Source organism: Paramixta manurensis (assembly GCF_013285385.1).
Lineage (GTDB): Bacteria > Pseudomonadota > Gammaproteobacteria > Enterobacterales > Enterobacteriaceae > Paramixta > Paramixta manurensis.
On sequence record NZ_CP054212.1, the window covers coordinates 1894728 to 1950938 of the forward strand.

Sequence of the window (56211 nt, forward strand, 5' to 3'; positions counted from 1 at the left end):
GAAGGTATAACCGGAGGACGCTAAGCGCTATGGCCGGGTTGCCGGCGCGGTAGCCTGATGCGTTGCGGTATGCCCGCCAGCGGCACCTTTGCCGTCGAAATTAAACGATGGGCGTACCCAGTCACTCTGACGTACCGGCTCTGGCTGCCAGGCAGGCGCTGGTGCTTTAGTCATCGGTGCTGTCGCGTGGTGCCGGAAGGAGCCTGAAAGAGATTGTGCGGCAGTGTCGGCAACCGGCTCATCACGGGCGGCAACCGGTGCATGCGGTTCCGTCGCCACGATCTCTTCGGTTGCGCTAACCGGCGCATTCAGAACTTCCTCAACCTGCGCTTCGGTGGACGATGTCACCGCTGCCGGATGGCGCTCCGCTTCGTCGCTGGCGGTTTCTGCCGTCGGTGTAATGACCGGTTCAGCCACTTCAGCCACCGCATTTACCTCTACCTGATCGGCCGGTTCGGCTTGCTCAGCGGTATGTTGTGCGACGCGCTCATCAGCGGCGGAAATAACCGACGGCTCACTGTTAACCGGTACTTCAATCGGTGTCGTATCGTCGGTGTTCACCACTGTAATCGGTGCTTCAGGTTGCTGCGGTTCAGCCTGCTGTACCGCCGCTTCTTCAGGTTGTGCGCTATCGGTTGCCGTCTCAATCGATTCCGTAGGCGGTAACGCTACTGCCGCAGCGGTATCCTCACGACGATAATCTGGCGTGCTGATCGGTTCATCGTTCGGCGTAGCGGTAGCGGTTTCCTGTGCGGGTGCGATGGGATAGCTGACCCAGACTTTACCCGAAGCCATTTCAGGCGAGGCGGAGGCAAACGTTACCGGCATCGGTGACTGCGTTGGATAACGCTCATCACGGTAACGACGACGACGCTGACCGCTGACGCGCAGATGACGCGGAGAACGGCGTGAGCGGCGCGGCATGTTGTTGCTATCGCGGCTTTCGCTATCTTCCTGCTCTTGCACGTTGGAATCACTAACCGGCGCAGTTACCGAGACCGGCGCATCCTGGGTGACGACCGTCGGCAGCGGGGCGGCCTGCGGTTGTTCGTCGGCGACAGGCTGCTCACCGGAGGTGAAGCGGATTTTCTGATTCAACTGACGCGGTTTACGACGCGGCATCACCTGCACACGCTCTTCCACGGCGTTTTCAGCCGGTTCTTCGATTAACGGCGCCGCTTCAGCTTTAACTTCCTGCTGCTGTTGCTGACGTTTCTCTTCCTGACGGCGACGTTGACGCTCGGCACGCTGTTCGCGACGTTGCTGCTGCTGTTCATCACGCTGCTGCGTGCGTGTTTCGTCATTGCTCGGAGCTTGACGTGCGTCACGCTGTTCGGACGTGGTGCCATTAACGTTGTTGCGCTTATTACGACGGTTGTTGTCATCGCGGTCACGATTGTCACGCCCTTCGCGATTATCACGCGCCTGCGCGCCATCAACGTTACGATCGCGGTTATTACGATCGCGACGATTAGTATTGCGGCGATTATTACGACGCTCATTACGCTGCTGCTGTTCGCTCTCGCCGGAGACTTCGGTTTCCACCTTGGCAGGGGCGGCGACAGGGCTACTCTCTTCGCCGGCGAACAGTTTTTTCAGGCCGCCAAAGAAACGGCTAAGTAAGCCAGGCTGAGTGGTGGCCGGACGAGCCGGACGAGCCTGACGAGGCGCGGTTTTGCTGGCGCTCTCGGTTACCACCGAGGTCGCGGCTTCCTGTGGCGCAGGAGGCGCATCCGGCATAACAAATGCGGCTAGCGCCGGCTGCTCTGGGTTACGACGTTCAGCGTGCTCTTCTTCAGACGGCAGCGCCATTTCCGCTTCGTGCAGTTTCGGCAGATGGTAGCTGAGCGTTTGCGTCTCTTCGCCTTTACGCACGCGCAGAACCGAGTAGTGCGGCGTTTCCATCTGATCATTCGGCACGATAATGGCACGCACGCCACCCTGGCGTTTTTCAATCGCACTCACCGCGTCACGTTTTTCGTTAAGCAGATAAGAGGCGATTTGTACCGGGACGATGGCGTGAACTTCTTTGGTGTTCTCTTTCAGCGACTCTTCTTCAATCAGACGCAAAATAGAGAGCGACAGTGATTCGTTATCACGAATAGTGCCAGTGCCGCTACAACGTGGGCAGACGTGATGGCTGGATTCGCCCAACGACGGGCTCAGGCGCTGGCGTGACATTTCCAGCAAGCCAAAACGTGAAATGTGGCTGATTTGAATACGCGCGCGATCCTGACGTACCGCTTCACGCAGACGGTTTTCTACCGCACGCTGATGGCGCACTGGCGTCATATCAATGAAGTCGATAACAATCAGGCCGCCCAGGTCGCGTAAACGCAACTGACGGGCAATTTCATCGGCCGCTTCCAGGTTGGTATTAAAGGCGGTTTCTTCAATATCCCCGCCGCGCGTGGCGCGCGCTGAGTTAATATCAATCGCGGTCAACGCTTCCGTGGTATCAATAACGATCGAACCACCGGAAGGCAGGCGAACTTCGCGCTGGAAAGCCGACTCAATTTGCGACTCAATTTGGTAATGGCTAAACAGCGGGATCTCACCGGTATAAAGTTTAATCTTGCTGCTGAAGTCAGGACGGCCTAACGCGGCGATGTGCTGACGGGCTAATTCAAGGACTTTCGGGTTATCGATCAAGATTTCGCCGATGTCCTGGCGCAAATAATCCCGGAAAGCACGCACAATAACGTTACTTTCCTGATGGATCAGAAACGGCGCGGGACGACTTTCCGCCGCTTTCTTAATCGCTTCCCAATGCTTCATGCGGAAACTGAGATCCCACTGTAGCGCTTCGGCAGACTTACCTACGCCTGCGGTACGCACAATCAGACCCATACCGTCCGGCAACTCCAGTGAAGAGAGCGCCTCTTTCAACTCGGTACGATCATCACCTTCAATCCGGCGTGAAATACCGCCCGCGCGTGGGTTATTCGGCATTAATACCAAATAGCTACCGGCCAGACTGATAAACGTGGTCAACGCAGCGCCTTTATTGCCGCGCTCTTCTTTATCAATCTGCACAATGACTTCCTGGCCTTCACGCAACACATCTTTAATGTTGGGGCGGCCATGGGCATTGTAGTTCGCAGGGAAATATTCGCGGGAAATCTCTTTCAGAGGAAGGAAACCGTGCCTTTCCGCGCCGTAATCAACAAAAGCCGCTTCAAGACTGGGTTCAATGCGCGTGATCTTACCTTTATAGATGTTGGCCTTTTTCTGCTCGTGTCCAGGACTTTCAATATCCAGATCGTACAGACGTTGTCCGTCAACAAGGGCAACACGCAACTCCTCCTGCTGAGTCGCGTTTATCAACATTCTTTTCATCTTAACTTACTCGTTATTCTTACATTAGTGACAAAGCTGCGGGCAAAGTAACGCTTGACGATGGATAACCGATGGCCCCGTGTCTTAACGCAAAGCCGTCAACCTCCCGGTTATCGGCGGCGCAAGGGGCGCAAAAAATCTCGGCAGCCTGTTTTTTATAAGAAAAAACAGCGCTTCTTATGAGGGAATCAACACTGAATTTACCAGAAAGAATCAATCCCGTCTTATCGTCAAGGCTGCAACCCGCAGCCCGCTAAATGCCTGATTGCACAATACGTCTTACGCCATTGCTGCGTGTATACCCGTCATACTTCAAGTTGCATGTGCGTTAGCTTCATTCGCTCACCCGAGTCACTTAACGGAGTAAGCTCATCGGGATTCACTCTCTTGCTGCCTTTCTGCAACTCGAATTATTTAGGGTATATGTGCCATCCGGCAAAATTCTCTATTTCGCTATTTTCTTACTACCACAAGGCAGATTGCGAAAAACATTAGCATTATTCCATTGCTAACCTTGTTATAGCAAGGTGACTTTTCTCGCCTTGTGAACTTTATTCCGGCTTTCAGACCGCTTTTCATCAGGGTTTCCTGCCGGGCGGATAAAAAACCTTCATAATGTTCATTTATATCAGGCTAACTGTCAGTTAAGCACAGAAAAAGAGGTGGCGCTATGACACCTCTCTATTTAGAATCGCCGACCATGAAAACCAATACGCCATCCGTACACATTGTCGCCATCTCTGCTGATGAAGCAGGGCAGCGCATCGATAACTTTTTGCGCACGCAACTTAAAGGCGTGCCGAAAAGTATGATTTACCGCATTTTGCGTAAGGGCGAAGTGCGGGTGAACAAAAAACGCATCAAGCCTGAATATAAGCTGGTTGCCGGGGACGAGGTCCGCATTCCGCCGGTGCGTGTTGCCGAGCGCGAGGAAGAGGCGGTGTCGCCGAAGCTGGCAAAAGTGGCGGCGCTATCTGCGGCAATTATCTACGAAGATGATTATCTGCTGGTGCTAAATAAGCCCTCAGGCACAGCGGTACACGGCGGCAGCGGCCTAAGTTTTGGCGTGATTGAAGGATTGCGCGCCCTGCGTCCTGAGGCACGCTTTCTCGAGCTTGTGCACCGTCTCGACAGAGACACCTCCGGTATTCTGCTGGTGGCGAAAAAACGCTCGGCGCTGCGTTCTTTGCATGAACAACTGCGTGAGAAAGGGATGCAAAAAGATTACTTGGCGCTGGTGCGGGGTAATTGGCCTTCTCATCTGAAAACGGTGCAGGCGCCGTTATTGAAAAATATTTTACAAAGCGGCGAGCGGGTGGTGCGCGTTAACAGCGAAGGGAAACCTTCGGAAACGCGTTTCAAAGTGGAGGAGCGTTATGCGAACGCCACGCTGGTTAAAGCCAGCCCGGTGACGGGACGAACGCACCAAATTCGTGTCCATACGCTACATGCCGGTCACCCCATTGCCTTTGATGATCGATATGGCGAGCGTGAGTTTGACGGCCAGTTAGCCGCAACCGGGCTTAAGCGTCTGTTTCTGCATGCCGCAGCGTTAACCTTCACACATCCGCACAGCGGCGAGACGATGCGTCTTGAGGCGCCGTTGGATGCGCAATTAAAACATTGCCTTGCGGTCTTGCGTAAGCAATCAGGCACCTAACGGCGCGGAAAGCCACGCCGTTAGGTTGGTCAGGCGCTCAACAATGGATTGATGCCCGCCTGACGTAACAGTTCGCAAAGCGCAATCAGCGGCAAGCCAACTAGAGTATTGGGGTCACGACCTTCGAGCCTTTCAAACAGCGTAATACCTAAGCCTTCGCTTTTAAAACTGCCGGCGCATTGCAGTGGTTGCTCTTTTTCGATATAGGCGGCGATTTCCGCTGCGGTCAGTGAGCGGAAATGAACGGTAAAGGTTTCACAAAGAGAAAACAGTTGTTGCGTTTGCGCAGAATAGAGCGCTAACCCGGTATAAAAAATAACGGCGCGCCCACTGGCGGCGCGTAATTGCGCAGCGGCATTTTCAATGGTATGTGGCTTGCCGGTTATTTTTCCCTCTAATACACACACCTGATCGGAGCCAATTAACCAACCGGTTGGAAATCGCCCGGCAAGCGCCTGTGCTTTGGCGCACGCCAGGCGCTCGACCAGGTGTGGCGCGTGTTCTTCCGGATAAGGCGTTTCATCTACCTCGGGCGCGGCGGTAATAAATGGTAGCCCCAGTTTATTTAGCAACGCCTGACGGAAGGGGGAAGTTGAAGCTAAAACTAATTGTGTCATAATTTTTTACGGAATAGATAGCGAATCGGATAAAGGCATTTTAAACTGTGCGCCGCACTGGATGCGAATAATGGGTGAAAGATGCTGTAAAACGGCCTTTTTCTTTGACTCTACGTCGTTACAAAGTTAATATGCGCGCCCTATGCAAAAGGTAAAATTACCCCTGACGCTTGATCCGGTTCGTAGCGCTCAAAAACGTCTTGATTATCAGGGCATTTATACACCTGAACAGGTGGAGCGTGTCGCCGAGTCAGTTGTCAGTGTGGACAGCGATGTTGAATGTACTTTATCGTTCGCGGTCGACAATCAACGTCTTGCGGTACTGGAAGGTACGGCAGATGTCGCGGTTACGTTGTCGTGCCAGCGTTGCGGGAAGCCATTTCCGCATCATGTTCACATAACGTATTGTTTTAGTCCGGTCGCCAATGAGGCGCAGGCTGAAGCACTACCGGAAGCGTACGAGCCTATCGATGTCGATGACTTTGGCGAGATCGATTTGTTGGCAACGATTGAAGATGAAATCATCCTCGCGTTGCCGGTCGTTCCGGTTCATGATTCTGAACACTGTGAAGTGTCCGAGGCGGACATGGTCTTTGGCAAATTGCCTGAAGAGGCGGAAAAACCAAACCCATTTGCCGTATTAGCCAGTTTAAAGCGTAAGTAATAGGAGTAAGGTCCATGGCCGTACAACAGAATAAACCAACCCGTTCCAAACGTGGCATGCGTCGTTCTCACGATGCGCTGACCACCACCACTCTTTCCGTAGATAAAGTTTCTGGCGAAACGCATCTGCGTCACCACATCACTGCGGATGGTTACTACCGCGGTCGCAAGGTCATCACTAAGTAATTCTTGCGGCTCAGCCGGCGATTACTTTGACACGTTTGACCCTGGCGATAGATGCCATGGGCGGGGATTTCGGTCCTCGCGTGACAGTGCCTGCCGCAATGCAGGCACTGGCCTCTCATTCGCAACTGCATCTTCTTCTGGTCGGCGATCCCGACAAAATCACGCCATTACTTGCTAAAGCTGATTCCGCCGTAACGGGGCGTCTGCAGGTTATCCCTGCCGAATCGGTTATCGCCAGTGATGCCAAACCTTCTCAGGCGGTTCGCAATAGTCGCGGCAGTTCAATGCGTATTGCGCTGGAGTTGGTGAAAGAAGGCCATGCGCAAGCATGCATTAGCGCGGGTAATACCGGTGCGCTGATGGGGCTGGCGAAACTGCTATTAAAACCGCTGGACGGCATTGAGCGCCCGGCGTTGATGACCGTGTTGCCGCATCAGCAAAAGGGCAAAACGGTGGTGCTTGATCTCGGTGCCAATGTCGAAGCCGATAGCGCAATGCTGGTGCAGTTCGCCATCATGGGCGCGGTGATGGCGGAAGATGTGTTAGCGATCGCTAATCCACGTGTGGCGTTGCTAAATATTGGTCAGGAAGAGACCAAAGGTTTAGATAGCATTCGCGATGCGGCGGCAATATTAAAGGCCTCTACGGAAATCAACTATATTGGTTACGTCGAAGGTAATGATTTACTTACTGGTAAAACGGACGTTTTGGTTTGTGACGGTTTCACAGGCAATGTTACGCTAAAAACCATGGAAGGCGTGGTAAGGATGTTTCTTTCTCTGTTGAAATCACAGGGCGAAGGTAAAAAAAGGGCGTGGTGGCTAAAACTACTGGGCCGCTGGATACAAAAACGTCTGGCGCGCCGTTTTGGGCACCTCAACCCCGACCAGTACAATGGCGCCTGTCTGTTAGGATTGCGTGGAACAGTGATCAAGAGTCACGGTGCGGCCAACCAACGTGCGTTTGCTGCAGCGATCGAACAGGCAGAGCAGGCGGTGCGGCGGCAAGTTCCGGAACGGATTGCTGCCCGCCTTGAGGCTGTATTACCCAAGAGTGATTGAGCGTACATGTATACGAAGATTATCGGTACGGGCAGCTATTTGCCCGCTCAGGTGCGGACTAACGCCGATCTGGAAAAAATGGTTGAAACGTCGGACGAGTGGATTGTCACCCGCACCGGCATTCGCGAGCGTCGCATTGCTGGCCCGGATGAAACCGTGGCGAGCATGGGCTTTCATGCCGCAGAACGTGCGCTTGAAATGGCGGGTATCGACAAAAGCGATATTGGCTTAATCATCGTCGCCACCACCTCCTCAAGTCATGCATTCCCCAGTTCGGCGTGCATGGTCCAACAAATGCTCGGCGTAACGGATTGCGCGGCGTTTGATTTGGCCGCCGCTTGCGCAGGGTTTACCTATGCGCTCAGCGTGGCCGACCAATATATTAAAAATGGTGCGGTGAAACATGCGCTGATCATCGGCGCGGATGTGCTGGCGCGTACGCTGGATCCTAACGATCGCGGCACCATTATTCTGTTCGGCGATGGCGCAGGCGCGGTTGTGCTGGGTGCCAGTGAAGAGCCGGGCATCATTTCGACGCATTTGCACGCCGATGGGCGTTATGGTCAATTACTGACCTTGCCGTATCAGGATCGCGCGCAGCAAGATCAGCCCGCTTACCTCACCATGGCTGGGAATGAAGTCTTCAAAGTTGCGGTCACCGAGCTGGCCCATATCGTGGATGAAACCCTGCAAGCGAATAATCTTGACCGTGAAATGCTGGATTGGCTGGTACCGCATCAGGCTAACCTGCGCATTATTAGCGCTACCGCAAAAAAACTTGGTATGGGTATGGATAAAGTAGTGGTCACTTTAGACCGCCACGGTAATACCTCTGCGGCCTCGGTGCCGGCAGCACTGGATGAAGCGGTACGTGATGGCCGCATTAAACCCGGCCAGCTTATTCTACTCGAAGCGTTTGGCGGCGGTTTCACCTGGGGTTCAGCGTTGGTTCGTTTTTGATTAACGGGAATTAATAATGACTAAATTTGCGATGGTATTTCCGGGACAAGGTTCGCAAACTACCGGCATGTTGGCTGAACTGGCCGCTGAGAACCCGGTGGTAGAAGCCACCTTTCGCGAGGCTTCCGCGGTGCTGGGTTATGATCTGTGGCAATTAACGCAACAGGGGCCGGCCGAAGAGCTGAACAAAACCTGGCAAACTCAGCCAGCGCTGCTGGCGGCGTCGGTGGCGATTTACCGCACCTGGCACCAAAAAGGCGGCCCGGCACCGGTGATGATGGCGGGTCATAGCCTCGGTGAGTATTCCGCGCTGGTTTGCGCTGGCGTGATGGATTTTGCCGAAGCGATAAAACTGGTTGAGTTGCGCGGTAAGCTGATGCAGGAAGCGGTTCCGGAAGGAACCGGCGCGATGCAGGCGATTATTGGGCTGGATGATGCGGCTATTCAGCAGGCGTGTGATGAGTCTGCGCAAGGCCAGGTGGTTTCTCCGGTGAACTTTAATTCGCCGGGCCAAGTGGTGATCGCCGGTAATAAAGAGGCCGTTGAACGCGCGGGCGCGGCATGTAAAGCCGCTGGTGCAAAACGGGCATTGCCATTGCCGGTAAGCGTTCCCTCTCACTGTGCGCTGATGAAACCGGCTGCGGATAAACTGGCGGCGGCGCTGGAAAAAATAACGTTCCACGCACCAGCTTTCCCGGTAGTGAATAACGTGGATGTGAAGTGCGAAACCACGCCGGAAGCAATCCGCGATGCGTTAGTGCGGCAATTGTACAATCCGGTTCGCTGGACGGGTTGTGTTGAATTTATGGCGGCGCAGGGCGTGACTTCGCTGCTGGAAGTTGGTCCGGGCAAGGTCTTGACCGGTCTGACAAAACGTATTGTTGACACCCTGACAGCGGCGGCGGTGAATGATCCTGCTGGTCTGTCAGCGGCGCTTGAACAATAACACGAGGAAAAACATGAGCTTCGAAGGAAAAGTCGCGCTGGTTACCGGTGCATCTCGCGGCATCGGTCGCGCCATTGCGGAAACGTTAGTGGCGCGCGGTGCGAAAGTCATTGGGACGGCAACCAGCCAAAACGGCGCTGATGCGATTAGCGCATATTTGGGTGATAGCGGAAAGGGGCTTGCGTTAAACGTGACCGATCCGGCTTCCATTGAAAGCGTTTTAGAAAATATCCGCACAGAATTTGGCGAAGTGGATATTTTGGTCAATAATGCTGGCATTACGCGTGATAATCTTCTGATGCGTATGAAGGATGATGAGTGGCAGGATATTCTTGACACTAATCTGACTTCGGTATTCCGCCTTTCTAAAGCGGTAATGCGCGCAATGATGAAAAAACGTGTGGGTCGTATCATTACCATTGGTTCTGTGGTTGGGACCATGGGAAATGCGGGTCAAGTAAACTACGCGGCAGCAAAAGCGGGTTTAATTGGCTTCAGCAAGTCACTGGCGCGTGAAGTTGCGTCACGTGGCATTACCGTTAACGTCGTGGCGCCTGGTTTCATTGAAACCGACATGACGCGTGCGCTGAGCGATGATCAGCGTGCAGGCATTCTGGCGCAAGTACCTGCGGGCCGCCTTGGCGACGCGCAGGAAATCGCCAATGTCGTGGCATTTTTAGCCTCTGACGAGGCAGCGTACATCACTGGTGAGACGCTGCATGTCAATGGCGGAATGTATATGGTCTAATAATCGCGAAAATTATTTGCGTTATTTGCGGTAAAAGCCGCAAAATAGCGTAAAATCGTGGTTTGACCAGCCGGGATTTAGTTGCATCTTTTTCAACATTTTATACACTACGAAAACCATCGCGAAAGCGAGTTTTGATAGGAAATTTAATAGTATGAGCACTATCGAAGAACGCGTTAAGAAAATCATTGGCGAGCAGCTTGGCGTTAAGCAGGATGAAGTTGTTAACACTGCCTCTTTTGTAGAAGATCTGGGCGCTGATTCTCTTGATACCGTTGAGCTGGTAATGGCTCTGGAAGAAGAGTTTGACACTGAGATTCCGGACGAAGAAGCTGAGAAAATTACTACCGTTCAGGCTGCTATTGATTACATCAATAACCATCAGGCCTAATGAACACTATCAGGCGGTCGCACGACCGCCTGAGTTTTTAGTACGTCCCACATAGTGTCAATCTTTCCCTCCCTGGAGGACGAACGTGTCTAAGCGTCGTGTAGTTGTGACCGGTCTTGGCATTTTGTCTCCTGTCGGCAATACCGTAGAGTCTACCTGGGGTACTCTCCTTGCCGGTCAGAGTGGCATTGGCCCGATCGACCATTTTGATACTAGTGCCTACGCAACGCGTTTTGCTGGCTTAGTAAAGAATTTTAATTGTGATGATTTCATCTCGCGTAAAGATCAACGCAAGATGGATGCTTTCATTCAATATGGTGTTGTTGCTGGCATTCAGGCCATGCAGGATTCCGGTCTGGAAGTAACCGAAGAAAATGCGGATCGCATTGGCGCGGCTATTGGTTCAGGTATCGGTGGGTTGGGGCTCATTGAAGAGAACCATACCTCATTAGTACAGGGCGGGCCGCGCAAGATTAGCCCTTTCTTTGTTCCTTCGACCATTGTCAACATGGTAGCCGGTCATCTGACTATTATGTATGGACTGAAAGGCCCGAGTATCTCAATTGCAACGGCGTGTACGTCCGGCGTACACAACATCGGCCATGCGGCGCGTATGATCGCCTATAATGATGCCGATGCGATGCTGGCAGGCGGCGCGGAAAAAGCCAGTACGCCACTGGGCGTAGGTGGGTTTGGCGCGGCGCGCGCGCTTTCGACGCGTAATGATAATCCGCAGGCGGCGAGCCGTCCGTGGGATAAAGATCGCGACGGTTTCGTGCTTGGCGACGGTGCCGGTATTCTGGTGCTGGAAGAGTACGAGCACGCGAAAAAACGCGGCGCGAAAATTTATGCAGAAATCGTCGGCTTTGGTATGAGCAGTGATGCCTACCATATGACATCACCGCCGGAAAACGGCGCGGGTGCGGCGTCGGCGATGGCAAATGCGTTGAAAGACGCGCAGCTCTCTGCGGAACAGATTGGTTACGTTAACGCTCACGGGACGTCGACTCCGGCGGGCGATAAAGCGGAAGCTCAGGCGGTTAAATCGATCTTTGGCGCGGCGGCGAAAACCGTGATGGTTAGCTCAACCAAATCCATGACCGGCCATCTGTTAGGCGCGGCGGGCGCGGTCGAGTCAATCTATTCGATTTTGGCTTTACGCGATCAGGCTGTGCCGCCAACCATCAATCTGGATAATCCGGATGACGGTTGTGACCTTGATTTTGTGCCGCATACCGCGCGTCAGGTCAAAAATCTGGAATATACGCTGTGTAACTCTTTCGGCTTTGGCGGAACCAACGGTTCGCTGATTTTCCGTAAAGTGTGATCGCGGCTGGTATGACTCCGAGGCTCGCTACGTGCGGGCCTTTTTTATATCTCTGGTAATTCGCTCCCACATTCAGATGATTCTCTCCCGCCTGGCAGGTAATCTGAGCAAAGACCCACGCTAATAGAAGGTAAACATGGTTTGGATCAACGGTGAAGCACGCGATAGTCTGGCGGCGAATGACCGGGGTGTGCAGTTTGGCGATGGATGTTTCACCACTGCGCGTATCCGTGATGGCGGCGTAGCGTGGCTGGCGGCGCATCTGGCGCGCTTACAGGAGGGATGCCGCCGTTTGGCGATCGCCAACGTTGCGTGGCAGAAACTGGAACAAGAGATGCAAATGGCCGCCAGCACCCGCCAGGAAGGCGTGTTAAAGGTGATTCTGACGCGCGGCAGTGGTGGGCGAGGGTATAGTAGCGCCGGTTGTCAGCAACCGACCCGCATCATTTCACTGGCGGATTATCCTGCCCACTACCATCAATGGCGCGAAACCGGTATTCGTCTGGCAACCAGCCCGGTAAGGCTGGCGATAAATCCGCTGTTAGCGGGTATCAAACACCTGAATCGGCTTGAACAAGTGCTGATTCGCACGCAGCTTGAGCAGACGGGCGCGCAAGAGGCGCTGGTGCTTGACACTAACGGTAAGCTGGTGGAATGCTGTGCGGCAAATTTATTCTGGCGGAAAGAAAAGTCGCTATTTACCCCGCGGATTGATGGTGCAGGCGTTAATGGCATTATGCGGCAACATATCCTTAGGCTGGCGCCGCAATATGGGTTTCGTTGCGAAGAAGTGAGCGCCGATCCTACGGCGTTGGCCGAGGCGGAAGAGGTCTTGGTTTGCAATGCGCTAATGCCGGTGTTGCCGGTTTGTCAGATTGACGAACAGCGGTTTACCGATCGCCAGTTTTTTCACCTGATAAGTTCGCATTGTTAATTACATGGAATGCACATGAGCAGGAAAAAGAAAGTTGTCGCTGGCGCGCTGGTGGTAGTCGCGCTGCTCGTTGCCGCCTGTTACTGGAAAGTTCGTCAGTTTGCGGCCTCGCCATTAGCCATCGACCAGGAAACCATTTTTACCCTCCCGACCGGGACCGGGCGTGTCGCGCTGGAAGCGCAGCTCGAAAGCCAGCACATCATTACAAAAGGCCCATGGTTTAGCTGGCTATTAAAGCTCGAACCGGAGCTGGCGAAGTTCAAAGCCGGTACCTATCGTCTGGATAAGAACATGAGTGTCCGGCAAATGCTGCTGCTGCTCGCCAGTGGTAAAGAAGCCCAGTTTCCGATTCGTTTTGTCGAGGGAACACGTCTGCAAGAGTGGTTAGCATCGCTACGTAACGCGCCCTATATCAAGCACACCTTAAAAGATGATAGTTTCTCGACCTTGGTGGCGGCGTTGAATCTCGACAAATCGCACTCTCCGGAAGGCTGGTTTTATCCCGACACTTATCTGTATACCGCGAATACTACCGATGTCGCATTATTGGCCCGGGCTCATCGCCGGATGGTGAAGCTGGTGGATGAAACGTGGCAAAATAAGCTGCCGGATTTACCGTATAAATCTAAAGATGAGCTGGTCACGATGGCCTCGATTATTGAAAAAGAGACTGCGGTCAGCGATGAACGGGAAAAAATCGCCTCGGTATTTATTAACCGCCTACGCACCGGCATGCGGTTACAGACGGATCCGACGGTAATTTACGGCATGGGAGAACACTATAACGGTTCTCTGACACGGAAAGATCTCGAAACGCCGAGCGCCTGGAATACTTACATCATTACCGGGTTACCGCCAGGGCCGATTGCCGTGCCGGGTAAGGCTTCGCTTAATGCGGCAGCGCATCCGATTAAGAGTAATTACCTCTACTTTGTTGCCGACGGAAAGGGCGGCCACACATTCACCACCAATCTGGCTAGCCACAATCGGGCCGTCCAGGCGTACCGACTGGCGCTGAAGGAAAAGAATGAAAAGTAAGTTCATTGTGATTGAAGGGCTCGAAGGGGCGGGGAAGACTACCGCGCGTGATTGCGTGGCAGCCGTTTTGCGTCAGCATGGCGTCAATGAACTGGTGATGACGCGCGAACCGGGCGGAACGCCGCTAGCGGAAACGTTGCGCAATCTGGTGAAGCAGGGCGTTGATGGCGAGTTGTTGACCGATAAAGCAGAATTGCTGATGCTGTATGCCGCGCGAGTGCAACTGGTTGAAACGGTGATTAAACCAGCGCTGGCGCGTGGCGCGTGGGTATTAGGCGATCGTCACGATCTCTCTTCTCAGGCGTACCAGGGCGGAGGCCGCGCAATTGACCCGCAATTAATCAGCACCTTGCGCGATACCGTGCTTGGGGACTTTCGCCCGGATTTAACCCTCTATCTGGATGTGACGCCAGAGATTGGTTTGTCGCGTGCGCGTGCGCGTGGCGCGTTAGACCGGATTGAGCAAGAATCGCTTAACTTTTTTATCCGTACGCGAGCCCGCTATTTAGAACTGGCGGCGGCCGATCCCACGATCAAAGTAATTGATGCCACGCAAGATATTGCCTCGGTGACAGCGTCACTTACACATACCATGCAACAGTGGCTGGCGGAGCAGGCCGGATGAATTGGTATCCGTGGCTAAACCAGCCCTATCGTCAGATCATCACTCAACATCAGGCCAATCGCGGTCACCATGCGCTGCTGGTCCATGCGCGTGCCGGTTTGGGCGATGATGCGCTGGTCTGGGGGCTGAGCCGCTGGTTACTCTGCCAACGTCGTGATGGACTAAAAAGCTGTGGCGAATGTCACGGCTGTAAGTTAATGCTGGCGGGAACCCATCCCGACTGGTATCGGCTCGAAGCCGAAAAAGGTAAAAATGCGCTGGGTATTGATGCGGTGCGCAGCGTCAACGAAAAACTTTGGCATCACGCGCAACAGGGCGGTGCCAAAGTGGTGTGGCTGCCGGATGCGGCACAATTAACCGAGGCGGCGGCTAATGCCTTGCTGAAAACCCTTGAAGAACCACCGGCACAGACTTGGTTTTTCCTGAGTTGCCAGCAGCCTTCTCGTTTACCGGCAACCCTACGTAGCCGTTGCCTGACGTGGACATTGTCGCCGCCGGATGAGGCGCAAAGCTTGGCCTGGCTGCAAAAGCAGGTTGGCGTATCCACGGTGGATGCGACCAGTGCGTTACGTTTAAGCAGTGGCGCGCCTGGCGCGGCGCTGGCGTTGCTGGATGATAAAGTCTGGTCTCAACGTCAGGCGCTGTGTGAAGCGTTAATGCGCGCGCTGCATGGCGATGTGATGGCGCTGTTACCGCTCTTCAATCATGATGATGTCGCCAGGCGTATTGGCTGGTTATGTTCGCTGTTAGTGGATGCCTTAAAATGGCAACGTGGCGGGCAGCCGTTTATTGCAAATGTCGATCAGCAGCCGCTCCTTGAACAATGGGCGCTACGCTTACCTGCCGCCGCACTCGATAAAAGTTTGCGTCAGTGGATGGCGTGTCGCGATCAATTACTTCACGTTGTCGCGGTAAATCGGGAACTGTTATTAACCGGCCAACTACTGGCTTGGGAACAGATTGTCCAGCCGACGGCAACGTCTTCGCTTTAAAGAGAGTATGTATGTTCTTAGTTGATTCCCATTGCCACCTTGATGGCCTGGATTATGACAACCTCCATCGCGATCTGGATGATGTCATTGCAAAAGCGGCGGCACGCGATGTGAAATTTATGCTCGCCGTCGCTACCACGTTACCAGGGTATAAAGCCATGACCACCTTAATTGGTGAGCGGCCAAACGTCGCCTGGTCTTGCGGCGTTCATCCGCTGAATCAGCAGGAAGAGTGGGATTTTGCTGAGCTACGCCAGTTGGCGGCGGGCAAGCGTGTTGTCGCCTTGGGGGAAACCGGGCTGGATTATTATTACCAGCAAGAAACCAAAGCCCGGCAACAGGCTTCATTCCGTGAGCATATCCGGATTGGGCGTGAATTAAACAAACCGGTTATCGTGCACACGCGTGACGCGCGTGAGGATACGTTAGCTATTCTGCGAGAAGAGCAGGTAGAGGGGTGCGGCGGCGTTCTGCACTGTTTTACTGAAGACCGGGAAACCGCCAGCAAACTGCTGGATATGGGGTTCTATATCTCCTTTTCCGGCATTGTCACCTTCCGTAATGCCGATGCGTTACGTGATGCTGCACGCTTCGTCCCACTGGATAGAATGCTGGTAGAAACCGATTCGCCTTATCTGGCGCCGGTTCCGTATCGCGGGAAAGAGAACCAGCCCGCCTACACGCGTGATGTTGCGGAGTACATGGCGGTAGTAAAAGGGGTCGAGCTGGAAATGCTGGCGCGCGCGACCACCCAGAACTTCTCCGACCTGTTCCACATTCCGTTGTCGCAGTTGGGCGCTTAGCCCATTCATTATTTATTTTACCTCTCGTAATTAATCCCTAAAAATCGTAAAGTGCACCGCCGCAAATCGGTCGGTGCCGCTGTATTTTGGTAAAAAAATCGCCGTTTTGTGAAAAATTATGCGCGGTAAACGCCGTTTGTTAGGCGAAACGTGATTGCCATCAAACAAAAATCAGCGGATTTATTTTACCCTTCGTAATAAATCTAAAGAGCGCTATGACGCTCCAGTGGCAAAAGAACCTCCCTCTTTTGCTTGCGCATTGCGCAATAAGAAAGCACTCATACTCAGGAGCTCCACACTATGTTTAAGAATGCCTTTGCAAACCTGCAAAAGGTGGGTAAATCGCTAATGCTTCCGGTTTCGGTTTTACCGATTGCCGGGATTTTGCTGGGCGTAGGTTCAGCAAATTTTAGTTGGTTGCCGTTAGTTGTTTCGCATGTGATGGCGGAAGCAGGCGGTTCGGTGTTTGCCAACATGCCGCTGATCTTCGCGATTGGCGTTGCGCTTGGTTTTACCAATAACGACGGTGTCTCGGCACTGGCATCGGTGGTCGCCTACGGCATTATGGTGAAAACCATGGCGGTGGTGGCACCGTTGGTGCTGCATTTGCCTGCCGCAGAAATCGAGGCTAAACACCTTGCTGATACCGGCGTCTTGGGTGGGATTATCGCCGGCGCCATCGCGGCTTATATGTTTAACCGGTTCTATCGTATTAAACTCCCTGAGTATTTAGGCTTTTTTGCCGGTAAACGTTTCGTACCGATCATTTCAGGTCTGACCGCTATCGTGCTGGGCGTGGTGCTCTCCTTTATTTGGCCGCCGATTGGTACCGCCATTCAGGATTTCTCACAGTGGGCAGCGTATCAGAACCCGGTGGTGGCGTTTGGTATCTACGGCGTGGTTGAACGTTCGCTGGTACCGTTTGGCTTACACCATATCTGGAACGTTCCTTTCCAAATGCAGATTGGCGAGTTTACTAACGCAGCGGGCCAAGTGTTCCACGGCGATATTCCGCGCTATATGGCAGGTGACCCAACCGCAGGTAAACTCTCTGGTGGCTTCCTGTTTAAAATGTACGGACTGCCGGCTGCCGCCATTGCAATCTGGCACTCAGCAAAACCGGAAAACCGCGCCAAAGTGGGCGGGATCATGATCTCTGCGGCGCTGACCTCGTTCCTGACCGGGATTACCGAACCTATCGAGTTCTCCTTCATGTTCGTGGCGCCAATCCTTTACGCGATCCACGCTATTCTGGCTGGCCTGGCATTCCCAATCTGTATTCTGTTGGGTATGCGTGATGGCACTAGCTTCTCGCACGGTTTGATCGACTTTATTGTCCTGAGTGGTAACAGCAGCAAAATTTGGCTGTTCCCGATTGTCGGTGTTATTTACGGCCTGATCTACTACACCGTTTTCCGGGTGCTGATTGCGAAACTGGATCTGAAAACGCCGGGTCGTGAAGAGAGCACCAGCGAGCAAGCGGCAAGCTCTGCCAATGAAATGGCGGAAAAACTGGTTAACGCCTTCGGTGGTAAAGCGAACATTACCAACCTCGACGCTTGTATTACCCGTTTACGCGTCAGCGTGGCAGACGTGGCAAAAGTTGACCAGGCAGGTCTGAAAGGGCTTGGCGCGGCAGGCGTGGTGGTTGCAGGCTCTGGCGTACAGGCAATTTTTGGTACCAAGTCAGATAACCTGAAAACGGAAATGGATGACTACATTCGCAATAACTAATCCTTAGCGAAGGTGGTTAAAAAAGGTTCATGTTATTACATGGACCTTTTTTTTTATCTGCTTTGTCAGTGGGCCAATCGGTGGGGGGGTAGCGGCGTGAATTTGTCGTGGCGAATGCCGGATGCGCTCTCACGAAAAGAAAACCGGCTTGCCGCTTGAAGCAAAACGATTTTTTCGCGCATACTGCAGTAACTTATCTCTCCACTAAGGACGGACATCATGGCTGAAGAAACCATTTTTAGTAAAATTATCCGTGGCGAAATTCCGGCTGATATTGTTTATCAGGATGACTTGGTTACCGCCTTTCGCGATATCTCTCCTAAAGCGCCAACCCATGTGCTGATCATTCCCAATGTGGTGATTACCACCACCAACGAGGTGCAGCCGGAGCATGAACAGGCGCTGGGGCGTCTGTTTACCGTGGCGGCAAAAATTGCCAAACAAGAAGGCATTGCGGAGGATGGCTACCGTCTGATCGTTAATTGTAATCGACATGGCGGCCAGGAGGTTTACCATATTCATATGCACTTGGTGGGCGGTCATCCGCTGGGGCCAATGCTTTCTCATTGATTAATGCGGGTAAATTCGCCATGCGCGCGCTTCTGTACGTTCTTCCGTTCCTGTTAGCGTTAACCGGCTGTAGTAGTGATAAGCCGATGATTAACACTTCGCAATCGCTGGTGATGGAATCGTCGGTGCTTTCTGCCGGTATTGTGACCGACGAACCGGCCCTTTCTGAGGAGGAAGGGCAGCAGCGTGCGTCCAGCGTCCTGTACAATCAGCAGGAAAAACCGGTCAAGGTACACTATCGTTTTTACTGGTACGACGATAAGGGGTTGGAAATCCATCCCTACGAGCCGCCGCAAACCGTTGTGGTGCCCGCGCATGCAAAAATTGAAATTGCGTCGCAAATCGGTAACCTGACCGCCAGCAAAGCGCGACTTTATCTCTATTTGTAAGGGGAATATTTGTGTCCAGCAGTCTAAAACTCTCCGGTGTGATGTTACTGGCGTTGATCTTAAGCGGCTGTATCACGCACCAACAGCAAGAATCCACGCCAGCACCTGTTGAGCCGGCACAGCCGAGCGAACCGGTTCAACCGCCGCCGCAGCCACAGCCGGGTGAAAATGTCCCGCCGCCGCCGAAAATGAAAACCCTCAATTGGGATGCCAGCGTTCAACCGCTGGTGGCGCAAATGCTGAAAGCCGATGGCGTGACACCGGGGAGCGTGCTGTTAGTTGATCGGATTAAAAACAGTACCAACGGTAGCCTGCAAACCGCCAAAGCAACGGCGTCGCTGCAAAATGCGCTCGCCAATAATGCCACCTTTACGTTAGTGACGCCGCAACAATTGAATCAGGCTAAGCAGACGTTGGGGTTGTCGCCGGAAGATAGCCTGACTTCGCGCAGCAAAGCGGTTGGTTTAGCCCGTTACGTTGGCGCGCAATATGTGCTGTATAGCAGCGCGGAGGGCGATGTGAAATCGCCAGAGCTGCAAATGCAGTTAATGCTGGTCCAAACCGGTGAAATTATTTGGTCAGGACACGGTGACGTACAAAACTGATCCTGTTTTGCGGCGTTTAATTGCGCAACATCACCCGGCGGCTTCGGCCGCCGGTTCTTTTTTACCGCAGGCCGGGTTAACCGGCTTAACGCTAAAAGTCAGTCTGGCCGGGCAACACTGGCTGGCGCGGCGAGAAGCGCCGTCGGTCGTTCCCTTTGTTAACCGTCGGCGTGAACAGCGTATTTTACAGCGCTTAGCGCCAGCCGGGCTGGGGCCACGGGTCTACGGTTATACTGCGCCGTGGCTACTGCTTGAATGGTTGGATGGCGAAACGCTCTCGGCGGCGGCGTTGACCGCGCGTTTGCCGGAGTTGGTCGCGCTAATCGGTCAGCTACATCACCAGCCGCTGAGCGGTTACCGTCTGCATCTGTTGCCGCTGCTGGAAACCTACTGGCAACTGTGTCGACAACGCAGCGTTGGCTGGCTGCGGGCGTTGCGTACCTTGCGGCGTCAGGGGGAACCCCGACCACTGCGGCTGGCGCCCCTACATATGGATATTCATGCCGGAAACGTCGTGGATAACCAGCACCGCCTGCAATTGATCGATTGGGAATACGCGGCGGATGGCGATATTGCGCTCGAACTGATGGCTTTGTGCCTGTCAAACGCCTTAACCGATGCGCAATGTACGGCGGTGGTTCATCAATACGCGCGCGATAACCAGCTAGCGGTTGAAGCGCTCCGGCGGCAGATGACGCGGTGGCGGCCCTGGCTACGGGTGCTGATCGCGAGCTGGTATCAACTGCGCGCCGAGCAATCTGGCGATATGACTATGATAAGCTACGCGGCAGAGGCCTGGCGGCGGGTTGACCTGCGAGATTAATGACGTACATACGGTGTGTTAGAGAAGGAGTGACAAAATGGAAAATTCGATGCCCGGCCCGGTAATGCTGGATGTTGAGAGCTACGAGCTGGACGCCGAAGAGCGTGAGATTTTGCAACATCCGCTGGTGGGCGGGCTGATTTTATTTACCCGTAACTACCACGATCCGGCGCAGTTGCAGGAGTTAATTCGCCAGATACGTGCCGCATCGCGCAGTCGTATTGTGGTAGCGGTCGACCAAGAGGGAGGCCGCGTGCAACGTTTCCGTGACGGCTTTACTCTTTTGCCAGCGATGCAATCCTTCGCCGCGCTGCATGATGCGCAGAAAGCGGGCGAACTGGCACAGATGGCCGGTTGGTTGATGGCGGCGGAAATGGTGGCTATCGATATCGATATTAGCTTTGCGCCGGTGTTAGACATTGGTCATATCAGCGCCGCGATTGGCGAGCGATCTTTTCATGAAGATCCGGCGATTGCGTTAACCTTAGCGCGTCGTTTTATCGCCGGCATGCACGAAGCGGGGATGAAAACGACCGGTAAACACTTTCCTGGTCACGGTGCGGTTAGCGCCGATTCTCATAAAGAAACGCCGCGTGACGGACGCGATGAGGCCACCTTACGCGCGCATGACATGCAAATATTCCGCGCGCTGATCGCAGAACATCAGTTGGATGCCATCATGCCCGCACATGTTATCTATACTGAGGTTGATCCCCGTCCGGCGAGCGGGTCGCCACACTGGCTGAAGACGGTATTGCGCGGCGAACTCGGTTTTGACGGTGTGATCTTCTCGGATGATTTGTCGATGGAAGGTGCGGCGATCATGGGCAGCTACGCCGAACGGGGGCAGGCCTCGCTTGAGGCCGGGTGCGATATGATCCTGGTGTGCAACAACCGGGCGGGTGCGGTTAGCGTGTTAGATAATCTGTCACCGATCAAAGCCGGGCGCGTGAGTCGGCTATATCATCAGGGGGCATTTACGCGTCAGCAACTGCAGGCGACAGCGCGTTGGAAAGCGGCTAATCGTGAGTTAAGCGCGCTACAGGCAGACTGGCTGGCCTATAAAGCGTCGGGTAACGCCTAGCTTACCCGGCAATGACCATCCGCGGTGAGGATAACGATGATCATTTATCTGCATGGTTTTGATTCCAACAGTCCGGGTAACCATGAAAAGGTCCTGCAACTGCAATTTATCGACCCGGATGTACGGTTGCTCAGCTACAGCACTCTACATCCAAAACATGATATGCAGCATTTGTTAAAGGAAACCGACAAGATGCTGCAATTAAATGTGGACGATCGCCCGCTAATTTGCGGCGTCGGGTTGGGCGGTTACTGGGCGGAACGGATTGGCTTTCTGTGTGATATTCGGCAGGTCATATTTAATCCTAACCTGTTTCCGCAAGAGAATATGGCAGGAAAAATCGACCGGCCAGAAGAGTATGTGGATATTGCCACCAAGTGCGTCAGTAATTTTCGTGAAAAAAATCGCGACCGTTGCCTGACTATTTTGTCACGTAATGATGAGGCGTTAGATAATTGTCGGACCGTCGGCGAGTTGCATAATTTCTACGAAATTATTTGGGATGAAACCCAGACGCATAAATTTAAAAATATCTCACCACATCTTCAGCGCATCAAAGCCTTTAAAACCTTAGGGTGACCTCTGTTTAACCTTTCTCTTCTTGATGCGGGCTTGCCCGCATTTTCTCGCTCTAACCGCGGCTAAGACGGGACTATTCCGAGTTTGAATAACATAAATTGATCTACATCAATTTTGGTATGACCAACTGACCTTGTCGTGTTATTCTGCCCCCAGAACGTAATTTATCTTCGCCAACCCTATGTTAATTAAGGCTATTTTTAACTTTTAATTAACGATTGGTTCACATTTAAGGGGGTCGTTTGACTACACCATTGAAGAGAATAGTTATTGTCGGCGGCGGCGCTGGCGGGCTTGAGCTAGCGACACAACTTGGTCATAAGTTGGGCCGTAAAAAAAAGGCAGAAATTACGCTGGTTGACCGTAACCACAGCCATTTATGGAAGCCGTTGCTGCATGAAGTCGCTACCGGTTCGCTGGACGAAGGGATTGATGCGCTGAGCTACCTTGCCCATGCCCGTAATCATCATTTCCAGTTTCAGCTTGGGACGTTGACCGATATTGACAGCGAGAGTAAGAGCCTGCAATTGGCGGAAATTCGTGATGCGCAAGGTGAGATTTTAGTGCCGGCGCGTGCGCTGGCTTATGACACGCTGGTGATGGCGTTAGGCAGCACCTCAAACGATTTCGGTACGCCGGGCGTGAAAGATCACTGCATTTTCCTTGATAATCCGCATCAGGCGCGGCGTTTCCATAATGAAATGTTGAACCTATTCCTGAAGTTTTCCGCCAGTGAAACCAAGGAAGATAAAGTCAATATCACGATTGTTGGCGGTGGCGCAACCGGCGTTGAGCTCTCGGCTGAATTACATAATGCGGTCAAACAACTGCATAGCTATGGTTATAAAGGGTTAGACAATCAGGCGCTTAATGTGACGCTGGTGGAAGCGGGCGAAAGAATTTTGCCCGCCTTGCCGCCGCGCATCTCTGCTGCCGCGCATCAGGAGTTGACCAAGCTCGGCGTGCGGGTATTAACGCAAACCATGGTCACCAGCGCGGAAAAAAACGGACTGCATACTAAATCTGGCGAGTTTATCAATGCGGACTTGATGGTTTGGGCGGCGGGTATTAAAGCGCCGGACTTCATGAAGGAGTTAGGCGGCCTGGAAACCAACCGAATTAACCAGTTGGTGGTGAAAGAGACGCTGCAAACCACCCGGGATGATGATATTTACGCTATCGGTGATTGTGCCTCCTGTGCTTTACCTGCCGGGGGTTTTGTTCCGCCGCGGGCGCAATCCGCGCATCAGATGGCATCGCGCGCGTTGGAGAATATTCTGGCGCAAATGAAAGGTCACAGCCTAAAAGCGTATGTCTATAAGGATCATGGTTCACTGGTTTCGCTGTCACGCTTCAGTACTGTCGGGAGCCTGATGGGGAATTTGATGAAAGGCTCGATGATGGTAGAAGGCCGCATCGCGCGTTTTGTGTATATCTCGCTATATCGTATGCATCAAATTGCGTTGCACGGCTATTTTAAAACCGGGTTAATGATGCTGGTCGGCAGTATTAACCGCGTTATACGCCCACGTCTGAAGTTGCATTAACTGCTTTTAAGGCGACGGCCGCGTCGCCGCTATCGTTCAGAAGACTCCGAAAAGATTTACTTATACCTGAATTACGTTATTTATTCCTTTTATCTGATTGCCGCGCTTCGCTCGGTTGAGCAAAATTTTCCTTAATTACCACGGCGCGTCGCGCACGCCGAGTATGCCGTGACTGCGATGGAAAACGCAGAGGGCAAGAATGCGCGGTAACACTTCAGGAGGATTTCCTGTGAATAAATCAATGTTAGCGGGTATAGGTATTGGCGTTGCGGCAGCGTTAGGTATTGCCGCAGTGGCAAGTATGAACGTATTTAACAGCGGCCCGCAATACGCTCAGGTGCTCTCGGCAACACCCATTAAAGAAACCATTAAAAATCCACGTCAGGAGTGCCGTAATGTCACGCTCACGCATCGTCGTCCGGTGCAGGATGAAAACCGTCTTGCCGGCTCGGTGCTGGGTGCGGTAGCAGGCGGTGTGTTAGGTCATCAGTTTGGTGGCGGACACGGACGTGATGTGGCTACCGTCGCCGGTGCGTTGGCGGGCGGATATGCCGGTAATCAGGTGCAGGGCGGTTTACAAGATCGCGATACTTACACCACCAATGAGCAACGGTGTAAAACCGTCTACGACAAGCAGGAAAAAATGCTTGGTTACGATGTCACGTATAAAATTGGCGATCAACAGGGGAAAATTCGGATGGATAATGACCCCGGTACGCGGATTCCGCTCGATCATAATGGTCAGTTAGTATTGAACAGTAATCAGGCCTAACTAGCCTAAATTATTGGCAAAGTGGGTTTGGGTGTTGACGGGTTAAGGGGAAATTCAACTTTCCCCTTAACAATCCCACGAGCCGCAGGTTCTCACGCCGCCGCATGCTCCACCATCTGATCAATAAAATCACTCACCCACTGCATCCGCGTTTTGCGATCGGACAAGTCACGAATAAACTTCAACCGTGTTGGCCCATCTAGTCGCCAGTGCTGCGGCTCTTTTTGCAGTAAGCCAATCAGCCAGCTCGGATCGACATGGTTTTTTTCAGCAAACTCAACAAACCCGCCTTTTTCACTGCCCTCAATGCGCCGCACCCCGATTTTTTGCGCATGCTGGCGCAACATAGCGATGTCCAGCAGATTACGCGCCGCATCGGGCAGGTTGCCGAAACGGTCGATAAGCTCAACGCGCAGTTCATCCAGTTCGCTGTCTCCCTGCGCGCTGGCGACCCGTTTATAAAATGACAGCCGCGTATTGACGTCGGGAATAAAATCCTCAGGTAAGAGTGCCGGCATACGGAGCTCGATCTCGGTCTGGCTATTGGTCAGATCCTCCAGCGAGGGTTCGCGTCCCTCCTTAAGGGCATCAACCGCGTTTTCCAGCAACTCCATGTACAGTGAAAAACCAATGGTTTCCATTTGACCACTCTGGTCTTCGCCCAACAGCTCGCCCGCGCCGCGAATTTCCAGGTCGTGGGTGGCCAAGGCAAACCCGGCGCCAAGATCTTCCAGCGAGGCAATCGCTTCCAGACGTTTATGGGCATCGGTGGTCATCGCTTTTGGATGCGGCGTCAGCAACCAGGCATACGCCTGATGATGCGAACGCCCAACGCGCCCGCGTAATTGATGTAATTGTGCGAGGCCAAAATGGTCGGCGCGCTCAATAATAATGGTGTTCGCCGTAGGAATATCGATGCCGGTTTCAATAATGGTGGTGCAGACCAACACATTGAAACGCTGATGGTGAAAATCATTCATCACCCGCTCCAGTTCCCGTTCGCGCATTTGACCATGACCAATGGCGATACGGGCTTCTGGCACTAACTCCGCGAGGCGTTGCGCGGCCTTTTCGATATTTTCAACATCGTTATACAGGTAATAGACCTGCCCGCCGCGTAACACTTCACGTAGAATGGCTTCACGGACCACCAGGCTGTCATACTCGCGAACAAAGGTTTTCACCGCTAAACGACGCGCGGGCGGCGTGGCAATAATGGACAGATCGCGCATGCCGCTCATCGCCATATTTAACGTGCGCGGAATAGGCGTCGCGGTCAGCGTCAGAATATCCACATCGGCGCGCATGGCTTTAATGCGTTCTTTATGGCGCACGCCAAAACGGTGTTCTTCATCAACGATTAATAGCCCTAAATCGCGCCATTTAAGGTCACTCATCAGTAGCTTATGGGTTCCGATAAGGATATCTACCTTACCTTCACTGGCCTGTTCCAGCACTTGCGCCTGCTCTTTGGCGCTGCGAAAACGTGACAACATTTCAATGCGTACCGGCCAGTTAGCGAAACGGTCACGGAAGTTGTCGAAATGCTGCTGTGCCAGCAGAGTGGTCGGCACCAGAACCGCCACCTGCTTATTATTTTCTACCGCAAGGAAGGCGGCCCGCATGGCCACTTCGGTCTTCCCAAAGCCAACATCGCCGCAGACCAGGCGATCCATCGCCAATGGTTGGCACATATCACTCAGCACGGCATTAATCGCCTGGGCTTGGTCCGGCGTGGTTTCAAACGGAAAGCTTTCGCAAAAGAGTTGGTATTGTTCGCGGTCATGCTTAAAGGCAAAACCCGCTTTAGCCGCGCGTTGGGCATAAATATCCAGCAACTCGGCCGCCACATCACGCACTTTTTCCGCCGCTTTTTGGCGCGCGCGCGTCCACACATCGCTGCCCAATTTGTGCAACGGCGCATTTTCATCGGCGCCGCCTGCGTAACGGCTGATAAGGTGTAACGATGAAACCGGTACATAGAGTTTGGCGTCATTGGCGTAGGCCAGCATCAGGTACTCTGCGGTGATGCCGCCGGTTTCAAGCGTGGTCAGGCCAATGTAACGACCAACGCCATGCTCCAGATGTACAACCGGCTGGCCCGGATGCAATTCGGCAAGGTTACGGATCAGCACATCAGGATTAATGGTACGGCGATTATCCTGGCGGCGACGGCTCACGCGCTCACCGAGCAAATCGCTTTCACAAATCAATGCGCGTTGGCGTAAGCCATCAATAAAGCCGCGCTCACTGGCGCCAATCATCAAATAGTGACCGCGCGCCGTGGCATCATTAAGACGAGCGATGCGTTGCGGCTGCACCTTAATACGCGCCAGTAACTCTTGTAACGTTTCACGGCGGCCTTCGCTCTCAACCGAGAAGATGACCGGCCCGTCAAAGGTTTCCAGAAAACGGCGTAAATTATCCAGCGGCGCTTTGGCTTGCGCTTGTACCGAGAGATCCGGCAATGACTGATAGCCGAGGTTGGCGGTAGCGGCTTTTTCCGCCAGCGTATCGGTTTTTAACTGCACGCGTGGCCAGTTTTTCAACTCACTAAACAGTGCATCGGTACGCAGCCATAGCGTTTCCGGTGCTAACAGCGGGCGCATCGGATCAACCCGGCGGCTCTCAAAACGCGCCGAGACATCCTGCCAAAAACGGTCGGCGCTGGCTTCCAAATCGCCAGTATTGACCAACAAGGTATTCTTCGGCAGATAGCTAAAAAGAGTCGATAAGGGTTGTTCGAAAAACAGCGGCTGCCAATATTCGATTCCGGCGGGTAACGTGCCTTTACTGACCTGCTGGTAAACATGTTCGGCTTCACGTCGCACGTCAAAATGCTCGCGCCACTGGCTGCGGAACAGTTCTATTGCCGCTTTATCGGTAGGAAACTCATGGGCGGGCAGCAGATTAATGGCGCTGACTTCTTCCAAAGTGCGCTGCGAGTCGACATCAAACAGGCGCAAACTGTCAATTTCATCATCAAAAAAGTCAATGCGGTAGGGTTGTTCACTGCCCATTGGGAACAGATCGAGCAACGCGCCGCGTGTCGCATACTCGCCATGTTCCATAACCTGGTCGACGTGGCGATAACCGGCCTGTTCAAGCTGGTCACGCAACCTGTCGCGTGCCAGGTTTTGCCCCTTTTGCATTACCAGCGCATGCCCGTGCAGAAAACTGTGCGGGCATACCCGTTGCATCAACGTGTTCACCGGCATAATCAAGATGCCGCTCTTGAGCGTAGGAAGCTGATACAGCGTAGAAAGACGCGAAGAAATAATATCCTGGTGTGGGGAGAAACTATCAAACGGTAGGGTTTCCCAGTCAGCGAGGCTGGTTACCGGCCAGGAGGTAAATTGGCGGATTTCATCCTGTAGGCGCAGTGTGGTTTGCATATCCGGCGCGATAACCAGTACCGGCCCGCGGTGGCGTTCGACAATTTCCGCGCATTCAACGGCGCAGGCGGCGCCGGTTAACTGACCGAGCTGCCGTTGCTCTGCGGCACCGACAGGCAGAGAATAGCGAGTCTGTTCTGGCATAGTCGTTTTGACGGTCTCTACATTATTTTCCAGGCCGTAATGATTCCACAGAACGCGGCAGGGATCATCAGATGACGTAAGCTTTTTACCGGACAACACGATTATTTGTTTGTTCACCGTACCGAAAGTGCGACCCGGTAGTGAGAACCGAAATGAGGTTGGCGTTTTTTTAAGCGAAAAGGATTTTTTGAATCATTCTGATGCATCTTTCCCCCGGACTCGGAGGCTTAGAGGTTCCATAAAGCAGGCGGCTCCTTTATCATCCTGAATACTTTGCCTTAACCACCGCCATAAAGACGGATTTCATGTATCAACCTGTCGCGTTATTTATCGGCTTGCGCTACATGCGCGGGCGTGCCGCAGACCGCTTTGGTCGGTTTGTCTCCTGGCTTTCCACCATCGGCATTACGCTTGGCGTGCTGGCGTTGGTAACCGTATTGTCGGTGATGAACGGCTTCGAGCAGGAGCTTGAGGGCAATATCCTCGGTTTGATGCCGCAAGCGTTGGTGACCAGCGATAAAGGCTCTATCAATCCACAACAGCTTCCTGCCGCCGGGCTGCACTTACAGGGCGTGAAACGCATCGCGCCGTTGACGACCGGCGATGTGGTGCTCCAGAGCGCGCGCAGCGTTGCAGTGGGCGTGATGCTGGGAATACAACCGGATGAGCAAGATCCGCTGACGCCTTATCTGGTTAATGTGCAGCAAAGCCGTCTGCAGGCAGGCCAGTACAATGTGATTTTGGGTGAGCAACTTGCCGGGCAGTTGGGCGTGAAGCGTGGCGATACGCTGCGCCTGATGGTGCCCTCCGCCAGTCAGTTTACGCCGATGGGGCGCATCCCCAGCCAACGTCTGTTCAATATCGTCGGTACCTTTGCCGCCAATAGCGAGGTGGATGGTTATCAACTGCTGGTTAACCAGCAAGATGCCTCGCGTCTGATGCGCTATCCGCTCGGTAACGTTACCGGTTGGCGTCTGTGGCTGGATAAACCGCTCGAGGTGGATAGCACCAGTCAGCAGGCGCTGCCAAACGGGCTAGTGTGGAAAGACTGGCGTGAGCGGAAGGGCGATCTCTTCCATGCGGTGCGGATGGAAAAAAATATGATGGGGTTACTGTTAAGCCTGATTGTTGCGGTTGCCGCGTTTAATATTATTACCTCGCTGGGTCTGCTGATTATGGAGAAGCAGGGCGAAGTGGCGATTTTGCAAACCCAGGGGTTAACCCGTCGGCAAATTATGCTGGTGTTTATGGTGCAAGGCGCTAGCGCCGGTATTATTGGCGCGCTGTTGGGAACGCTACTCGGCGTCCTGCTCGCCAGCCAGCTTAATAACCTGATGCCGATTATCGGCCTGTTTCTCGACGGCGCTGCGCTGCCGGTCGCTATTTCGCCCTGGCAGGTGCTCACCATTGGGCTTACCGCGATGATTGTGGCTTTGCTGTCCACGCTTTACCCTTCCTGGCGCGCCGCCGCCGTTCAACCCGCCGAGGCTTTACGCTATGAGTAATTCGATTCTGTTGCAATGTAACGATCTGTGCAAACGCTATCAGGAAGGCAGCGTACAGACCGATGTGCTGCGTAACGTCTCTTTCAGTATCCAGGCCGGCGAAATGATGGCGATTGTCGGGAGTTCCGGTTCGGGCAAAAGTACCTTGTTGCACTTGTTAGGCGGGCTGGACTCGCCAACCTCGGGCGAGGTCATTTTTAACGGTAGCTCGCTGAATGCGATGTCCTCTTCGGCGAAAGCTGAGCTGCGTAACCGCGAGTTGGGTTTTATTTATCAGTTTCATCACCTGTTACCCGACTTCACGGCGTTAGAGAATGTGGCGATGCCATTGTTGATTGGCAAGAAAGCCAAAAATGAAGCCCAGGATCGCGCCCGGGAGATGCTCAGCGCGGTGGGGTTAGAAAAGCGTGCGGCGCATCGCCCCTCCGAACTGTCCGGCGGTGAACGCCAGCGCGTCGCCATTGCCCGTGCGCTGGTGAATAATCCGCGGTTGGTGATGGCGGATGAACCAACCGGTAACCTGGACGCGCGCAATGCCGATGCGATTTTCGATCTGCTGGGTGAGTTAAATGCGCGCCAGGGTACCGCGTTTTTGGTGGTAACCCATGATCTCCACCTGGCAAAACGTCTACCGCGTCAGATGGAGATGCGTGATGGTCACCTGGAAGGTGAGATCACCCTGGCGGGAGCGTTGTAATGGCGTCATTATCGCTTCTGTTGGGCCTGCGTTTTAGCCGTGGACGGCGGCGCGGCGGCATGGTTTCGTTGATCTCGGTGATTTCGACCGTTGGCATTGCGCTGGGCGTAGCGGTATTGATTGTCGGATTAAGCGCCATGAACGGTTTCGAGCGCGAGCTAAATAACCGTATCCTGGCGGTGGTTCCTCACGGTGAAATTGAACCGGTCAATCAGCCGTTTAACGGCTGGCGGCAGACTATCCCGCGCATCGAAAAGGTGCCGGGGATTGCCGCCGCCGCGCCCTATGTTAACTTCACCGGGTTGGTTGAGAGCGGCGCTAAACTGCAGGCGATTCAGGTAAAAGGGGTCGATCCGCAGCAAGAGACGCGTTTAAGCGCGCTGCCGAGATTTGTACAGAATAATGCCTGGTCGACCTTTGCGCCGAATAAGCAACAGATCATTATTGGCAGTGGGATGGCAAAATCGCTCAATGTGCAGCAAGGGGATTGGCTAACGCTGATGATCCCGAATAGCGATGGGCAAAATAAATTGTTGCAGCCGAAACGTATTCGTCTACAAATCAGCGGTATTTTGCAACTGAGCGGTATGCTCGATCATAGCCTGGCGCTGGTGCCATTAGTCGATGCGCAGCACTATCTGGATATGGGTGACAACGTCACCGGTATCGCCTTGAAAATGAATGACCCCTTTAGCGCCGGGAAACTCGTTCGCGATGCCGGCGAAGTGACCCATGCTTATGTCTATATTCGTAGCTGGATTGGCACCTACGGCTATATGTACCGGGATATTCAAATGATCCGCGCCATTATGTATTTAGCCATGGTGCTGGTGATTGGCGTCGCCTGTTTTAACATTGTTTCCACGCTGGTGATGGCGGTAAAAGATAAAAGTAGTGATATTGCGGTGCTACGTACCCTTGGGGCGAAAGATGGCCTGATCCGGGCGATATTTGTCTGGTACGGCTTACGCGCCGGGTTGCTGGGTAGCGTAAGCGGCGTGGTGGTGGGCGTGCTGGCGGCGCTAAACCTGACGGCGATTATCCGGGTGATAGAGCGCCTGATCGGGCATCATTTTTTGTCGGGAGACATCTATTTTATCGATTTTCTGCCGTCTGAATTGCACTGGTTGGATGTGATTTCGGTGCTGGCGACGGCGATTGTGCTGAGCTTGCTGGCAAGCTGGTATCCGGCCCGGCGCGCGAGTCGCATCGATCCGGCACGGGTATTGAGCGGACAATAGTGTTACTGACGCCGGTAAGCGGCTATTTTAGCGGCGGAACTGGGCGGCACAGCGCGGCTGGCGGCCCCGTTCCGTTTCTTGGGTAATTAAGGAGTTTTTATGCGCACACCCCGTCGTCGACTGCGTATCGCGCGTTACAGAAAGAGCAAACGTAAGGTGCATCAGCGCTTTCGCCAGCGTATTTTTGAGCGTGACCGTCAGGCGGAATTAGCCGCGCATCCACAGCCGCGGGTGGTGGTGCTCACCGGCGCCGGGATCTCTGCCGAGTCCGGTATTCGTACTTTTCGCGCCGAAGATGGTTTATGGGAAGAGCACCGGGTAGAGGATGTTGCGACGCCGGAAGGTTTCGCCCGTGACCCGGCGCAGGTTCAGGCCTTTTATAACGCACGCCGCCGCCAGCTAACCCAGACGGACGTTCATCCGAATGCTGCACATCAGGCGCTGTCTGAAATGGAATCGGTACTGGGCGATAACTTTCTGTTAGTGACGCAAAATATCGATAACCTGCACGAACGCGCCGGCAGCGAGCGGGTGCTGCATATGCATGGCGAACTACTAAAAGTACGTTGTTCCGTCAGCGGGCAGGTTCTGGAGTGGAGCGGTGACGTTAACCCGGAAGACCGCTGTCACTGCTGCCAGTTCCCGGCGCCGTTACGCCCGCATGTGGTGTGGTTTGGTGAAATGCCGCTCGGCATGGATGAGATTTATCAGGCGCTGGCGCAGGCGGACTATTTTATTGCTATTGGTACCTCAGGGCATGTTTATCCGGCGGCGGGTTTCGTTCATGAGGCGAAATTGCAGGGCGCGCATACCGTGGAGCTTAATCTTGAACCGAGCCAGGTAGGCAGTGAATTTGCCGAAAAACACTATGGCCTGGCGAGTGAAGTGGTTCCGAAATACGTTAAAAGCTTTTTGATGGGTCTGTATAAATAACCGTTCCCGGCCAGCCATGGCGCTGGCCGGGTTGCCAACTTAGCGCCCGGCTTTCAGTTTCTGAAACAGTGTTTCATACTGCACACTGGCGGCGCCCACATCATCCTGCCACTCGCCATTTTTAATAATGGCATTATCCGGGTAGAGCGATTTATCGTCCGCCACCGCTTTCGGCAGCAGTTTTCGCGCCGCCAGGTTAGGCGTTGGGTAGCCAATGGTTTCGGCGACTTTCGCTGCGACGTCAGGGCGTAACAGGAAGTTAATCAGTTTCAGCGCGCCCTGTTTGTTTTTGGCATTGGCGGGGATCGCCAGGCTATCCATCCAGAAGATACCGCCTTCTTTCGGCCAAATAATCTGCAATGGGGTGCCTGCCTGGCGTGCGACATACGCTGAGCCGTTCCACACCATGCCAAGATTGACTTCGCCTTCCATAAACGGATTCCCTGGGTTATCAGAGTTAAAGGCCAGTACGTTAGGCATTAACTTTTTGAGTTCCTGATACGCCGCGTCAATCTGTTTCGGGTCGGTGGTATTACCGGAGTAGCCCAGCTTCCGCAATGCAACCTGGAAGACCTCACGCGCATCGTCAGTGAGCAACAGGCTCTGTTTATATTCGGGTTTCCAGAGGTCGGCCCAACGGGTCACGGTCGCCGGGTCAATTTCGTCACTATTAACGCCAATCGCGGTCGCGCCCCAGATGTAAGGGATCGAGTAATCGTTATTCGGATCGAACGATTTATTCAGCAGGTTAGGATCGAGGTTGTGGAAGTTGGATAACTGAGACTTGTCGATCTTCTGAATCATGCCTTCGTTACGCATTTTAGCCACGAAATAGGTGGAGGGCACCACCAAGTCATAAGCGCCATCTTTATAGGTTTTCAGCTTGGCGTACATGCTTTCGTTGGATTCGTAAGTCGAATAAATAACTTTGATGCCGGTCTCTTTGGTGAACTGTTCCAACAGACCCGGCGGCACGTATTCGGTCCAATTGTAGAAATAGAGCGTATTATTGTCGGCGGCAACGGCGCTGTGTAAGCCTAACGCTAGCGCCCCGGCGGCCAGCATACAAGACCATTTCTTCATCACTTATCCTCGTAGTTTGGTTTTATCACGCAGTAACAACTGGCTGAAGGCCACCAGCAACAGCGACAGCACCATTAGAATCGTCGCCAACGCATTGACTTCAGGCGATACGCCAACTTTAACCATTGAGTAAATCTTCAAGGGCAGAATTTCATACGCCGGGCCGGTCACGAATGATGAAACCACCACATCATCCATCGAGAGGGTAAAGCTGAGTAACCAGCCAGCCGCCACCGCCGGTAATGCCAGCGGTAGAATAATTTTTCGTAGAATGGTGATCTCACTGGCACCCAGATCTTTTGCCGCTTCCAGCATCCGCACATCAAAACCTTTCAGCCGCGAATACACGGTAATGACCACGAAAGGGAGGCAGAAGGTGATATGGGAAAACAGCAGTGACCAGAAACCGAGAGAGACGCCAAGCAGCATAAACAGCACCAGCAGCGAGATGGCCATAACAATATCTGGCGACATCATCACCACAAACAGCATTCCGCTGACAAAAGGTTTGCCGCGAAAGTGATAGCGGTAAAGCGCTACAGCGGTGAGCGCGCCAATCAGCGTGGCGAAGCTGGCGGACAGCACGCCCATCACCAGCGAATGTTTTGCCGCCTGAATCAAGCTATCGTTGTTCACCAGTAGGCCATACCACTGGGTGCTGAATCCCTGCCAGTTAATGCCAAAGCGTGAGGCATTAAAAGAGTTGACGATCAGAATCACAATCGGGATATACAGCCACGCGTAAATAACCAACATAAAGCTGCCGCGCAGTGTGCGTCCTATCATTCCAGCTCCACCTTTTTATTCAGCAACCGCGCGGCGCGCCAGTAAATCAGCAGCATCAGCCCCATAATCAGCGTCAAAACGATGCTGGTCGCGGCGCCGAAAGGCCAGTCGCGGATATTCAGGAACTGGCTTTTGATCACGTTACCAATCAGTAAATTTTTCGCGCCGCCCATCAAATCGGCAACGTAAAACAACCCCATTGCCGGTAATAAAACCAGCAGACACCCCGCCACAATGCCTGGCATGGTCAGCGGAAGAATAATGCGAATAAAGGTTTGTACTTTACTGGCGCCGAGATCGCGCGCCGCCTCCAGGCACGACTTATCCAATTTTTCCAGGCTGGAGTAGAGCGGCATCACCATAAACGGTAGCAGGATATAAACCAGCCCCATGATCACCGCGTCGGAGGTAAACATAATGCGAAACGGTTTCTCAATCACCCCCAGCCACAGCAAGAAATCATTTAACCAGCCGCGTGTGCTGAGGAAAATTTTCAGACCATAGATGCGGATCAGTGAATTGGTCCAGAAAGGAACAATCAGCAGGAATAGCATTAATGGACGCAGACGCTGCGGTAATTTGGTTAGACACCAGGCGAATGGGTAACCCAGCACCAAACAGCAGAGAGTGGCGATAATGGCCATATTCAGCGAGTGCAGCAGAACTTCGGCGTACAGCGGATCAATCAGCCGTGCGTAATTGTCGAGTGTGAACACCAGCTTGACGAAATTCGCGTCATCACGGGTCAGAAAGCTGGTGGCGATAATCATCAGGTTTGGCAGGAACACAAACAGCGCCAGCCAACTAACGATTAGCGTAATGACGACTTTCTGAAAACGGTTACGCATCATTTTCATCAGGCAGCACCACCTCCCAGCTCTCTACCCAATTAACCGCCATTTTTTGATTCAGTGAGTGGTCAAAATCGGGATCGTCTTCGTTGAAGAACTCGCTAACGGTGACCAATTTGCCATTTTCCAGCTCAACGGTGGACTCCAACGTCATGCCTTTATAGTTACGTTCGCGCACGTAGCCGATCAGACCCTCAACGTTTTCGCTATCGCCAATCTCTTCGACGCGCAAGTCTTCCGGACGTAGCAGCACATGTAACTTTTGTCCGGGCTCGACCGCGAAAGGTACCTGAATATCGCATTCGCGGCCTTCCACGCGCGCGCGGACGCGTTGGGCATCTAGCCGGGTAATCACGTCGGCGTCGAACACATTAATTTCACCGATAAACCGCGCGACAAACAGGTTTTTGGGCTCTTCATAGATTTCCCGCGGCGTGCCATCCTGCTCAATGCGCCCGTCGCGCATCACCACAATCCGGTCAGACATGGTGAGTGCTTCTTCCTGATCGTGGGTAACGAACACGAAAGTAATACCGAGTTTACGTTGCAATGCTTTTAGTTCGTTTTGCATTTGCCGACGTAGCTTATAGTCGAGGGCGGACAGGGACTCATCTAACAACAGCACTTTCGGACGATTAACCACCGCGCGCGCAATCGCCACGCGCTGCTGTTGACCACCGGAAAGCTGATGTGGGCGCCGGTCGGCAAAACGCTCCAGTTGCACCATCGCTAATGCGTCATTAACCCGGGCGGTCAGTTCTGCCGCCGGGGTTTTTTGCATACGCAGGCCAAAAGCAACGTTTTCAAATACCGACATATGCGGAAATAGCGCATAGCTCTGAAACACGGTATTAACGTGGCGATGTTCGGCAGGCTGCCGGGTAATGGCTTCACCATCCAGAATGATTTCGCCGCTGTCGGTTTCTTCTAAACCGGCGATTAAACGTAAAATAGTGGTTTTTCCGCAGCCGGATGGCCCCAGCAACGTAATAAATTCGCCGTGGTGAATGGTCAGGTTAAAGTCGGCGATAATTTCTTTGCCGTCAAAAGCTTTACTGATGCCAGAAAGCGTAACCAGCGCCTGTCGCGCGCGTGTTTGCGTCATTTTAGTCACTCAGTCCGATGTCATGTAGCGGAGCAAAACCGCTTTTATTAGTGTAATCACGACGGTCGACCCGCCAAAGTCAGGGGCGGGATAATACCTTAAATCTGCGCTAAAGCCATGCCTGGTGATGTTTTCCCGCCGAATACGGCGATAAAAACGCGTTTTTAGTCATCGCGCACTAAGATCTACTAGCATGACCTGACGCAATACTCTGCGTCGAGAGGATTCACATAATAACAGCCAGGCATTCAGAGGGACGCGAGATGAACCAGTTACTCGATCGTTTTTTAAATTACGTTTCGTATGATACACAGTCAAAAAGTCATGTACGGCAGGTGCCCAGCACGGAAGGGCAATGGCGCCTGGCGCGTCTATTGCAAGAAGAGTTACAAACCTTAGGCTTTGTGGAGGTGACGCTGAGCGAACATGGCTGTGTGATGGGGACCTTGCCAGCCAATACCGATAAGCCTACGCCGGTCATCGGTTTTATTGCGCATATGGATACCTCTCCGGACTTTACCGCCAAACAGGTCAACCCGCAGATTGTAGAACACTATCGCGGTGGCGATATTGCCTTAGGGATGGGAGACGAAGTGCTGTCGCCAGTAATGTTCCCGGTACTGCATCAACTCTTGGGGCATACCTTAATTACTACCGATGGCAAAACCTTGCTGGGCGCCGATGATAAGGCCGGTATTGCGGAAATCATGACCGCGATGGCGCGCCTTGCACAGAGTGCCGAGCCGCACGGAAAAATCCGCGTGGCGTTTACGCCTGATGAGGAGATTGGCAAAGGTACGGTTCATTTTGATGTTGCCGCATTCGGCGCCGATTGGGCGTATACCATTGATGGCGGCGGCATTGGTGAATTCGAGTTTGAGAACTTTAATGCCGCCTCGGCGACAGTAAAAATAACCGGTAATAATGTACATCCCGGCACGGCAAAAGGGGTGATGGTGAACGCGTTGGAGTTGGCGATGCGTTTTCATGCCGAGGTCCCCGAACAGGAAACGCCGCAACGTACTGCCGGATATGAAGGTTTTTACCATCTTCATGGCATGAAAGGCAGCGTCGATCGCGCTGAATTATCGTATATCGTGCGTGATTTTGAGCGTGATAATTTTGCCCGGCGTAAACAGACATTGCAGGAGATCGCTAAACGCGTTGGAAAAGGGCTACCGGCGGATTGTCATCTCGATGTCACGATTGAGGACACCTATTATAATATGCGCGAGAAAGTGGAAGCCCATCCGCATGTGATTGAGCTGGCGCTACAGGCGATGCGGGATTGCAATATTGAACCCGATGTGAAGCCGATTCGCGGCGGTACCGATGGCGCGTCGCTCTCTTTTATGGGTTTACCCTGTCCGAACCTGTTTACCGGCGGCTATAACTATCACGGTAAGCATGAGTTTGCTTCGCTGAATAATATGGAAAAAGCGGTCGAGGTGATTGTGCGCATTGCACAACGCGCGGCGGAGTAGTGGCGAGGGATGGCGGCGTGTTTCACCGCGACGAGGACGACAATGGCCGGGTTTCCCCGGCCATTTAATCCCTAAAAGCTACTCGTCGCCGAAGAACCAATATCCGCTATTCACCAGGGCGGCAAGCTGGGCGAGAAATGAGGGGTCGTCCAACGCATCGGCGAAATCTTCTTGCCTCACTACGCTATGGTGCGCCAGGCTGTTAAGCGCCTGCTGATGTACACTCTCAATTTGCTCGCCGTTAACAAACACTGTATCGCCAATACGCAATACCCGTAGCCCGCCAAGACGCGTTAGCGTATCGCCCTGCTGCAACGCATCATAGATTTCATCCGGCTGATAGGGCGGCTCCGGCGGCGCAATATCCAACTCATGGCGTGACTGGGAGATAAATTCGCCAAACCACTGTTCAAAATGGTCGGGTTGATTGATGACATCCAGCATCATTTGCCGAATCCCGGCGATTTCCTGCGGCAAAATAGTGGCGGGACAATCGCGACCTTGAACTGCCGGATCGCTAAACCGGTGGCTACCCAGTTCATGCGCCAAAACATAATCGGCAAATCCGCTGATCAGTTCACGGCCGCTTGGCGCCCGGAAACCGACCGAGTAATTGACGGCATTTTCCAGCGAGTAGCCTTCATGAGGGAAGCCTGGCGGAATATAGAGAATGTCGCCTGGTTCCATCTCTTCATCAATAATCGCATCAAACGGCTCAACCTGTAACAGGTCGGGATGCGGGCAGTGTTGCTTCATTGGCACTTTGTCGCCCACGCGCCAGCGACGGCGGCCCGTACCCTGAATGATAAACACATCGTACTGGTCGAAATGTGGGCCAACGCCGCCGCCCGGCACCGAAAAGGAGATCATTAGATCGTCAATACGCCAGTCGGGTAAAAAACGAAAAGGGCGCATTAACGCGGCAGAGGCTTCATGCCAATGATCGACCGCTTGTACCAGCAGCGACCAGTTACTTTCACCGAGGTGATCGTAACTTTCGAACGGCCCGTGGCTCACTTGCCATTTACCGTTTTGATGGCTGACCAGACGACTGTCGACTTCCGGCTCCATCGCCAGGCCAGCGAGCTCATCCGGTGAGATAGGGTCGACAAAGTGTTTAAAGCCGCGTTTTAACACCACCGGTCGTTTCTGCCAGTAGCGCTGTAAAAAGTCGGGCCAGTCGAGGTCAAGCTGATAGTCCATACAATATTTCCGTAAAGGCGGTAAGTTACCGTAAGTATATACCCGTCATACTTCAGTTAGCGACGCGCGCTTATCTATGCGAATGATTCAGGGTATACGCTCTCTATTCGTGGGTGTGCTCAATTTCCTGTCGCCGGAAAATGACTTCCATCCTGGCGCCGCCTAACGGGCTGGTTCCGGCGAGAATATCGCCTGCATATTGTTCGAGAATATCGCGCGCGACCGCCAGCCCAAGCCCCTGGCCCGGACGTAAAGTATCGGCCCGCTGGCCGCGCAGGAAAATGACATCGCGCTTACTTTCCGGGATCCCTGGGCCGTCATCCTCAACGATCAAATGTAAGGTATCGTCGGTTTGTCGGGCGCTAATTTCGACAAACTCCAGGCAATACTTGCAGGCGTTATCCAGCACGTTACCCATCACTTCCATAAAATCATTCTGGTCGCCGGTAAAGGTGAGTTCTGGCGAAATATCCAGCGACAGAGAGACGCCTTTACGCTGATAAACTTTATTTAGCGCCGAACAAAGGCTGTCTAGCGAGGCAGATACTGAGTGCAGTTCGCGTTTCAAGGGGTTGTGATCGGCCTGCATGCTGGCGCGGTGCAAATAGTAGCCAATTTGCTGGGAGATGCGGCTAATTTGCTCCAACATAATCGGTTCGGCTTGTTCAACCGACAGCGTTTTCCCGCCGCGTAATGAGCGTAGCGTACTCTGTAGCACCGCCAATGGCGTTTTAAGGCTGTGGGTTAAATCTGAAAGCGTAGTGCGATAGCGCGTATAACGCTGACGCTCATTATCCAGTAGCAGGTTGAGATTGCGCACCAGGCTGCGTAATTCCAGCGGCGGATTGGGTTCCAGCGTTTCACGTTGGCTGCTCTCCAGTTCGCGGATTTGCGTTGCCAACACGCCAATAGGGCGCAGGCTCCAGTGCGCCGCCAGCCACAATAGCGGGATCACCAAAATCAAGTTGACCAACAAGACATAGCTGAACCACGACCAAACCACATCTGAATGCTGTAACTCCTGCGGAATCGAATCCACCACCACAATTGTCAGGGCGGGCAGATTGGTGGTGGCATCATAACGGTTCACCGCCACCGAGTGGGTAAAGGTGTCATCGCCATCATCATCATAGTCATGCAGCTTGTTTTGCGCGTCGAGGTTGTTACCCAACGCTTCGCGGCTGGTGCGATTGTTGGTATCAATTTCGTAGAAGTCGGATTTTTTTAACCATTCAGGGCGGATTTTTTTGCGGATTTCCGGCACATCGCGCTGTTGCCACAGCAGTTTTCCGCGTTCGTCATAAATGTAAACCAGCGTCGGGAAGTTAAGTGTGACGCGCTCCGGCTGAATAATGGTCAACTTATTGTTTTGCCACTGGGCCAGGGTAAAAAACAAATTACTCTCGCCGCGCATCACGCGGTAAGTGTTTTTATCAAAACTAACCACGTAACCGACTACCGCCACCATGCCGTAGGAGAGTGACAAGATCAGGACGACGGCAGCCGTCGCCAGTAAAAAGCGGGCGCGCAGTGAAAAGGGGGCTTTACGCTTAGGAATACGCATGCGTTACAAATCGAAACGGTAACCCTGGCCGCGCACTGTGGTGATCACTTCGGTGGCGTGTTCGGCGAGGATTTTCTTGCGCAGACGCCCCATCAATACATCAATGGTATGACTTTCGCGCAGCTCCGCATCGGGGTACAACTGCAGCATTAACGAGTCTTTACTGACCACTTTACCGGCGTTGCGGATCAGGGTTTCCATAATCGTGTACTCAAAGGCAGTCAGCTTAATTTGCTTATCGTTCACCGTTAGTTCACGACGCGAGAGATCGACCTGAAACGGCGCCAGGCTGATAATTTGCGAAGCAAGGCCACTGTTGCGGCGCATCAACGCCTGCATACGCGCCACCACTTCCTCAATATGGAAAGGTTTGGTGACATAATCATCGGCGCCGGCTTCCAGCGCGGCCACTTTCGCCTGCCAACCTTCACGGGCGGTAAGCACCAGAATAGGTTGTTTGACCTCAAGGGCGCGCCAGCGGCGAATCAACGACATACCGTCTTCATCAGGCAGACCGAGGTCTACCAGCGTAATATCGGGCGCATGTTCGTTTAGGAAATAATCCGCCTCTTTGGCGCCTTCCGCCGCATCAACCTGATGGCCCATTTCGCGTAGCTGCACCGAGAGGTGATGACGCAAGAGAGCATTATCTTCCACAACTAAAACGCGCATAAGTCTTTCCTTCATAACAAGCCGAAACCAGATGAAACCTGTGCCGAGTATAGTTGAGAGCGAATAAACCGGAGGTTAACGTGGGCCCCGCTATCGAGGCCCGACAGCGGGATTATTTCAGGTCATCAACCATCTGAATAGCCCGGCCAAGATAATTGGCGGGCGTCATCTGCTTCAGACGGGTTTTGACCTCTTCCGGCAGGGCCAGGCTGTCAATAAACGCCTGCATACCGGCAGCATCCACGCGCTTACCGCGCGTCAACTCCTTCAACTTCTCATACGGCTTTTCAATTCCGTAGCGGCGCATAACCGTTTGGATTGGCTCGGCCAACACTTCCCAGTTGTTATTTAACTCCTCTAGCAGGCGCTCGCGGTTCACTTCCAGTTTGGATACGCCTTTTAGCGTTGACTGATAAGCGATCAGTGCATAACCAACGCCAACGCCGAGGTTACGCAACACGGTCGAATCGGTTAGATCGCGTTGCCAGCGTGAAACCGGTAACTTGCTGGCAAGGTGCTGTAACACCGCGTTTGATAAACCAAGATTCCCCTCGGAGTTTTCGAAATCGATAGGGTTAACCTTATGCGGCATGGTGGAGGAGCCAATTTCACCGGCGATGGTTTTTTGTTTGAAATGGTTCAACGCAATGTAGCCCCACACGTCACGATCAAAATCGATCAGGATGGTGTTAAAGCGTGCGATGCAATCAAACAATTCGGCAATGTAATCGTGCGGTTCAATTTGCGTGGTATACGGGTTCCAGTTAATGCCAAGCGAGGTAACAAAGGCTTCGCTTAGCTGATGCCAGTCCACCTCCGGATAGGCGGCAATGTGCGCGTTGTAGTTACCCACCGCGCCATTAATTTTGCCCAATATTTCGACGTGCTCCAGTTGGCGTAGCTGGCGCTCCATACGCCAGGCGACGTTGGCCATCTCTTTACCCATGGTAGATGGCGTCGCAGGCTGACCGTGTGTGCGTGAGAGCAGGGGAATATCGCGGTATTGCACCGCCAGGTTTTTTACTGCAGCAATGATTTTTTGCCACTCTGGTAAGATAACCTCGCGCCGCGCCGTGTTGAGCATCAGGGCATGTGACAGGTTGTTAATATCTTCAGAAGTACAGGCGAAATGGATAAATTCCGAGACGGCATGCAGCGCAGGAAACCCGGCCACTTTCTCTTTCAGGAAATACTCGACCGCTTTCACATCGTGGTTGGTGGTGCGCTCAATGGTTTTGATGCGTGCCGCGTCATTTTGATTAAAATTGGCGACAATTGCGTCAAGGAAAGCGTTTGCGTCGGCGTCAAAAGCAGGAACTTCCTTGATCTCTGCGGTCGCGGCCAGTTTCTGTAACCAGCGAACTTCAACCTCAACGCGAAATTTCAGCAAACCGTATTCGCTGAAAATGGCGCGTAGCGGGCTGACTTTGTCGCCGTAACGACCATCGACAGGTGAGACGGCGGTCAGAGAGGATAATTCCATCAGTGCAACTCCTGAATCATTTAACAAAGGGTTGGACGGCATGTTCGGCATCAGTATGCCGAATTCATGCTGGCTAAAATACGTTTCGCCTCACTGGCCAGGCGATTACGGGAAAACATTAATTGCAGGCGTCCACCGCCCACCTGGCGCCATAGTACCGCCGAGCGAATGCCTGCCAGCAGCGCCGCGCGCACCCGGCTTTGAATTTGCGAGTTTTGTAAGATTGCCGGCGAGCCGGTGACCTGAATACGTGGGCCGAGAGGGCTTATCACATCGACATAGATACCGGCCATCGCGCCGGTAATGGTTTCAGATTCCAGTTCGTAATGAGCCAGTTGGCGATCAAGCTGCGCGATACGTTGTGCCAGCGTATTCAGCGCGCCTTTACTGGCGCTCAGTTTGCGCTCCAGCACCATCAGACTGAGGGTATAACGGGTAAGCTCAGCGCCTGCGCCCTGGCGACTGGTGCTATTTAATACCGCTAATAGCGTTTCTAACCCAAAACGCAGCCCGTTAGGATCATTGCCGTAAACCGCGAGCGTAGAAGGCGGATTCAGATCCAATACGCTGCGCAGCGAGGTTTTCAACGCCTCATCATCGCAATGCCCCTGATGCGCCAATTGCTGAACCAAATGTGCGGATTGGCAAATACCCGCCAGCGCCAGCGTAATATCATAGTAATTCTTAGCCACGGTTCCTCCCGTGCTGCGCCGGGCGCATTAGGCTTGCACCAGCGGCAGGCGCTCTTCAATGATTCCGCCGCCCAAACAAACCTCATCAAGGTAAAAGACCGCCGATTGACCAGGCGTCACCGCCGCCACTGGCTGATCAAAACGAACCTCAATATGGTCATCGCCCAGCGGCGTAATCAGGCAGGGAATATCGGTTTGACGGTAACGTGTTTTCACCGTGCAACGCAGCGGCTCACGCAGCGTTTCCCGGCTAACCCAGTGTAATTGACGCGCCACCAGGCCGACAGACATCAGACGCGGATGGTCACCGCCTTGCGCGACGACCAGGCGATTACTGGCAACATCTTTATCTACCACATACCACGGATTATCGTTGCTCTCTTTCAGCCCGCCGATGCCCAGCCCTTTGCGTTGACCTAAGGTGTGATACATCAACCCCTGGTGCTCGCCAACCACTTGGCCATCAACGGTAACGATCACGCCGGGTTGCGCAGGTAGATAGCGACCAAGGAAATCGCGGAATTTACGTTCGCCGATGAAACAGATGCCGGTGGAATCTTTTTTCTTCGCGGTCACGAGATCTAACTGTTCGGCAAGGCGGCGAACTTCCGGTTTTTCCAGTTCGCCAACCGGGAACAGGCTCTGCGCAATTTGCTGGTGGCTGAGCGTGTAGAGGAAATAACTTTGGTCTTTGTTATCATCCAGCCCACGCAGCAGGCGGCTTGTGCCGTCAATATCCTGGCGGCGCACATAGTGACCGGTCGCAATATAGTCGGCGCCAAGATCTTCGGCAGCGAACTCAAGGAAGGCTTTAAACTTGATCTCTTTGTTACAGAGAATATCCGGATTCGGTGTGCGGCCCGCTTTGTACTCTTCGAGAAAGTGTTCAAACACATTGTCCCAGTACTCGGCGGCAAAGTTGACTTTATGCAACTTGATGCCCAGTTTGTCGCACACCGCTTGCGCGTCAGCCAGATCGTCCGCCGCGGTGCAATACTCCTCACCGTCATCCTCCTCCCAGTTCTTCATGAACAGGCCTTCGACCTGGTATCCCTGCTGTTGCAGTAACCAGGCGGAAACGGAAGAATCAACGCCGCCGGACATCCCGACGATCACTTTTTTCTGGCTGTTGTCAGACATGACGCACTCACGATAAGGAATAAAAACAGGCGGCGTATTCTAGCATGCGACACCGCGCCGCGCACTCTTACAAAATGCCCACTCAACCGGGGCTTCAGCCGGTGGCGACCTCTCGCCGCTAAAATGCCTGCAAAAGAGAGAGCGGGTAGCGTACGCCGCTTTGCCAGATACGCACACTCTCGGCAACCAACGGCGAGCGCAGATTATCGGCGTTAATAATCTGCTCCGGCGGTAGCCACCAGCAGCGATCAATATCATCGTCCTGTGGTATAGCGGGCTGGCGCTCAGGCAGATCGAGCGCAAATAAAAAACGCAGAAAAGGGGTGGCGTCCGGCGCTGTCCACTGTTGTACACCAAGAAAAGAGTGCGGCTGCGCCTGAATACCTGTTTCCTCCTGCAGTTCGCGACTGGCGGCCTGTAGCAGTGTTTCATTGGCTTCCAGATGCCCTGCCGGTTGGTTCCAGGTCGCAACGCCACGGATAGTTTCTTCCACAATGAGCAGGTGGCCTTCCGCCTGTACCACACAGGCAACGGTGGCGTGAGGTTTAAACATAAAACATCCTCCGTAGGGGCTTAAAGGGGGCGATCAATGGCGTTATAAACCTTATCCAGTTCTGCGATACGGCGATCGTAGCTGGCTTTCAGGCAACTGACATCGCTACCGCAGCGTTGGCGATTGGCAAGCCATTGCCGTTGTTGGTCCTGCATATTGCCGCGTGTACCCATTGCGAACAGGCCGGTAAGAAAACGAAACTTGGTGGTCATTTCCACATCTTTATCATTCAGTACGCGATTGGCGCAGATGGCTTTTTCATCTGGGGCGGTGGCTTGTTTGCAGCTAAAGCTGGCGGCAAACAGCGGAAGCGGGAGCAGGGCGGTAATAAGTACCAGGGCGGCAGCTTTCATGATTCCTCCGGATAGCGAATTTCGCGCCACTCGCCGGGCGCTAACCCATCAAGCGTAAGCGACGCCATAGTATGGCGGATTAAACGTAGCGTCGGGAAACCGATATGTGCGGTCATACGGCGTACCTGACGATTTCGACCTTCATATAGCGTTATCTTTAACCAACTGGTGGGAATCGCCTTCCGTTCCCGGATCGGCGGCGTGCGCGGCCATAGCCAGGCCGGTTCCTCCACCCGCTCGACGCCAGCCGGTAAAGTAGGGCCATCTTTCAGATTAACGCCATCCCGTAGCGGTTGTAACGCTTGTTCGGTTGGTTCCCCTTCGACCTGTACATAATAGATTTTACCGGTTCGCTTACCGGGCTGCGTTAAGGCCGCCTGTAACGCCCCATCGTTGGTCAACACCATTAGCCCTTCGCTGTCACGGTCAAGGCGTCCGGCGGCGTATACCCCGCTTACCGGTATATACGCTTTGAGCGTGACGCGACCGGCTTCATCGGTGAATTGCGGCAACACATCAAAGGGTTTGTTAAAAATAATGACACGCCGTGGTCCTTTATCGGTGTGGTTAACCGGGTTCGGGCGGCTGAATCGTTTAACGCGGTGATTTTTAACGAGAGTTTTTCGCATGGGCTTTGCAGTTAGGGACAATGGGCGCATTATAGCGCGAAATCGCAGTGATTGGCGCGCGCGCAATATTCAAGTAGTATTGAGCCGCATCTTACAAATCATTAACAAAAAAGCGCTCGAAGGAGAGGTTAATGGAAAGCAAAGTAGTTGTTCCGGCGGAAGGTCAAAAGATTACCCTTGATCAGGGGAAACTGGTGGTGCCAAATAATCCGATCATTCCTTTTATTGAAGGTGATGGTATTGGTGTCGACGTCTCTCCCGTCATGATCAAAGTGGTGGATGCCGCTGTGAAAAAAGCCTACAACGGCGAGCGAAAAATTTCCTGGATGGAAATTTACACCGGTGAAAAATCAACCCAGCTCTATGGTCCGGATGTTTGGCTACCAGAAGAAACTCTCGAACTGATTAAAGATTACCGCGTGGCGATTAAAGGCCCGTTAACCACGCCGGTTGGCGGCGGTATTCGTTCTTTGAACGTGGCACTGCGTCAGCAACTCGATCTGTATATCTGTCTGCGTCCGGTGCGTTACTACCAGGGCACGCCAAGCCCGGTGAAACGTCCGCAGGATACCGACATGGTTATCTTCCGTGAAAACTCTGAAGATATTTATGCGGGTATTGAATGGAAAGCGGGTAGCGCGGAAGCCGATAAAGTCATTAAGTTCCTGCAAGATGAAATGGGCGTGAAGAAAATCCGTTTCCCGCAGCAGTGCGGTATCGGTATTAAGCCGTGTTCTGAAGAGGGAACTAAACGCCTGGTACGCGCGGCAATCGATTATGCGATCACCAATGATCGTGAGTCGGTAACCCTGGTGCACAAAGGCAATATCATGAAGTTCACCGAGGGCGCTTTCAAAGACTGGGGTTACCAGTTGGCGCGTGAGGAGTTCGGCGGTGAGCTGTTGGACGGCGGCCCGTGGGTGAAAATTAAGAACCCGAATACCGGTAAAGATATCATCATTAAAGATGTGATTGCCGACGCCTTCCTGCAACAAATCCTGCTGCGCCCGGCGGAGTATGATGTGATTGCCTGTATGAACCTGAATGGCGACTACATTTCTGATGCGCTGGCGGCGCAAGTTGGCGGTATCGGTATTGCTCCGGGCGCTAACATCGGTGATGAGTGCGCGCTGTTTGAAGCCACGCATGGTACCGCGCCGAAATATGCCGGTCAGGACAAAGTGAACCCCGGTTCAGTTATTCTGTCGGCAGAAATGATGCTGCGTCATATGCAGTGGTTTGAAGCGGCGGACTTAATTGTTAAGGGTATGGAAGGCGCCATCGCGGCGAAGACCGTCACTTACGATTTCGAGCGTCTGATGGATGGCGCTAAGCTGCTGAAATCTTCAGAGTTTGGCGACGCGATTATCTCTAATATGTAATCGTGATTGTCCCGAACACTCCGGTTATTCTTATGATTAATCGGGGTGTTTTCTCTCTCCAAAAATCTTTCTGCAAAACACCTGCTCTAGCCCGGTAAGCTACAAATCAGCATATTCCAGAATTTCTTCCCCCATAAGGGTACAGTCCAGGCCGGAATAGTAACTGAACCGCATTCTGTACTTTCCTTTGTAGATGTAGCCCCACGTTTCCAGCACATCAAACTTCTGAGAAGGGTTCTGTGGGTTTGCTGTCTGAGCCAGGGGAGTAACTTTGTCATCAATGGTTATCCTTTCATCGTTATTGCGATAAAAAGATAAAAGCTTTCTGGCATCTTTTAACGCATTCTCTTTGCAGGTCATTGAGGATTTCTGCCCGGCTGCGAAAGCACCGAAGGTGGTCAGAATAAGGCTTACAGCTAGTATGTTTTTAAGTGTTGTCACTGTGAATGATGAAATGCCCAGCCCGATTTGCCATTTTCTGAAAGTAGTCGGTTACTGCCAATTCGGCAAATTGAAGAGTCACGAAAATAGGCATTACAGGGTATCTGCAGTGTCCGATAATGCAAAGCCGCTATCAACACCCATTGCGCACCCGGTGCACCATGTTAGCGGTTTTTTATTTTATTCTGTCAGTAGATTAATTTTTATGTGAAACCAGAATAAAAAATCTGGATTGTAGCGATCGGATATCGCTCATTCACTGGTGTGTATTTTACAGCTAGCAGGAAATTCTAAATGTCGGGATTAAAGGTAGACATCATTCATTCAAAAAACGTTGACGTTAATGGCGTACTGCCAGAAGACGATTGCGCCACCGCTGCGGGAGCGGCGCAGGTACATGCACAATCAGCGACCGGCGCCGCATCAAGTACAAAAGCGGCCAGCGTAGCAGCAAGTCATGCTGCGCCGGTTGTTGGTCAGACAAAGCAAAATATATTAAGTCGTGTTGAGCATGGCGCGCCATTCCCATTATATGAAGAAACTCAGGGGATAACCGGAAATATTCTTGACGGAACACATTCGGTCTCTGACGAAAAAACAATGCTGCCTCTGGGGCGTTTCACCAGCACGCGATGGGCAAGAAATCGCGGCGGAAAATCATCATTCACGGGATTCATGCTAAAAGGGCAGGGTTCCCATGGAACAATAATAAAACATCCTGCATCAACGGGGGTGGGTGATCATATATTTGCAGATAATATTTATAATTCGTACATTGGCGGATTTACACTCGATAATTCTGATTTAACACCGGGAACGGATCAGGGGAACAGTAGAAACGGGCAGGTGTGGATCACAAAATCAGAAGATACACAATTTGACGATATAGCGTTCGCGGGTGGTGATGTATTGTCGTTTGTGCTCGGAGAATGTAAAAATATTCTCAGCACAAATTTGAAAGTGGATTTTCAGTATCGTTACCCTACCGGTTATTCAAAGTCCCCGTTAATTGTTGGTGATTTTTCAGAAAAATGCATATTTATGGGTGGCTATGTGCGCAGTATGAGCCGCGACGGAAAAAACATTTATACCGGAGATTTAGCAGATAACGATCAAGCAAATGATTCAAAATGGGCGTTTATTAATTTAATTGGCTTGCATTGTTCCGTTAAACTTTCAATGAGTGCGGCGATGTGGCAAGAGGGGGAGCACGCACCGAATAACGCTCACTTCATCGGCATGAATTACTATGGACATGGCATAGGTCACGGTATTTCTGAGCGGGCGATCGGGACTGATATTGGTTGTTCGACGCGCGATACTCAAGGTCGCGGCGTGTGGAATCTGAATTGCTATTACGGCATCGGTGGGCATTTTTTTGATATTAAAGGCGAGAATACAAATTTCGCATCTCAGACTCGCGGCGCGATTTATAGTGATAACGCGCGCATGACCGTCAGTGTTGGTCAGCATTTTTTGGGTAATACGCGTGACTTTGCTGATTACTCTTCCGGAACATCCGAACGCGCAGGCGGGATGTTTTCGGTTGCTGATAATCTATCCAGTTTATTTTATGTAGGATCTGCCAAACCTTCGCGGCATCACGGTATTACATCGAGTCGCATGGAACGAGAGGCGACAATAGTAAATTCGGGGCGGGGTAATCACTTTGTTTTAATGAATACGCTCAATATCGGGCCGATCGGTAAACTCTCTTCGGCCCCCGGATCGGTGACGGATATTATTGGGTGTACGTTGTTCACCGATCAGGCTGATTCATTATTAGTACAGTCAGGTACAGCATACAGTAATTTTAAAAGTTGTGTAATTCGTGGCTACGCGTCAATCGGGGAGTCATATACAAATGCGGGCTATACAACATTTGAGTCCTGCACATTTTTTGACACTACGTTCACTGATGATGATTTGCAAAAAAGCCGCTATATAAACTGCGTGTTCACTAACTGCGTCAATGCTCCGGACGTATGCGGCCTGAATTTTAAAGCTGATTCGGCTGTCCGCCCTTCTTCTGCCCGATTCGAAATTAAGGTTACCGATGGTCAGGTGGTAAAAATCCCTACGTGGCTTGTCGAAGCGCGTGGGATTTATGACATCAAAGTAGGCGGAAGAAGAGAAGATAACGACTATCTTAAAGCGACAATTTCGAAGAAGCGATCTCGAACGAATGCTGTCGTGTCTGCCGTTGCAGAATCAACACCCGGCGCAATAACTGTCGCATGGCCACCCGATGCTGCAATCGAGTTGCATTTTTCGAAAGGGGGCAACTACAACATCAAGATCGGCTAGTAATGAGGAATAAAATCGCCGAATGGTTGGCGTTAACCTGCTGAACTCAAGCGAGTTTGGCGATGCGATTATCGCGCATATGTAATCAGTTAGACTGAGTGCATGATAACGGGAGTCAACAGGCTCCCATTTTTTATCGGGCTTATTGCGGGGCTGTTTTTATGGCTTCACAGAGTTTCTTTACGATTTATACTGGCATAAAAGAGTGCCAGAAACTCTTTAGCAAATTCTGGTGAAATGTCGTTTGGCCATCGCTCTGAAAACTCCTTTTTTATTTCGTTTTCATCGTGAGTCAGGAAAATCTCTATGTCTTTTTTTAAAAGTTGCAGATCTTCGTCTGTGGATTCGTTCACGTAAACTTCAATGGCCTCTTCAATTGTATTGGCCCCGGTAATCACATCAAAGTCCTGGTTGAAAGTACCCAGGATACATAGGTCAAGTTCTGGGGTGATGGGTATCATTTTTTAATCCGGAAATGCAGTTAATATGTAATAGGGCTTTCCGTGAAACGCTTGATATTTTAGCGCAACGCGTATCCGGGTTGTTCTGACTGCGCCGATTTCGCCAGTGCTATAAGAAACCCGCTTTCGAGCGGGTTTCTATCTGTAAACTGATAGCCTGAAATCTACGGTTTATCGTCTGAATGCAAGATAAATTTATAATTTACCAAGCCAAACAGTACGCCGGTGATTAGCGTTTTCAAAATTTCTTTAATGGAAAATAACGCATCAAATATTGCGTAATTTATCATCAACAGAATGGCGGTAAAAATTATCGCGCTAATAACAGCTTTTTTGGCTTTCCTGCTTACCACCAACATGATGCACCGTAGGTAAAAGCAGCCAAACCGGCTCCTGAGGCCGCTCCGGCTAACCATCCTGGAATCGACCCGATAACCGGAACGACTGTTCCACCACTAAAAGCACCCACAAGGCCGCCGGTAATTGCCGAGGCGGCCATGTCTTTTGTCAGGTCAGATAAGTTGCACTGGCCAAACTTTTTAGCCATTGCATTTGCAATATCAAGGCTCACAGCCATTCCGTAATATTCTGCACCACTGCCGGAAATAAGATTGCGTTCAGAAAAATTGATTAACTTCATAAAAATTCCCTTTAGTTAATGTTAATGACTTCAGCGGTGTTTTTATCAAAAGTTAGAAATTTTTATTGTGACGAAGATATCAAGCTAATATCGTAATTTATTGATATTTCATAAATAACATTATAATTTTTGCCAGCAGAAACAGAGAAACAACATTTTTACGCATTGTGAGATTTTAAATGACGTCACTCTTTCATCTTTTAAGCGCCGACCGCATCTATCTGCGCCAAGCGCAGCATAGCGATGCTCAAATCCATTCAGGCGTATCGTTCTCTTCCTGAGGTCGCGCGTAATGGCGCACTGGCTATTATCGACTAACTTCTCACGTTCCAGTCGTCGGTGTATTGCACATTTCCATCAACATAACGCCAAGTGATCTTTTCGTACAACAGAGAAACCGATTCCATATGATTGATCTGTGAATTACCTGACATTTTAGCGTTTGGCATTCCAGGATTGACGCCTGTTACCTTCACTCCTTCAATGATCATAATAAAGTAGCACTCTTCTTGCCCTGCATAATTAATACGATACCAGCGTATTTCTGCGCTCTTCAGCGTCTGGCCTGTCGCAACCGCTTTGTAGAGATATGGACTGGAGCTATCAAACTCTTTTTCAATCATCATAGGAGAGTGTGAACGCTTGCCAGTGATCTTACCGTTTGCACTGTCTACGGGGATATTCAGCCCATGGCTAAAACCAACAATCTCAATACTCCCTTCACGATCCTGAACGTCTACAGAACCTTTAATATCGGCACTACCATCATCTTTGAGCCACATATAAGCGGGAATTGGCATTTTACAAGCTCCTTTTGATTGTGATTTTCTTCGTGATAAACCAGTAACAAGTAACGGTTATCAGTAAATTAAAAGCAACGACAGCTACCATAGAAAAGGTTGAATATGTTTTTCTCTCAGAAAAAATAGATTGATAGGGTAGGAGGCGAAATAGAACACAAAACAAGAGAGTGAACGCAAAAATTTTCGCAAACCGTCGCAACGTTGAGAACGCCCATTCTTGCGGGAGAGCAGATGGCTTAACTTTGTGTGTAATCGTGTTGTAAGCAGTAATAATTATGCTTAGGAGTGGAATACTGATCAGAGTGTTGATTAAGATACTAACGTAACCATGTAGCGATTCCCAGGCTTCTGTATCAGGTTCGCCCCATATTAAAGCGGTAAGCTCGTTTGCGCTTTGAAAATCGAATCGTCCCGCAATAAAATCAACCAAATCATCATAGGGAATTATCTTAGCAACGATGAGCATAATTGCAGCAAAGAGCACTATTTTGATTAAAAAACTAAGGGCATGTTTCGCCATTGGCGATCACCTCAATCATGCCGTATGCCTTTAACTTTTTCATGCAGGGAACATCTGTTTTTTGTGTTCTTAGCAGGGCATTACGTAGAGTATTGAAATCAGAATCATGCGGTAAGGTAATACATCCCTCTGATAATGTGCCGGGGTGTAAACGGAAGTTTCCGCGTTTAATGCCTTCGATCCATGTGTAATCGTCTATGCCCCAATCATCCCGCCATAATGCAAACCATTCATTATGTGTGAACGTAGAGCCCTTGTAATAGTGGTTCCATACATCCTTAGCACCTTTAATTATCTGAGATTTGAGCCCACCTTCCGGACGGTCAACAATCCAATATTTACCAGCAGGAATCGGCCCCACGCGCGGCTTCATGCCACACGCCCCGCGATTACGATAAATACCATCTCCGGAGAAAGCCAGAAATGTACCTATACCAGGAAAACTAAGCGGTGAGTAATCAGCATCATTAATTACAAACTTTCCATGTAAAGCCATAAACCACCTAACCTTGCGTTTAGTGGGGTTATTCTATAGGAGGGAGTGCTCTCTGAACCAGCCCATTTTAAAGCAAACAGTGCTGAGCAGCATTCTTAACCACCTCATCAAAACCTTTCTAAACGGCCCCGGTAATTGCCGAGGCGGCCATGTCTTTTGTCAGGTCAGATAAGTTGCACTGGTCAAACTTTTTATCCATTGCATTTGCAATATCAAGGCTCACAGCCATTCCGTAAGATTCTGCACCACTGCCGGAAATAAGATTGCATTCAGAAAAATTGATTAACTTCATAAAAATTCCCTTTAGTTAATGTTAATGACTTCAGCGGTATTCTTACCAAAAGTTAGAAATTTTTATTGTGACGAAGATATCAAGCCAATATCGTAATTTATTGATATTTGATAAATAACATTATAATTTTTGCCAGCAGAAACAGAGGAACAACATTTTTACGCATTGCGAGATTTTAAATGACGTCACCCTTTCATCTTTTAAGCGCCGACCGCATCTATCTGCGCCAAGCGCAGCATAGCGATGCTCAAATCCATTCAGGCGTATCGTTCTCTTCCTGAGGTCGCGCGTTACCAATCATGGACTGATTTTGAGCAACAGGATGCGGAGCGCATGCTGGAGCAGCAAGCCGGATTGGCTGTTAATCAACCGGGTAGTTGGTATCAGTTAGTGATTGTCAGTAACGCCACGGAATGCGTGATTGGCGATCTTGCGCTGCACTTTTGTGAGGATGACCAGCGCCAGGTGGAGTTGGGTATCAACCTGGCGCCGGAACAGCAGGGAAAAGGGCTGGCGGCAGAAGCAATAAGCTGCGTGTTGAAGTACCTGTTTGATGAGCTGAATAAACACCGAGTTATCGCCGTGACAGATGCGGAGAATAGCGCTGCCGCCCGCCTGCTGCGTCATAGTGGTTTTCGACAAGAAGGGCATTTTATTGAAAATGTCTGGTTCAAAGGGCGTTACGGCAGTGAGTACCTTTTCGCGCTTTTAGCACGCGAATGGCGCAACGCGAGATAAAAAAATCCCGGCTTGGTAAAAGCCGGGAGGGTAAAAAGGAAAGGGATAATAAAAGAATGATGAGTACCTAGCTTATAATTAGCCTCCTAATTATGCTTATCGAAATGTGCTTGTGGCTCTCAATCGCTCGATAACTGAGCATCAGGAATAATTTTTACCGGTACGCATTTCCCAGGTTCGCTCCTCTGTGCCAGGTTTATAGAGGAGGTATGCAATGAAACGAGATGTGTTAAGCGAAGAGTATTATGATGAAGTGTGCCGGGTTATCGGTGATGCGGTGATTGTATTAGCGGAGAGCGGCATGGATACCTCGCGTTCAACGTTAACCACGGTGTTAAAGCAGACGCGAATGAAACGTAGCGATAGTGACCGGGACGAGCAAAAGGTTCTGGAACATGCCATTCGTTTGGTCAAGCCTGACTGAGCACGCACTTATTCGTGGTCTCTAATGTCAGACATCGCTTTGTGGTAGTGCGGGAAAGGCGGTCACAAGGAAGTGTCGAATATGATCGAGGCACCATTCGCAATCATCCTGTTGCTGACAATAAAAGTGCAAGATGACGCGGTCATACTGCTGCGCACCGATGGTTAATGGCGCATGTCGCCAGGTTAACACCCCACGCGCGTAATTCACCATAGAACCGTCTGCGATGCCGTGTTGAATTTCCTGTTTTGCCAGATAAGCATAGAAAAAATCATCCAGCGCGGCGGTCTGTTGTTTAATGCGGGGTGACACGCCGGGACGAAAAGCAAAATCAATATAGCCGCCGATGCCATTTTCCAGCGCGCCGTAATCGCAGCCGAGCGTCATAAATAACCCCTCCTGCAAATTCACTTCTTCCAGTAAACGTTGCAGGTTAGCCGAGGCTTGCGCTTCAGGGATTTCATGGATGCGCTCGGTCTCTTTGGTGAGATCAATCCCGCCGTAATTAATACTGCCATCGGCGTGTACTTCCCGCGGATAGGGGAACAGATCGCTTTGCTGTTCAAACTCATCTCTTTCCATGGTGCTATCTCGCGTTAACACAGCGACTGAATACTAAGCATGCTAAGTGATTTTGGCCCTAATCCCCAGAAATTTATTCACAGGTATAGGTGATCATGGTGTTTTGCTGCGGATCAATAAGGCGAAATTGTTTATCGGACAGGCGCTGCGCCAGATAGCCCTCCTTCGTGACCGCGGCGGGAGTGTAGTGAAAACGATCCGTTGAGCGCAGTGGGCCGCTTTCAACCGTCACGTCATCTTTGCTGACCGAAAAGGCGTTAACCAAATCAAAAATGGTGCCGGTGGTGGCGCCCATCCGCTGGCCGTAAATAGTCGCGACTTCCCCGGCACACACCACCCCTTTGGGTGAGGAAGAGCAGGCTGCTAACAGAACAACACCGATTACCACCAGTACACGCAACATCATCACGCCTTCTTTCCGTTTATTCCGACGCGCAGCGGGCGTCTTTCCATTGTCACAACGGCACGCTTTCCCCGCCGCCATGTTAGTGATCATAGCACTTCCGGAACGAAGTCGGCAGTTGGCGTAAATTGGGTAACATCCGGCAGGATTAAGGGTGGTTTACCGCGGGCTGAAACGTTATCCTGAGCGGCATTATCAGTTTCCGGATAGGGGAAAAAGCGGGATGAAAGAAGAAGAGGCGAGCCTGATGATCATTCGCCACGCGATTGAAGAGCTGCCTGGCGAACAAAAACAACGAGTAACAGCCTGTATTGACGCGATAAAAGCAGTCATGCGCCAATATGAAACAGAAGAGGCCGGTATGGCGCTAATGCTGGTGGCGGCAGAGGTCGCGGCAGAGTAATACGCTTAGTGGTGAAAGGCTCGGAGTTTTCCGTAAGTCGCTGCTAACGGCACGGATCCCTAAAATTACCCGGCGTTGAACGGTAATCTTGTGCTAAACCCTATAGGAAACAGAAACAAGGAGCGCACCATGAAAAAGACGATTTTTGCCGTATCCACCCTCGCCATTGGCCTGTTTTTAACCGGCTGTGCTAACGATCATATTATGCATACCAATGATGGCCGTACCATTGTCACCGAAGGGAAACCGAAAGTGGATGACGATACCGGCATGATCACCTACAAAGATGCCTTTGGTAAAGAGCAGCAAATTAACCGGTCGGATATCAAGGATATGTCGCAGGTTGGTAATTAATTCCGCTTCTCAGGCGCCGGTTACGCCGGCGTCTGAGGGCGATGAGCGTGGCTTGACTC

Annotated in this window: 60 protein-coding genes (1 of these 60 cut by a window edge); 34 read left to right on the forward strand and 26 right to left on the reverse strand. The window is 52.0% G+C overall.

From position 1 onward, the window contains the following. Positions 1-27 precede the first annotated feature (27 nt). Positions 28-3339, reverse strand: coding sequence for a ribonuclease E (gene rne / locus PMPD1_RS09260; protein WP_173633762.1), 3312 nt, complete (start codon positions 3337-3339; stop codon positions 28-30). A 700-nt stretch (positions 3340-4039) separates the two neighbouring features. On the opposite strand from rne, the gene rluC reads away from it, so the two are divergent. Further along, positions 4040-4999, forward strand: a complete 960-nt coding sequence (gene rluC, locus PMPD1_RS09265; RefSeq protein WP_173636169.1) for a 23S rRNA pseudouridine(955/2504/2580) synthase RluC — start codon at positions 4040-4042, stop codon at positions 4997-4999. A gap of 29 nt (positions 5000-5028) precedes the next feature. Here rluC and PMPD1_RS09270 read toward each other — a convergent pair whose 3' ends face one another. Beyond that, the gene (locus tag PMPD1_RS09270; RefSeq protein ID WP_173633763.1) at positions 5029-5616 is read right to left on the reverse strand and encodes a Maf family protein; all 588 of its coding nucleotides are present in this window, start codon (positions 5614-5616) and stop codon (positions 5029-5031) included. 142 nt (positions 5617-5758) lie between these two features. On the opposite strand from PMPD1_RS09270, the gene yceD reads away from it, so the two are divergent. The 22 genes from yceD to PMPD1_RS09380 all read left to right on the forward strand — a co-directional run bounded on the left by yceD (position 5759) and on the right by PMPD1_RS09380 (position 24393). Further along, entirely contained in the window at positions 5759-6280 is a 522-nt protein-coding gene (yceD, locus tag PMPD1_RS09275; RefSeq protein ID WP_173633764.1) for a 23S rRNA accumulation protein YceD, read from the forward strand. 14 nt (positions 6281-6294) lie between these two features. After that, positions 6295-6465 (forward strand): 50S ribosomal protein L32, encoded by a 171-nt coding sequence (rpmF, locus tag PMPD1_RS09280; RefSeq protein WP_016192161.1) that lies wholly within the window; start codon positions 6295-6297, stop codon positions 6463-6465. A 26-nt stretch (positions 6466-6491) separates the two neighbouring features. After that, the gene (gene plsX, locus PMPD1_RS09285; RefSeq protein WP_173633765.1) at positions 6492-7526 is read left to right on the forward strand and encodes a phosphate acyltransferase PlsX; all 1035 of its coding nucleotides are present in this window, start codon (positions 6492-6494) and stop codon (positions 7524-7526) included. A 6-nt stretch (positions 7527-7532) separates the two neighbouring features. Further along, on the forward strand, positions 7533-8486 hold the full coding sequence (locus tag PMPD1_RS09290; protein ID WP_173633766.1) for a beta-ketoacyl-ACP synthase III: 954 nt from the start codon (positions 7533-7535) through the stop codon (positions 8484-8486). 16 nt (positions 8487-8502) lie between these two features. Beyond that, positions 8503-9432, forward strand: coding sequence for an ACP S-malonyltransferase (fabD, locus tag PMPD1_RS09295; RefSeq protein ID WP_173633767.1), 930 nt, complete (start codon positions 8503-8505; stop codon positions 9430-9432). A 13-nt stretch (positions 9433-9445) separates the two neighbouring features. Continuing rightward, positions 9446-10180, forward strand: coding sequence for a 3-oxoacyl-ACP reductase FabG (gene fabG, locus PMPD1_RS09300; RefSeq protein WP_173633768.1), 735 nt, complete (start codon positions 9446-9448; stop codon positions 10178-10180). A 154-nt stretch (positions 10181-10334) separates the two neighbouring features. Continuing rightward, positions 10335-10571 (forward strand): acyl carrier protein, encoded by a 237-nt coding sequence (gene acpP / locus PMPD1_RS09305; protein WP_173633769.1) that lies wholly within the window; start codon positions 10335-10337, stop codon positions 10569-10571. Positions 10572-10656: 85 nt separating this feature from the next. Then, positions 10657-11898: a beta-ketoacyl-ACP synthase II gene (fabF, locus tag PMPD1_RS09310; RefSeq protein ID WP_173633770.1), complete on the forward strand. Its 1242-nt coding sequence runs from the start codon at positions 10657-10659 to the stop codon at positions 11896-11898. A gap of 136 nt (positions 11899-12034) precedes the next feature. Continuing rightward, positions 12035-12832: an aminodeoxychorismate lyase gene (gene pabC / locus PMPD1_RS09315; RefSeq protein WP_173633771.1), complete on the forward strand. Its 798-nt coding sequence runs from the start codon at positions 12035-12037 to the stop codon at positions 12830-12832. Positions 12833-12847: 15 nt separating this feature from the next. Then, complete coding sequence (yceG, locus tag PMPD1_RS09320) at positions 12848-13870, forward strand: cell division protein YceG (RefSeq protein ID WP_173633772.1); 1023 nt, start codon at positions 12848-12850, stop codon at positions 13868-13870. Next, positions 13860-14495 carry a dTMP kinase gene (tmk, locus tag PMPD1_RS09325; RefSeq protein WP_173633773.1) on the forward strand — a complete coding sequence of 212 codons (636 nt, stop codon included), beginning with the start codon at positions 13860-13862 and terminating at the stop codon, positions 14493-14495. Before yceG ends, tmk begins: the two co-directional genes overlap by 11 nt. Next, on the forward strand, positions 14492-15487 hold the full coding sequence (holB, locus tag PMPD1_RS09330) for a DNA polymerase III subunit delta' (protein ID WP_173633774.1): 996 nt from the start codon (positions 14492-14494) through the stop codon (positions 15485-15487). Before tmk ends, holB begins: the two co-directional genes overlap by 4 nt. Positions 15488-15498: 11 nt before the next feature. Next, positions 15499-16290 carry a metal-dependent hydrolase gene (locus tag PMPD1_RS09335; RefSeq protein ID WP_173633775.1) on the forward strand — a complete coding sequence of 264 codons (792 nt, stop codon included), beginning with the start codon at positions 15499-15501 and terminating at the stop codon, positions 16288-16290. A 300-nt stretch (positions 16291-16590) separates the two neighbouring features. Further along, positions 16591-18024, forward strand: coding sequence for a PTS glucose transporter subunit IIBC (gene ptsG, locus PMPD1_RS09340; protein WP_173633776.1), 1434 nt, complete (start codon positions 16591-16593; stop codon positions 18022-18024). Between the two features lie 219 nt (positions 18025-18243). Further along, a complete protein-coding gene (hinT, locus tag PMPD1_RS09345) occupies positions 18244-18594 on the forward strand; it encodes a purine nucleoside phosphoramidase (protein WP_173633777.1) in 351 nt (116 codons plus the stop codon). A 20-nt stretch (positions 18595-18614) separates the two neighbouring features. Continuing rightward, the gene (locus PMPD1_RS09350; RefSeq protein WP_173633778.1) at positions 18615-18983 is read left to right on the forward strand and encodes a YcfL family putative periplasmic lipoprotein; all 369 of its coding nucleotides are present in this window, start codon (positions 18615-18617) and stop codon (positions 18981-18983) included. A 41-nt stretch (positions 18984-19024) separates the two neighbouring features. Further along, positions 19025-19588, forward strand: a complete 564-nt coding sequence (lpoB, locus tag PMPD1_RS09355; protein WP_435529733.1) for a penicillin-binding protein activator LpoB — start codon at positions 19025-19027, stop codon at positions 19586-19588. Next, complete coding sequence (thiK, locus tag PMPD1_RS09360) at positions 19572-20411, forward strand: thiamine kinase (RefSeq protein ID WP_173633780.1); 840 nt, start codon at positions 19572-19574, stop codon at positions 20409-20411. The genes lpoB and thiK overlap by 17 nt, the downstream gene beginning before the upstream one ends. A 37-nt stretch (positions 20412-20448) precedes the next feature. After that, the gene (gene nagZ, locus PMPD1_RS09365) at positions 20449-21495 is read left to right on the forward strand and encodes a beta-N-acetylhexosaminidase (protein WP_173633781.1); all 1047 of its coding nucleotides are present in this window, start codon (positions 20449-20451) and stop codon (positions 21493-21495) included. Positions 21496-21531: 36 nt separating this feature from the next. Beyond that, a complete protein-coding gene (gene ycfP / locus PMPD1_RS09370) occupies positions 21532-22074 on the forward strand; it encodes an alpha/beta hydrolase YcfP (protein WP_173633782.1) in 543 nt (180 codons plus the stop codon). A 242-nt stretch (positions 22075-22316) separates the two neighbouring features. Continuing rightward, positions 22317-23621, forward strand: coding sequence for an NAD(P)/FAD-dependent oxidoreductase (locus PMPD1_RS09375; RefSeq protein WP_173633783.1), 1305 nt, complete (start codon positions 22317-22319; stop codon positions 23619-23621). A gap of 229 nt (positions 23622-23850) precedes the next feature. Continuing rightward, on the forward strand, positions 23851-24393 hold the full coding sequence (locus tag PMPD1_RS09380) for a glycine zipper 2TM domain-containing protein (protein WP_173633784.1): 543 nt from the start codon (positions 23851-23853) through the stop codon (positions 24391-24393). 92 nt (positions 24394-24485) lie between these two features. Here the strand turns inward: PMPD1_RS09380 and mfd are convergent, their stop codons facing one another. Beyond that, positions 24486-27932 (reverse strand): transcription-repair coupling factor, encoded by a 3447-nt coding sequence (gene mfd / locus PMPD1_RS09385; protein WP_173633785.1) that lies wholly within the window; start codon positions 27930-27932, stop codon positions 24486-24488. A gap of 305 nt (positions 27933-28237) precedes the next feature. On the opposite strand from mfd, the gene lolC reads away from it, so the two are divergent. The 4 genes from lolC to cobB all read left to right on the forward strand — a co-directional run bounded on the left by lolC (position 28238) and on the right by cobB (position 32308). Beyond that, positions 28238-29437 carry a lipoprotein-releasing ABC transporter permease subunit LolC gene (gene lolC, locus PMPD1_RS09390; protein WP_173633786.1) on the forward strand — a complete coding sequence of 400 codons (1200 nt, stop codon included), beginning with the start codon at positions 28238-28240 and terminating at the stop codon, positions 29435-29437. Then, a complete protein-coding gene (gene lolD / locus PMPD1_RS09395; RefSeq protein ID WP_173633787.1) occupies positions 29430-30134 on the forward strand; it encodes a lipoprotein-releasing ABC transporter ATP-binding protein LolD in 705 nt (234 codons plus the stop codon). Before lolC ends, lolD begins: the two co-directional genes overlap by 8 nt. Next, a complete protein-coding gene (gene lolE, locus PMPD1_RS09400) occupies positions 30134-31375 on the forward strand; it encodes a lipoprotein-releasing ABC transporter permease subunit LolE (protein ID WP_173633788.1) in 1242 nt (413 codons plus the stop codon). The genes lolD and lolE overlap by 1 nt, the downstream gene beginning before the upstream one ends. 99 nt (positions 31376-31474) lie before the next feature. Beyond that, positions 31475-32308 (forward strand): Sir2 family NAD+-dependent deacetylase, encoded by an 834-nt coding sequence (gene cobB / locus PMPD1_RS09405; RefSeq protein WP_173633789.1) that lies wholly within the window; start codon positions 31475-31477, stop codon positions 32306-32308. A 39-nt stretch (positions 32309-32347) separates the two neighbouring features. Here the strand turns inward: cobB and potD are convergent, their stop codons facing one another. The 4 genes from potD to potA are packed head-to-tail and all read right to left on the reverse strand — an operon-like array spanning position 32348 to position 36133. After that, the gene (gene potD, locus PMPD1_RS09410; RefSeq protein ID WP_173633790.1) at positions 32348-33391 is read right to left on the reverse strand and encodes a spermidine/putrescine ABC transporter substrate-binding protein PotD; all 1044 of its coding nucleotides are present in this window, start codon (positions 33389-33391) and stop codon (positions 32348-32350) included. Positions 33392-33394: 3 nt separating this feature from the next. After that, positions 33395-34177 (reverse strand): spermidine/putrescine ABC transporter permease PotC, encoded by a 783-nt coding sequence (potC, locus tag PMPD1_RS09415; protein ID WP_173633791.1) that lies wholly within the window; start codon positions 34175-34177, stop codon positions 33395-33397. Continuing rightward, complete coding sequence (potB, locus tag PMPD1_RS09420; RefSeq protein ID WP_435529726.1) at positions 34174-35034, reverse strand: spermidine/putrescine ABC transporter permease PotB; 861 nt, start codon at positions 35032-35034, stop codon at positions 34174-34176. The genes potC and potB overlap by 4 nt, the downstream gene beginning before the upstream one ends. Next, positions 35018-36133: a spermidine/putrescine ABC transporter ATP-binding protein PotA gene (gene potA / locus PMPD1_RS09425; RefSeq protein ID WP_173633792.1), complete on the reverse strand. Its 1116-nt coding sequence runs from the start codon at positions 36131-36133 to the stop codon at positions 35018-35020. Before potA ends, potB begins: the two co-directional genes overlap by 17 nt. A gap of 263 nt (positions 36134-36396) precedes the next feature. On the opposite strand from potA, the gene pepT reads away from it, so the two are divergent. Further along, complete coding sequence (pepT, locus tag PMPD1_RS09430) at positions 36397-37617, forward strand: peptidase T (RefSeq protein WP_173633793.1); 1221 nt, start codon at positions 36397-36399, stop codon at positions 37615-37617. Positions 37618-37695: 78 nt separating this feature from the next. Here pepT and PMPD1_RS09435 read toward each other — a convergent pair whose 3' ends face one another. The 9 genes from PMPD1_RS09435 to rluE form a co-directional block, all read right to left on the reverse strand. Beyond that, a complete protein-coding gene (locus PMPD1_RS09435) occupies positions 37696-38820 on the reverse strand; it encodes a ribosomal protein uL16 3-hydroxylase (protein ID WP_173633794.1) in 1125 nt (374 codons plus the stop codon). A gap of 103 nt (positions 38821-38923) precedes the next feature. Then, positions 38924-40384, reverse strand: a complete 1461-nt coding sequence (gene phoQ / locus PMPD1_RS09440; protein WP_173633795.1) for a two-component system sensor histidine kinase PhoQ — start codon at positions 40382-40384, stop codon at positions 38924-38926. Between the two features lie 3 nt (positions 40385-40387). Beyond that, positions 40388-41056 carry a two-component system response regulator PhoP gene (phoP, locus tag PMPD1_RS09445; RefSeq protein WP_173633796.1) on the reverse strand — a complete coding sequence of 223 codons (669 nt, stop codon included), beginning with the start codon at positions 41054-41056 and terminating at the stop codon, positions 40388-40390. A gap of 112 nt (positions 41057-41168) precedes the next feature. After that, complete coding sequence (gene purB / locus PMPD1_RS09450; protein WP_173633797.1) at positions 41169-42539, reverse strand: adenylosuccinate lyase; 1371 nt, start codon at positions 42537-42539, stop codon at positions 41169-41171. A gap of 50 nt (positions 42540-42589) precedes the next feature. Beyond that, a complete protein-coding gene (gene hflD, locus PMPD1_RS09455; RefSeq protein WP_173633798.1) occupies positions 42590-43231 on the reverse strand; it encodes a high frequency lysogenization protein HflD in 642 nt (213 codons plus the stop codon). A 27-nt stretch (positions 43232-43258) separates the two neighbouring features. Next, a complete protein-coding gene (mnmA, locus tag PMPD1_RS09460) occupies positions 43259-44371 on the reverse strand; it encodes a tRNA 2-thiouridine(34) synthase MnmA (RefSeq protein WP_173633799.1) in 1113 nt (370 codons plus the stop codon). A 118-nt stretch (positions 44372-44489) separates the two neighbouring features. Continuing rightward, positions 44490-44924, reverse strand: a complete 435-nt coding sequence (locus PMPD1_RS09465; protein WP_173633800.1) for an NUDIX domain-containing protein — start codon at positions 44922-44924, stop codon at positions 44490-44492. A 20-nt stretch (positions 44925-44944) separates the two neighbouring features. Beyond that, positions 44945-45277, reverse strand: a complete 333-nt coding sequence (locus tag PMPD1_RS09470; RefSeq protein ID WP_173633801.1) for a lysozyme inhibitor LprI family protein — start codon at positions 45275-45277, stop codon at positions 44945-44947. Further along, entirely contained in the window at positions 45274-45936 is a 663-nt protein-coding gene (gene rluE, locus PMPD1_RS09475) for a 23S rRNA pseudouridine(2457) synthase RluE (RefSeq protein WP_173633802.1), read from the reverse strand. The genes PMPD1_RS09470 and rluE overlap by 4 nt, the downstream gene beginning before the upstream one ends. 101 nt (positions 45937-46037) lie before the next feature. On the opposite strand from rluE, the gene icd reads away from it, so the two are divergent. Beyond that, a complete protein-coding gene (icd, locus tag PMPD1_RS09480; RefSeq protein ID WP_173633803.1) occupies positions 46038-47288 on the forward strand; it encodes an NADP-dependent isocitrate dehydrogenase in 1251 nt (416 codons plus the stop codon). Positions 47289-47387: 99 nt separating this feature from the next. Here the strand turns inward: icd and PMPD1_RS09485 are convergent, their stop codons facing one another. Next, a complete protein-coding gene (locus PMPD1_RS09485; RefSeq protein ID WP_173633804.1) occupies positions 47388-47729 on the reverse strand; it encodes a hypothetical protein in 342 nt (113 codons plus the stop codon). 294 nt (positions 47730-48023) lie between these two features. Here PMPD1_RS09485 and PMPD1_RS09490 point away from each other — a divergent pair, with 294 nt between their 5' ends. Continuing rightward, positions 48024-50036 carry a hypothetical protein gene (locus PMPD1_RS09490; protein WP_173633805.1) on the forward strand — a complete coding sequence of 671 codons (2013 nt, stop codon included), beginning with the start codon at positions 48024-48026 and terminating at the stop codon, positions 50034-50036. 167 nt (positions 50037-50203) lie between these two features. Here PMPD1_RS09490 and PMPD1_RS09495 read toward each other — a convergent pair whose 3' ends face one another. The 6 genes from PMPD1_RS09495 to PMPD1_RS09520 all read right to left on the reverse strand — a co-directional run bounded on the left by PMPD1_RS09495 (position 50204) and on the right by PMPD1_RS09520 (position 53248). Beyond that, entirely contained in the window at positions 50204-50497 is a 294-nt protein-coding gene (locus PMPD1_RS09495) for a contact-dependent growth inhibition system immunity protein (protein WP_173633806.1), read from the reverse strand. A gap of 346 nt (positions 50498-50843) precedes the next feature. After that, positions 50844-51137 carry a hypothetical protein gene (locus tag PMPD1_RS09500; RefSeq protein ID WP_173633807.1) on the reverse strand — a complete coding sequence of 98 codons (294 nt, stop codon included), beginning with the start codon at positions 51135-51137 and terminating at the stop codon, positions 50844-50846. A 314-nt stretch (positions 51138-51451) separates the two neighbouring features. Then, a complete protein-coding gene (locus tag PMPD1_RS09505; protein ID WP_173633808.1) occupies positions 51452-51937 on the reverse strand; it encodes an Hcp family type VI secretion system effector in 486 nt (161 codons plus the stop codon). 1 nt (position 51938) lies between these two features. Continuing rightward, on the reverse strand, positions 51939-52460 hold the full coding sequence (locus PMPD1_RS09510; protein ID WP_173633809.1) for a hypothetical protein: 522 nt from the start codon (positions 52458-52460) through the stop codon (positions 51939-51941). Further along, positions 52441-52956 carry a DUF2778 domain-containing protein gene (locus PMPD1_RS09515; protein WP_173633810.1) on the reverse strand — a complete coding sequence of 172 codons (516 nt, stop codon included), beginning with the start codon at positions 52954-52956 and terminating at the stop codon, positions 52441-52443. Before PMPD1_RS09515 ends, PMPD1_RS09510 begins: the two co-directional genes overlap by 20 nt. Before the next feature lie 118 nt (positions 52957-53074). After that, positions 53075-53248 carry a hypothetical protein gene (locus PMPD1_RS09520; protein ID WP_173633811.1) on the reverse strand — a complete coding sequence of 58 codons (174 nt, stop codon included), beginning with the start codon at positions 53246-53248 and terminating at the stop codon, positions 53075-53077. A gap of 243 nt (positions 53249-53491) precedes the next feature. On the opposite strand from PMPD1_RS09520, the gene PMPD1_RS09525 reads away from it, so the two are divergent. Continuing rightward, positions 53492-53986: a GNAT family N-acetyltransferase gene (locus PMPD1_RS09525; RefSeq protein ID WP_173633812.1), complete on the forward strand. Its 495-nt coding sequence runs from the start codon at positions 53492-53494 to the stop codon at positions 53984-53986. 214 nt (positions 53987-54200) lie between these two features. Further along, positions 54201-54410: a DUF2767 family protein gene (locus PMPD1_RS09530; RefSeq protein WP_173633813.1), complete on the forward strand. Its 210-nt coding sequence runs from the start codon at positions 54201-54203 to the stop codon at positions 54408-54410. Between the two features lie 27 nt (positions 54411-54437). Here PMPD1_RS09530 and PMPD1_RS09535 read toward each other — a convergent pair whose 3' ends face one another. Together PMPD1_RS09535 and PMPD1_RS09540 are read right to left on the reverse strand one after the other, a co-directional pair. Beyond that, entirely contained in the window at positions 54438-54992 is a 555-nt protein-coding gene (locus tag PMPD1_RS09535; RefSeq protein ID WP_173633814.1) for a hypothetical protein, read from the reverse strand. Between the two features lie 73 nt (positions 54993-55065). Continuing rightward, complete coding sequence (locus tag PMPD1_RS09540) at positions 55066-55395, reverse strand: hypothetical protein (RefSeq protein WP_173636171.1); 330 nt, start codon at positions 55393-55395, stop codon at positions 55066-55068. A 223-nt stretch (positions 55396-55618) separates the two neighbouring features. Here PMPD1_RS09540 and PMPD1_RS09545 point away from each other — a divergent pair, with 223 nt between their 5' ends. Together PMPD1_RS09545 and PMPD1_RS09550 are read left to right on the forward strand one after the other, a co-directional pair. Then, positions 55619-55798: a hypothetical protein gene (locus PMPD1_RS09545; protein WP_173636172.1), complete on the forward strand. Its 180-nt coding sequence runs from the start codon at positions 55619-55621 to the stop codon at positions 55796-55798. 129 nt (positions 55799-55927) lie between these two features. After that, positions 55928-56152: a YgdI/YgdR family lipoprotein gene (locus PMPD1_RS09550; RefSeq protein ID WP_173633815.1), complete on the forward strand. Its 225-nt coding sequence runs from the start codon at positions 55928-55930 to the stop codon at positions 56150-56152. 20 nt (positions 56153-56172) lie between these two features. Here the strand turns inward: PMPD1_RS09550 and PMPD1_RS09555 are convergent, their stop codons facing one another. Next, positions 56173-56211: the end of an MBL fold metallo-hydrolase gene (locus PMPD1_RS09555; protein ID WP_173633816.1), read on the reverse strand. It continues 645 nt past the right edge of the window; 39 of the gene's 684 nt are visible here — the last part of the coding sequence; the start codon falls outside the window, past its right edge; its stop codon occupies positions 56173-56175.

What these genes read in the sequence shown, in the direction of transcription:
- PMPD1_RS09435 (WP_173633794.1), bottom strand. Translation starts at nt 38,820, where the DNA reads ATGGACTATCAGCTTGACCTCGACTGGCCCGACTTTTTACAGCGCTAC.
- rluC (WP_173636169.1), top strand. Translation starts at nt 4,040, where the DNA reads ATGAAAACCAATACGCCATCCGTACACATTGTCGCCATCTCTGCTGAT.
- rluE (WP_173633802.1), bottom strand. Translation starts at nt 45,936, where the DNA reads ATGCGCCCATTGTCCCTAACTGCAAAGCCCATGCGAAAAACTCTCGTT.
- cobB (WP_173633789.1), top strand. Translation starts at nt 31,475, where the DNA reads ATGCGCACACCCCGTCGTCGACTGCGTATCGCGCGTTACAGAAAGAGC.
- hinT (WP_173633777.1), top strand. Translation starts at nt 18,244, where the DNA reads ATGGCTGAAGAAACCATTTTTAGTAAAATTATCCGTGGCGAAATTCCG.
- PMPD1_RS09495 (WP_173633806.1), bottom strand. Translation starts at nt 50,497, where the DNA reads ATGATACCCATCACCCCAGAACTTGACCTATGTATCCTGGGTACTTTC.
- purB (WP_173633797.1), bottom strand. Translation starts at nt 42,539, where the DNA reads ATGGAATTATCCTCTCTGACCGCCGTCTCACCTGTCGATGGTCGTTAC.
- mfd (WP_173633785.1), bottom strand. Translation starts at nt 27,932, where the DNA reads ATGCCAGAACAGACTCGCTATTCTCTGCCTGTCGGTGCCGCAGAGCAA.
- ptsG (WP_173633776.1), top strand. Translation starts at nt 16,591, where the DNA reads ATGTTTAAGAATGCCTTTGCAAACCTGCAAAAGGTGGGTAAATCGCTA.
- PMPD1_RS09530 (WP_173633813.1), top strand. Translation starts at nt 54,201, where the DNA reads ATGAAACGAGATGTGTTAAGCGAAGAGTATTATGATGAAGTGTGCCGG.
- potD (WP_173633790.1), bottom strand. Translation starts at nt 33,391, where the DNA reads ATGAAGAAATGGTCTTGTATGCTGGCCGCCGGGGCGCTAGCGTTAGGC.
- nagZ (WP_173633781.1), top strand. Translation starts at nt 20,449, where the DNA reads ATGGAAAATTCGATGCCCGGCCCGGTAATGCTGGATGTTGAGAGCTAC.
- mnmA (WP_173633799.1), bottom strand. Translation starts at nt 44,371, where the DNA reads ATGTCTGACAACAGCCAGAAAAAAGTGATCGTCGGGATGTCCGGCGGC.
- lolE (WP_173633788.1), top strand. Translation starts at nt 30,134, where the DNA reads ATGGCGTCATTATCGCTTCTGTTGGGCCTGCGTTTTAGCCGTGGACGG.
- PMPD1_RS09270 (WP_173633763.1), bottom strand. Translation starts at nt 5,616, where the DNA reads ATGACACAATTAGTTTTAGCTTCAACTTCCCCCTTCCGTCAGGCGTTG.
- yceG (WP_173633772.1), top strand. Translation starts at nt 12,848, where the DNA reads ATGAGCAGGAAAAAGAAAGTTGTCGCTGGCGCGCTGGTGGTAGTCGCG.
- PMPD1_RS09500 (WP_173633807.1), bottom strand. Translation starts at nt 51,137, where the DNA reads ATGAAGTTAATCAATTTTTCTGAACGCAATCTTATTTCCGGCAGTGGT.
- PMPD1_RS09525 (WP_173633812.1), top strand. Translation starts at nt 53,492, where the DNA reads ATGCTCAAATCCATTCAGGCGTATCGTTCTCTTCCTGAGGTCGCGCGT.
- acpP (WP_173633769.1), top strand. Translation starts at nt 10,335, where the DNA reads ATGAGCACTATCGAAGAACGCGTTAAGAAAATCATTGGCGAGCAGCTT.
- holB (WP_173633774.1), top strand. Translation starts at nt 14,492, where the DNA reads ATGAATTGGTATCCGTGGCTAAACCAGCCCTATCGTCAGATCATCACT.
- phoQ (WP_173633795.1), bottom strand. Translation starts at nt 40,384, where the DNA reads ATGCGTATTCCTAAGCGTAAAGCCCCCTTTTCACTGCGCGCCCGCTTT.
- PMPD1_RS09335 (WP_173633775.1), top strand. Translation starts at nt 15,499, where the DNA reads ATGTTCTTAGTTGATTCCCATTGCCACCTTGATGGCCTGGATTATGAC.
- pabC (WP_173633771.1), top strand. Translation starts at nt 12,035, where the DNA reads ATGGTTTGGATCAACGGTGAAGCACGCGATAGTCTGGCGGCGAATGAC.
- PMPD1_RS09520 (WP_173633811.1), bottom strand. Translation starts at nt 53,248, where the DNA reads ATGAAGTTAATCAATTTTTCTGAATGCAATCTTATTTCCGGCAGTGGT.
- ycfP (WP_173633782.1), top strand. Translation starts at nt 21,532, where the DNA reads ATGATCATTTATCTGCATGGTTTTGATTCCAACAGTCCGGGTAACCAT.
- potC (WP_173633791.1), bottom strand. Translation starts at nt 34,177, where the DNA reads ATGATAGGACGCACACTGCGCGGCAGCTTTATGTTGGTTATTTACGCG.
- PMPD1_RS09350 (WP_173633778.1), top strand. Translation starts at nt 18,615, where the DNA reads ATGCGCGCGCTTCTGTACGTTCTTCCGTTCCTGTTAGCGTTAACCGGC.
- PMPD1_RS09550 (WP_173633815.1), top strand. Translation starts at nt 55,928, where the DNA reads ATGAAAAAGACGATTTTTGCCGTATCCACCCTCGCCATTGGCCTGTTT.
- rpmF (WP_016192161.1), top strand. Translation starts at nt 6,295, where the DNA reads ATGGCCGTACAACAGAATAAACCAACCCGTTCCAAACGTGGCATGCGT.
- lpoB (WP_435529733.1), top strand. Translation starts at nt 19,025, where the DNA reads ATGTTACTGGCGTTGATCTTAAGCGGCTGTATCACGCACCAACAGCAA.
- PMPD1_RS09490 (WP_173633805.1), top strand. Translation starts at nt 48,024, where the DNA reads ATGTCGGGATTAAAGGTAGACATCATTCATTCAAAAAACGTTGACGTT.
- fabG (WP_173633768.1), top strand. Translation starts at nt 9,446, where the DNA reads ATGAGCTTCGAAGGAAAAGTCGCGCTGGTTACCGGTGCATCTCGCGGC.
- rne (WP_173633762.1), bottom strand. Translation starts at nt 3,339, where the DNA reads ATGAAAAGAATGTTGATAAACGCGACTCAGCAGGAGGAGTTGCGTGTT.
- PMPD1_RS09290 (WP_173633766.1), top strand. Translation starts at nt 7,533, where the DNA reads ATGTATACGAAGATTATCGGTACGGGCAGCTATTTGCCCGCTCAGGTG.
- PMPD1_RS09505 (WP_173633808.1), bottom strand. Translation starts at nt 51,937, where the DNA reads ATGCCAATTCCCGCTTATATGTGGCTCAAAGATGATGGTAGTGCCGAT.
- PMPD1_RS09535 (WP_173633814.1), bottom strand. Translation starts at nt 54,992, where the DNA reads ATGGAAAGAGATGAGTTTGAACAGCAAAGCGATCTGTTCCCCTATCCG.
- potB (WP_435529726.1), bottom strand. Translation starts at nt 35,034, where the DNA reads ATGAAAATGATGCGTAACCGTTTTCAGAAAGTCGTCATTACGCTAATC.
- tmk (WP_173633773.1), top strand. Translation starts at nt 13,860, where the DNA reads ATGAAAAGTAAGTTCATTGTGATTGAAGGGCTCGAAGGGGCGGGGAAG.
- phoP (WP_173633796.1), bottom strand. Translation starts at nt 41,056, where the DNA reads ATGCGCGTTTTAGTTGTGGAAGATAATGCTCTCTTGCGTCATCACCTC.
- icd (WP_173633803.1), top strand. Translation starts at nt 46,038, where the DNA reads ATGGAAAGCAAAGTAGTTGTTCCGGCGGAAGGTCAAAAGATTACCCTT.
- pepT (WP_173633793.1), top strand. Translation starts at nt 36,397, where the DNA reads ATGAACCAGTTACTCGATCGTTTTTTAAATTACGTTTCGTATGATACA.
- PMPD1_RS09540 (WP_173636171.1), bottom strand. Translation starts at nt 55,395, where the DNA reads ATGTTGCGTGTACTGGTGGTAATCGGTGTTGTTCTGTTAGCAGCCTGC.
- yceD (WP_173633764.1), top strand. Translation starts at nt 5,759, where the DNA reads ATGCAAAAGGTAAAATTACCCCTGACGCTTGATCCGGTTCGTAGCGCT.
- PMPD1_RS09470 (WP_173633801.1), bottom strand. Translation starts at nt 45,277, where the DNA reads ATGAAAGCTGCCGCCCTGGTACTTATTACCGCCCTGCTCCCGCTTCCG.
- PMPD1_RS09545 (WP_173636172.1), top strand. Translation starts at nt 55,619, where the DNA reads ATGAAAGAAGAAGAGGCGAGCCTGATGATCATTCGCCACGCGATTGAA.
- PMPD1_RS09510 (WP_173633809.1), bottom strand. Translation starts at nt 52,460, where the DNA reads ATGGCGAAACATGCCCTTAGTTTTTTAATCAAAATAGTGCTCTTTGCT.
- PMPD1_RS09465 (WP_173633800.1), bottom strand. Translation starts at nt 44,924, where the DNA reads ATGTTTAAACCTCACGCCACCGTTGCCTGTGTGGTACAGGCGGAAGGC.
- lolC (WP_173633786.1), top strand. Translation starts at nt 28,238, where the DNA reads ATGTATCAACCTGTCGCGTTATTTATCGGCTTGCGCTACATGCGCGGG.
- potA (WP_173633792.1), bottom strand. Translation starts at nt 36,133, where the DNA reads ATGACGCAAACACGCGCGCGACAGGCGCTGGTTACGCTTTCTGGCATC.
- fabD (WP_173633767.1), top strand. Translation starts at nt 8,503, where the DNA reads ATGACTAAATTTGCGATGGTATTTCCGGGACAAGGTTCGCAAACTACC.
- PMPD1_RS09515 (WP_173633810.1), bottom strand. Translation starts at nt 52,956, where the DNA reads ATGGCTTTACATGGAAAGTTTGTAATTAATGATGCTGATTACTCACCG.
- lolD (WP_173633787.1), top strand. Translation starts at nt 29,430, where the DNA reads ATGAGTAATTCGATTCTGTTGCAATGTAACGATCTGTGCAAACGCTAT.